51 protein-coding genes (1 of these 51 cut by a window edge) are annotated in these 50,447 nt (G+C 63.3%); 21 read left to right on the plus strand and 30 right to left on the minus strand.

Annotated elements, in window-relative coordinates; genetic code table 11:
- A protein-coding gene (locus tag QY049_RS33925; RefSeq protein WP_258762969.1) for an acyltransferase crosses the window boundary here: on the plus strand, window positions 1-305 show its end. It extends 838 nt beyond the left edge of the window; the window shows 305 of its 1,143 coding nt (coding positions 839-1,143); the start codon falls outside the window, past its left edge; it ends in the stop codon at window positions 303-305.
- Here QY049_RS33925 and QY049_RS33930 read toward each other — a convergent pair.
- The 3 genes from QY049_RS33930 to QY049_RS33940 are packed head-to-tail and all read right to left on the minus strand — an operon-like array spanning window position 302 to window position 3,343.
- Window positions 302-1,375, minus strand: a complete 1,074-nt coding sequence (locus tag QY049_RS33930) for a glycosyltransferase family 1 protein (RefSeq protein WP_258762970.1) — start codon at window positions 1,373-1,375, stop codon at window positions 302-304. The genes QY049_RS33925 and QY049_RS33930 overlap by 4 nt on opposite strands.
- Window positions 1,376-1,397: 22 nt before the next feature.
- Window positions 1,398-2,135, minus strand: coding sequence for a bifunctional 2-polyprenyl-6-hydroxyphenol methylase/3-demethylubiquinol 3-O-methyltransferase UbiG (locus QY049_RS33935; RefSeq protein ID WP_258762971.1), 738 nt, complete (start codon window positions 2,133-2,135; stop codon window positions 1,398-1,400).
- Window positions 2,132-3,343: a glycosyltransferase family 4 protein gene (locus tag QY049_RS33940; RefSeq protein WP_258762972.1), complete on the minus strand. Its 1,212-nt coding sequence runs from the start codon at window positions 3,341-3,343 to the stop codon at window positions 2,132-2,134. Before QY049_RS33940 ends, QY049_RS33935 begins: the two co-directional genes overlap by 4 nt.
- A 33-nt stretch (window positions 3,344-3,376) precedes the next feature.
- Here QY049_RS33940 and QY049_RS33945 point away from each other — a divergent pair, with 33 nt between their 5' ends.
- Window positions 3,377-4,747 (plus strand): hypothetical protein, encoded by a 1,371-nt coding sequence (locus QY049_RS33945; RefSeq protein WP_258762973.1) that lies wholly within the window; start codon window positions 3,377-3,379, stop codon window positions 4,745-4,747.
- A gap of 164 nt (window positions 4,748-4,911) precedes the next feature.
- Here QY049_RS33945 and QY049_RS33950 read toward each other — a convergent pair whose 3' ends face one another.
- The gene (locus QY049_RS33950) at window positions 4,912-6,336 is read right to left on the minus strand and encodes an undecaprenyl-phosphate glucose phosphotransferase (RefSeq protein ID WP_246755605.1); all 1,425 of its coding nucleotides are present in this window, start codon (window positions 6,334-6,336) and stop codon (window positions 4,912-4,914) included.
- Between the two features lie 345 nt (window positions 6,337-6,681).
- Here QY049_RS33950 and QY049_RS33955 point away from each other — a divergent pair, with 345 nt between their 5' ends.
- Window positions 6,682-6,960 (plus strand): hypothetical protein, encoded by a 279-nt coding sequence (locus QY049_RS33955; RefSeq protein ID WP_258762974.1) that lies wholly within the window; start codon window positions 6,682-6,684, stop codon window positions 6,958-6,960.
- A 166-nt stretch (window positions 6,961-7,126) separates the two neighbouring features.
- Window positions 7,127-7,861: a metallophosphoesterase family protein gene (locus QY049_RS33960; RefSeq protein ID WP_258762975.1), complete on the plus strand. Its 735-nt coding sequence runs from the start codon at window positions 7,127-7,129 to the stop codon at window positions 7,859-7,861.
- Between the two features lie 77 nt (window positions 7,862-7,938).
- On the opposite strand, the gene QY049_RS33965 is transcribed toward QY049_RS33960, so the two are convergent.
- The 3 genes from QY049_RS33965 to rfbC all read right to left on the minus strand — a co-directional run bounded on the left by QY049_RS33965 (window position 7,939) and on the right by rfbC (window position 9,923).
- Complete coding sequence (locus QY049_RS33965) at window positions 7,939-8,361, minus strand: hypothetical protein (protein ID WP_194477474.1); 423 nt, start codon at window positions 8,359-8,361, stop codon at window positions 7,939-7,941.
- A gap of 109 nt (window positions 8,362-8,470) precedes the next feature.
- Complete coding sequence (rfbD, locus tag QY049_RS33970) at window positions 8,471-9,367, minus strand: dTDP-4-dehydrorhamnose reductase (RefSeq protein ID WP_258762976.1); 897 nt, start codon at window positions 9,365-9,367, stop codon at window positions 8,471-8,473.
- A 1-nt stretch (window position 9,368) separates the two neighbouring features.
- Window positions 9,369-9,923, minus strand: a complete 555-nt coding sequence (gene rfbC, locus QY049_RS33975) for a dTDP-4-dehydrorhamnose 3,5-epimerase (protein WP_194482834.1) — start codon at window positions 9,921-9,923, stop codon at window positions 9,369-9,371.
- An 85-nt stretch (window positions 9,924-10,008) separates the two neighbouring features.
- On the opposite strand from rfbC, the gene rfbA reads away from it, so the two are divergent.
- Window positions 10,009-10,890 carry a glucose-1-phosphate thymidylyltransferase RfbA gene (gene rfbA / locus QY049_RS33980; RefSeq protein WP_194477476.1) on the plus strand — a complete coding sequence of 294 codons (882 nt, stop codon included), beginning with the start codon at window positions 10,009-10,011 and terminating at the stop codon, window positions 10,888-10,890.
- Between the two features lie 12 nt (window positions 10,891-10,902).
- Window positions 10,903-11,967 carry a dTDP-glucose 4,6-dehydratase gene (gene rfbB / locus QY049_RS33985; RefSeq protein ID WP_258762977.1) on the plus strand — a complete coding sequence of 355 codons (1,065 nt, stop codon included), beginning with the start codon at window positions 10,903-10,905 and terminating at the stop codon, window positions 11,965-11,967.
- 96 nt (window positions 11,968-12,063) lie between these two features.
- On the opposite strand, the gene QY049_RS33990 is transcribed toward rfbB, so the two are convergent.
- The 3 genes from QY049_RS33990 to QY049_RS34000 form a co-directional block, all read right to left on the minus strand.
- Window positions 12,064-12,330 (minus strand): hypothetical protein, encoded by a 267-nt coding sequence (locus QY049_RS33990; RefSeq protein ID WP_258762978.1) that lies wholly within the window; start codon window positions 12,328-12,330, stop codon window positions 12,064-12,066.
- A gap of 179 nt (window positions 12,331-12,509) precedes the next feature.
- Window positions 12,510-12,728, minus strand: a complete 219-nt coding sequence (locus tag QY049_RS33995; RefSeq protein WP_258762979.1) for a hypothetical protein — start codon at window positions 12,726-12,728, stop codon at window positions 12,510-12,512.
- Window positions 12,729-12,838: 110 nt separating this feature from the next.
- The gene (locus QY049_RS34000; protein WP_194477480.1) at window positions 12,839-12,994 is read right to left on the minus strand and encodes a hypothetical protein; all 156 of its coding nucleotides are present in this window, start codon (window positions 12,992-12,994) and stop codon (window positions 12,839-12,841) included.
- A 226-nt stretch (window positions 12,995-13,220) separates the two neighbouring features.
- Between QY049_RS34000 and QY049_RS34005 the strand changes: the two genes are divergently transcribed.
- The 4 genes from QY049_RS34005 (at window position 13,221) to QY049_RS34020 (ending at window position 16,109) form a co-directional block, all read left to right on the plus strand.
- Entirely contained in the window at window positions 13,221-13,349 is a 129-nt protein-coding gene (locus QY049_RS34005; protein WP_258762980.1) for a hypothetical protein, read from the plus strand.
- Between the two features lie 246 nt (window positions 13,350-13,595).
- Window positions 13,596-13,769 carry a hypothetical protein gene (locus QY049_RS34010; protein ID WP_194477481.1) on the plus strand — a complete coding sequence of 58 codons (174 nt, stop codon included), beginning with the start codon at window positions 13,596-13,598 and terminating at the stop codon, window positions 13,767-13,769.
- Between the two features lie 219 nt (window positions 13,770-13,988).
- A complete protein-coding gene (locus QY049_RS34015) occupies window positions 13,989-15,581 on the plus strand; it encodes an EAL domain-containing protein (RefSeq protein WP_258762981.1) in 1,593 nt (530 codons plus the stop codon).
- A 162-nt stretch (window positions 15,582-15,743) separates the two neighbouring features.
- On the plus strand, window positions 15,744-16,109 hold the full coding sequence (locus QY049_RS34020; protein ID WP_258762982.1) for a VanZ family protein: 366 nt from the start codon (window positions 15,744-15,746) through the stop codon (window positions 16,107-16,109).
- A 54-nt stretch (window positions 16,110-16,163) separates the two neighbouring features.
- Here the strand turns inward: QY049_RS34020 and QY049_RS34025 are convergent, their stop codons facing one another.
- The 13 genes from QY049_RS34025 to QY049_RS34085 form a co-directional block, all read right to left on the minus strand.
- Complete coding sequence (locus QY049_RS34025; RefSeq protein ID WP_258762983.1) at window positions 16,164-16,592, minus strand: CHRD domain-containing protein; 429 nt, start codon at window positions 16,590-16,592, stop codon at window positions 16,164-16,166.
- Between the two features lie 129 nt (window positions 16,593-16,721).
- Entirely contained in the window at window positions 16,722-17,006 is a 285-nt protein-coding gene (locus tag QY049_RS34030; protein ID WP_258762984.1) for a hypothetical protein, read from the minus strand.
- A 126-nt stretch (window positions 17,007-17,132) separates the two neighbouring features.
- A complete protein-coding gene (locus tag QY049_RS34035; RefSeq protein WP_194477486.1) occupies window positions 17,133-17,579 on the minus strand; it encodes a hypothetical protein in 447 nt (148 codons plus the stop codon).
- A 147-nt stretch (window positions 17,580-17,726) separates the two neighbouring features.
- Entirely contained in the window at window positions 17,727-19,445 is a 1,719-nt protein-coding gene (locus QY049_RS34040) for a chemotaxis protein (RefSeq protein ID WP_258762985.1), read from the minus strand.
- A gap of 5 nt (window positions 19,446-19,450) precedes the next feature.
- Window positions 19,451-20,542, minus strand: coding sequence for a chemotaxis response regulator protein-glutamate methylesterase (locus QY049_RS34045; protein ID WP_301270423.1), 1,092 nt, complete (start codon window positions 20,540-20,542; stop codon window positions 19,451-19,453).
- Between the two features lie 17 nt (window positions 20,543-20,559).
- On the minus strand, window positions 20,560-21,414 hold the full coding sequence (locus tag QY049_RS34050; RefSeq protein ID WP_258762986.1) for a protein-glutamate O-methyltransferase CheR: 855 nt from the start codon (window positions 21,412-21,414) through the stop codon (window positions 20,560-20,562).
- Window positions 21,415-21,549: 135 nt separating this feature from the next.
- Window positions 21,550-23,349 (minus strand): methyl-accepting chemotaxis protein, encoded by a 1,800-nt coding sequence (locus QY049_RS34055; RefSeq protein ID WP_258762987.1) that lies wholly within the window; start codon window positions 23,347-23,349, stop codon window positions 21,550-21,552.
- Between the two features lie 61 nt (window positions 23,350-23,410).
- On the minus strand, window positions 23,411-23,881 hold the full coding sequence (locus tag QY049_RS34060; protein WP_258762988.1) for a chemotaxis protein CheW: 471 nt from the start codon (window positions 23,879-23,881) through the stop codon (window positions 23,411-23,413).
- 32 nt (window positions 23,882-23,913) lie between these two features.
- Complete coding sequence (locus QY049_RS34065) at window positions 23,914-25,611, minus strand: methyl-accepting chemotaxis protein (protein WP_258762989.1); 1,698 nt, start codon at window positions 25,609-25,611, stop codon at window positions 23,914-23,916.
- A 38-nt stretch (window positions 25,612-25,649) separates the two neighbouring features.
- Window positions 25,650-26,111, minus strand: coding sequence for a chemotaxis protein CheW (locus tag QY049_RS34070; RefSeq protein WP_194477493.1), 462 nt, complete (start codon window positions 26,109-26,111; stop codon window positions 25,650-25,652).
- On the minus strand, window positions 26,111-28,207 hold the full coding sequence (locus tag QY049_RS34075) for a chemotaxis protein CheA (protein WP_258762990.1): 2,097 nt from the start codon (window positions 28,205-28,207) through the stop codon (window positions 26,111-26,113). Before QY049_RS34075 ends, QY049_RS34070 begins: the two co-directional genes overlap by 1 nt.
- The gene (locus tag QY049_RS34080; RefSeq protein WP_194477495.1) at window positions 28,204-28,569 is read right to left on the minus strand and encodes a response regulator; all 366 of its coding nucleotides are present in this window, start codon (window positions 28,567-28,569) and stop codon (window positions 28,204-28,206) included. Before QY049_RS34080 ends, QY049_RS34075 begins: the two co-directional genes overlap by 4 nt.
- Complete coding sequence (locus QY049_RS34085; protein WP_194477496.1) at window positions 28,569-28,892, minus strand: STAS domain-containing protein; 324 nt, start codon at window positions 28,890-28,892, stop codon at window positions 28,569-28,571. The genes QY049_RS34080 and QY049_RS34085 overlap by 1 nt, the downstream gene beginning before the upstream one ends.
- Window positions 28,893-29,177: 285 nt before the next feature.
- Between QY049_RS34085 and QY049_RS34090 the strand changes: the two genes are divergently transcribed.
- The 3 genes from QY049_RS34090 to QY049_RS34100 all read left to right on the plus strand — a co-directional run bounded on the left by QY049_RS34090 (window position 29,178) and on the right by QY049_RS34100 (window position 33,340).
- Window positions 29,178-30,317 (plus strand): HD domain-containing phosphohydrolase, encoded by a 1,140-nt coding sequence (locus QY049_RS34090; protein ID WP_258762991.1) that lies wholly within the window; start codon window positions 29,178-29,180, stop codon window positions 30,315-30,317.
- A 184-nt stretch (window positions 30,318-30,501) separates the two neighbouring features.
- Window positions 30,502-31,170 carry a hypothetical protein gene (locus QY049_RS34095; RefSeq protein WP_258762992.1) on the plus strand — a complete coding sequence of 223 codons (669 nt, stop codon included), beginning with the start codon at window positions 30,502-30,504 and terminating at the stop codon, window positions 31,168-31,170.
- 19 nt (window positions 31,171-31,189) lie between these two features.
- Window positions 31,190-33,340, plus strand: coding sequence for an adenylate/guanylate cyclase domain-containing protein (locus QY049_RS34100; protein ID WP_258762993.1), 2,151 nt, complete (start codon window positions 31,190-31,192; stop codon window positions 33,338-33,340).
- Between the two features lie 99 nt (window positions 33,341-33,439).
- Here the strand turns inward: QY049_RS34100 and pobA are convergent, their stop codons facing one another.
- Window positions 33,440-34,612, minus strand: a complete 1,173-nt coding sequence (pobA, locus tag QY049_RS34105; protein WP_258762994.1) for a 4-hydroxybenzoate 3-monooxygenase — start codon at window positions 34,610-34,612, stop codon at window positions 33,440-33,442.
- A gap of 50 nt (window positions 34,613-34,662) precedes the next feature.
- On the opposite strand from pobA, the gene QY049_RS34110 reads away from it, so the two are divergent.
- Entirely contained in the window at window positions 34,663-35,568 is a 906-nt protein-coding gene (locus tag QY049_RS34110) for a helix-turn-helix domain-containing protein (protein WP_194482835.1), read from the plus strand.
- Between the two features lie 8 nt (window positions 35,569-35,576).
- Here QY049_RS34110 and QY049_RS34115 read toward each other — a convergent pair whose 3' ends face one another.
- From QY049_RS34115 to pcaH, 3 genes are all read right to left on the minus strand, one after another.
- Window positions 35,577-35,966, minus strand: coding sequence for an SPW repeat protein (locus tag QY049_RS34115; RefSeq protein ID WP_194477501.1), 390 nt, complete (start codon window positions 35,964-35,966; stop codon window positions 35,577-35,579).
- Window positions 35,967-36,155: 189 nt separating this feature from the next.
- Complete coding sequence (gene pcaG, locus QY049_RS34120; RefSeq protein ID WP_194477502.1) at window positions 36,156-36,782, minus strand: protocatechuate 3,4-dioxygenase subunit alpha; 627 nt, start codon at window positions 36,780-36,782, stop codon at window positions 36,156-36,158.
- 17 nt (window positions 36,783-36,799) lie between these two features.
- Window positions 36,800-37,582: a protocatechuate 3,4-dioxygenase subunit beta gene (gene pcaH, locus QY049_RS34125; RefSeq protein WP_258762995.1), complete on the minus strand. Its 783-nt coding sequence runs from the start codon at window positions 37,580-37,582 to the stop codon at window positions 36,800-36,802.
- A gap of 96 nt (window positions 37,583-37,678) precedes the next feature.
- On the opposite strand from pcaH, the gene QY049_RS34130 reads away from it, so the two are divergent.
- From QY049_RS34130 to QY049_RS34140, 3 genes are all read left to right on the plus strand, one after another.
- Entirely contained in the window at window positions 37,679-38,608 is a 930-nt protein-coding gene (locus QY049_RS34130) for a LysR family transcriptional regulator (RefSeq protein ID WP_258762997.1), read from the plus strand.
- Between the two features lie 121 nt (window positions 38,609-38,729).
- Complete coding sequence (gene pncB, locus QY049_RS34135; RefSeq protein WP_258762999.1) at window positions 38,730-40,034, plus strand: nicotinate phosphoribosyltransferase; 1,305 nt, start codon at window positions 38,730-38,732, stop codon at window positions 40,032-40,034.
- 247 nt (window positions 40,035-40,281) lie between these two features.
- On the plus strand, window positions 40,282-41,586 hold the full coding sequence (locus tag QY049_RS34140; RefSeq protein ID WP_258763000.1) for a GGDEF domain-containing protein: 1,305 nt from the start codon (window positions 40,282-40,284) through the stop codon (window positions 41,584-41,586).
- Window positions 41,587-41,601: 15 nt separating this feature from the next.
- Here the strand turns inward: QY049_RS34140 and QY049_RS34145 are convergent, their stop codons facing one another.
- On the minus strand, window positions 41,602-42,222 hold the full coding sequence (locus tag QY049_RS34145) for a TetR/AcrR family transcriptional regulator (RefSeq protein WP_258767031.1): 621 nt from the start codon (window positions 42,220-42,222) through the stop codon (window positions 41,602-41,604).
- 51 nt (window positions 42,223-42,273) lie between these two features.
- Here QY049_RS34145 and QY049_RS39165 point away from each other — a divergent pair, with 51 nt between their 5' ends.
- The 3 genes from QY049_RS39165 to QY049_RS34155 all read left to right on the plus strand — a co-directional run bounded on the left by QY049_RS39165 (window position 42,274) and on the right by QY049_RS34155 (window position 46,987).
- Window positions 42,274-42,540 (plus strand): hypothetical protein, encoded by a 267-nt coding sequence (locus tag QY049_RS39165; RefSeq protein WP_309493930.1) that lies wholly within the window; start codon window positions 42,274-42,276, stop codon window positions 42,538-42,540.
- A gap of 357 nt (window positions 42,541-42,897) precedes the next feature.
- Entirely contained in the window at window positions 42,898-46,302 is a 3,405-nt protein-coding gene (locus QY049_RS34150) for an acyl-[ACP]--phospholipid O-acyltransferase (protein WP_301270424.1), read from the plus strand.
- Window positions 46,295-46,987 carry a triacylglycerol lipase gene (locus tag QY049_RS34155; protein ID WP_258763002.1) on the plus strand — a complete coding sequence of 231 codons (693 nt, stop codon included), beginning with the start codon at window positions 46,295-46,297 and terminating at the stop codon, window positions 46,985-46,987. Before QY049_RS34150 ends, QY049_RS34155 begins: the two co-directional genes overlap by 8 nt.
- Here the strand turns inward: QY049_RS34155 and tcuB are convergent.
- Window positions 46,984-48,084, minus strand: coding sequence for a tricarballylate utilization 4Fe-4S protein TcuB (tcuB, locus tag QY049_RS34160; protein ID WP_258763003.1), 1,101 nt, complete (start codon window positions 48,082-48,084; stop codon window positions 46,984-46,986). The two genes, QY049_RS34155 and tcuB, sit on opposite strands and share 4 nt — an antisense overlap.
- Window positions 48,071-49,462 carry an FAD-dependent tricarballylate dehydrogenase TcuA gene (gene tcuA, locus QY049_RS34165; RefSeq protein WP_258763004.1) on the minus strand — a complete coding sequence of 464 codons (1,392 nt, stop codon included), beginning with the start codon at window positions 49,460-49,462 and terminating at the stop codon, window positions 48,071-48,073. The genes tcuB and tcuA overlap by 14 nt, the downstream gene beginning before the upstream one ends.
- Window positions 49,463-49,613: 151 nt before the next feature.
- Here tcuA and QY049_RS34170 point away from each other — a divergent pair, with 151 nt between their 5' ends.
- Window positions 49,614-50,297 carry a GntR family transcriptional regulator gene (locus tag QY049_RS34170; protein WP_258763005.1) on the plus strand — a complete coding sequence of 228 codons (684 nt, stop codon included), beginning with the start codon at window positions 49,614-49,616 and terminating at the stop codon, window positions 50,295-50,297.
- Window positions 50,298-50,447: the final 150 nt, after the last annotated feature.

Consider the following 50,447-nt stretch of genomic DNA (forward strand, 5'->3'; position numbering starts at 1 on the left):
AGGCCGGGGCCGCGTCGTACGCGCTCTATCTCATTCATTATCCGCTGATCTCGCTGCTTGCGAAGATCGCGGTCAAGCTCAACGCAACGATCGCGGCGCCGCGCGCTCTGTATTTTGTGACCATCATCGCGATCTGTCAGATGGCGGCCATCGTTTTCCATCGCCTGATTGAAGCCCCTCTGATGAAGGCCGCCTGGATGCAGCGGCTGTTCCTCTCCACCGGGACCACGACGATCGCGTCGGGCCTTCAAGGCGCATCTCGGGATATTGCCGACCGTAACGTGCCAGCGCCCTCGTCGGACTAGATCGAGTTGACCATCGCCAGCGCGGAAGAGATCCACGTATACCGCGATCTCTGCGTTGCCTGACGCATGATTTCGGCGTCAGACAGCGCTCCCTTCCCGATCCGCTCCCGCATCAGACGAGCCAGATTTTCGGGATCAGTCGGGCTGCAATACTCGGCCGCATCTCCGCATACCTCGCGCAACACCGCGATATCCGACACGATCACGGGACACCCGAACACCATGGCCTCCAGCGGAGGCACGCCAAACCCCTCGTACAGGCTTGGGAAGATCAGCGCGGTTGCATGGCGATACAAGGCCGCCATGGACGCGTCCGAGATATGCCCCGCGGGGATCACACGATCATCGCCAGTTGCATCGCTGCGACCGAAAACCCGCTCGTTGGCGGCGCCCACGATCACCAGGGGGTAATCGCTGGGGAGAGATCTTATAGCCCGGGTGACGAGGTCGATGTTCTTGTTTCGCTTGTTGGAGCCGATCGCCAGAAAATATCGACCCGGCACCAGGTTGAGCCTCCGCAAGATCGCATCGTCAACCGGAATGCCTGCAAGATGCTCGGCGCTGTTCGAGCAAACGGCGATGTCGCGGGCCGGAATCTTCAGGACTTCGGAGAGCTCCCGTTGCGAGAAATGCGACACCGTCATGATGCGCGCGGTGCTGGCGTAAAGCCATCCGAGACAACGGTGAAATTGCCCATAGCTGCGGCTGAAGAACTCGGGATGCCGAAAGACCTGCGCGTCGTGAAGCACGATATGATGCCGACGATGCAGCACGGGCCCGGAATTGGCGAGGCTGATGAGCGTGCCGCTCCGCGCGGCCGAAGCCAGATCGATCTGGTCCCAGGCGTGCCCCGTCCGCTTTCCGATCTTCGCGATGCGGATGTGCTTCAGCGAAAGGCGATCCTCCGCATTCGGCGGCGCAAGGAGCGTCCAGGTCGCACCAGCGAGGCGCTCAGGCAATTGCTGCCGGTCAATCAGTTGATCGATCGCCTTGACAATCTCCGCGGCAAATCGCTGGACACCGCTGACGGGCTGCGACAGAAAGCGACCGTTTATGAAAACATCAGGCATGCGGGTTGCGGCTTCGCAGGGTCTACGGCAGCTTCGAGCGGCTCAGAACCATGAGAGACCATCCGCCGACGAGCCGGACCGTGGCGTCGGGGGCAGCGAGAAACGCCAGGCGTCGCGGCCATGCAGCCAACCGCTTCTTCCAGGTCTTGTACGACTGATCGATCGCCCAGGCTGTGTAGAAAGAGTCGATCGTCTCCAGGCCCGATTCCGCAATCAGGGACAGCGCGCTGTCCCGCGAGAAATAGTGGATATGCCCCAGCGTGCGACGGGCAGCCGGCAGCACCCAGCCGCGGCCGACTGCTAGGGCGCTCATGTCGAGCGGCACATGGATGACTTGCCAACGCGACATCCTTCCCATCGCCCGGAGGAATTCGAAGGGATTCTCGACATGTTCCGCCACGTCGATCGCCATCGCCAGATCGAATTGCTTGCCGCTCTGAAACGCATCCTCCATGCTGAAGCCCAGATTGTCCGACGCTCGTTTGAGGGACAGTTCGTGAGCGTAGGGCGAGACCTCAAAGCCTTCGAATCTCGATTGCGGATATTGCCTGGACAGGATTTCGACGATGGCACCCGTCCCGCAGCCGATGTCGGCGAGCGTCCGCCACTGGAGGCGGTTGCGATCGAGAATCGTGCGGATATGCGCGGCCTTCCACGGCGCATCTTCCTCGTGCCAATCCGGATTGTCGACGGCGTAGTCGTCCTGTCTGTACCGGCTCGTTGCGTCGGGGGCCGGCTGTTCCATCGAGGAAGAATTCATGCAGGCTGCGCCCTCACGCTCTCGTAGAAGGCAACGACCCGCCGCCCCAAAGTGTCCTGATTGAACTCTTGCATGGCCGCGCCGGCGCTGTCCTTGTACGCCTCGAGGCGCTCCGGATGATCGAGAACGCTTTCGATCGCCGCACCCCAGGCTCTTACATCGCCAGCCTCCACAAGGATACCATTTTTCTCGTGCATCACGAGTTCAGGTATTCCGCCGGCGTTGCTTCCCATGACGGGAAGGCCCTGTCCGAGCGCTTCGATGATCACTCCTGGCGAGTTTTCGAACCATATGGACGGCACGAAAAGGAGGTCGCTTTGAGCCATGCGATTGGCGACTTCCTGCACCGACACATGCCCTGCGAATTCGATCCAGCGATGATGGCCAAAGCGCCGCTTGAGATCGTCTTCGCTGGGGCCCGTGCCCACCAGCGTCAGCATGAACTCGTGGCGTGCCGACAACGGCTCGAGGGCCTTAAGGAGAACGTACAGCCCTTTCGATTCATGCAGACGTCCGACATACAGGAAACGGACAGTCTTCGATGCACCTTTCTCGACGGTCGGGTGCGGTGATTTATTGGGATTGAGGATATGAGCCTGAGGCCAGGCCTGAATCGGTTGAAACGCCGCCAGCCTGCGAAGAATCGCGAGCGAAGGCGACACGAATCCCAGCCGCGGGACCGAGCGGAGAAAGGCGAGCTTCGCTCTCGACGAAAACGCGCAAGGTGGGCATAGGCGCTCGCACTCCCGGCCGGACTTGAACATCGCCATCTTCACGCAAGCGAGGCTGAGGTCGTGAAGCGTCAAGACGACGGGAATGTTGCGGGCACCGATCACGCGAAGGGTATTCCAGCCGATGCCCTGCAGGACGTGAATGTTGACGACGTCGGGAACAAATTCGTCGAGGACCTGACGCATGACCCGGTCGTTGCGAGGATCAAAATGGTCTTGAAGATGCCAGATTGATTTCTGTAAACCGGCTTTTTGTGCAGCTTCAAACACCTGATACGGCCGAGGCATGTGAATGCGCCAGACTTTGAGTCCGTCAACGATCGTCCCCCTCACCTCGTCCGTCGGGGACGGTGACGTGGTCAGGATGGCGACCTCATGACCGTTCGCATGGAGCCATGCAGCCAGATTGCGCGCGGAAAGTTCAGCTCCACCCTGGATAAAGGGCGGAAAGAAAGCTGAAACGATGAGAATTCGCATCTACGTTCGTTACCTGACACAATAGAGATGAAGATGGCCAAAGCGGCAAAAAGAGGGTTGGCACTTGCGATCATCGCAGTAGGCCTGCTCTTCGGCAAAATCTATGCTGCCAATGAAACGACATCCTTCTCGATTGGCAGCCAGCCGCTGGCCGAACGTCCCGATCGCCCGATCATCGGCGTCGGCGTGCACTTTGGGATAGGCGGAGAGTATGGCTATTCCCCGCAAAAGTCTGCGCAGATATTGCGCTCCGACGCCTTCGATTCAGTCAGGGACGATCTGGCTTGGAGTCTGTTTCGGGCCGGGCCGGCGATTGGCGATGCGACAACGCAAGTCGCCCGCGAACCCTTCAAACTGTTCGATTTCCTGGATCAGACCCAGGCAAGGCCGCTGCTCATTCTAGGTCACCCCAATCCCCTCGTTCCCGACGGCGCACCTCCTCTGAGCGATGTCGGCCGAAAAAACTTCGCCGACTTTGCGGCGAAGGCCGTGCTGACGACCGCCAAGCGAAATCCAATCTACGAGATCTGGAACGAATGGAATATGAACGCCGTGCAGGGGCGTCCGTTCCTGGTCGGCGAAGGTGATCCGAGCGATCCGCGCGCGGCGAGCCACTATTCCGCCCTCGCGAAGGAGGCGCTCGCACGGATACGCGCCGTAGCCCCGAAAGCGCAGGTCTTGATCGGCGCGGTCGGGATGGATCCCGATTGGAAATGGACGATGGCGCTGGTGCGTTCCGGCGCGCTGGAGGGGGCCAGCGGCTTGTCCGTCCACCTCTACAATCATTGCGAGCGCGATGTGTCCAACCGAACTGCAGAGGCTGCGATCCGACAGATCAGCAACCTCCGCCAATTGCTCGATTCGGCCGGATCGAACATTCCGATCTACGTGACCGAAGTAGGCTGGCCCACGGCTTCGAAGATGTGTCCGATCTCGACGCAGGCAGCGGCAAACAATATCGCGCAATTCCTGCTCTGGACGGCCGCTACACCTTGGTTGAAGGGGGCCTGGGTCTACGAAATGAAGGATCAGGGCCCTGATCCGGCCGCCCTGGAGGACAACTTTGGCCTCTACGATTTTGCGTATGCGCCGAAGCCGGCCGCGTGTTTGACCCGTGAGGCGATCGGCATCATCAAGAGCGCAAGCGCGATGCGGTTCGAGCGCCCCCTCCCCGAATTGTCGGTCATCGAGGCAACGACCTCCGCAGGAAAGCGGCTCATTGCCTGGACGTCGCAAGAGAAGATCTCGGCAACCCTCGAATTTCCAGGCGGCACAGAATCGGAATACACCCCATTGTGCCAACAGAAGACGACCTCAAGGACGGTACAAATCGGAGCCACGCCCGTCGTCATTACGTTGCCGACCACTGCGCCAATCGATCTGAAGGCGAAGATCGTTCGTTGACGTCCTCGTTCCAACATCTCACGTCTCTGGAGACCTTTCGCACAGCCAAGCACGCCATCACGACACAATACGGAGCGTCGGGTACGGCCCCCGTCGCCCTTCATGGCAGTCCTAAGGGGATGCTTGGCTCGGCACCCAATAGGCGCTCAAATCAGACGCATCCGTCAATATGCTTCCTGGTGGACCAGCGCCAAGGCAGTCTTGAAGATGATCTTGATATCGAGCCAGATGCTCCAGTTACTGACGTACCAGACATCGTACTCGACGCGCTTTTCCATCAAGTCGATGGTCGGCGTTTCACCGCGAAAACCATTGACCTGAGCCCAACCCGTCAGGCCCGGCTTCATATGGTGTCGGTAAACGTAGTTGCTGATCATCGGATCGTAGTAGTTATCGTGGGCCAGCGCATGCGGCCGCGGCCCGACCAGGGACATCTCACCGCGCAGAACATTCCAGAGCTGCGGCAGCTCATCGATGCTGGTCCGGCGCAGCACGCGTCCAACGCGCGTGACTCGGGCGTCGCTCTTGGTCGCCTGCGTGACGGTGTGGCCGTTCTCCGCCACAGTCATCGAGCGAAACTTCCAGATCTCGAACGGCTTGCCGTTGAACCCACGCCGAGACTGCTTGAAGATGATGTTCCCCATCGAGTCGAGCCTGATCATGATCGCGGCCGTCACCAGCAGTGGCGCCAGCAGCAACAGCGCGAACGAGGCGAGACCGATATCGAGGCAACGTTTCTGCGCGCGCTCGAACACGGTCAGCGGCGCACGTTGAATCTCGATCGCGACAGTACCACTGACGGGCTGGAACGGGCGCGAGACCAGGTCGGCGATCGGAAAGTCCGGCAAGAGCCGGATCGGCTGCGGAACCACGCGCAGGTGCTGACTGAGCTTCTGGAGCAGAGGCATTTCATCCCAGTCGATGACCAGGAGATACTCTTCCGCATCTGCGGTCCGCGCCTGCCGCACCACATCGCGGATCTCGCGGTCCCATCCCGCACCATCCTCGGACGGCTCGAGCACGAAGTGCCGCACGACATTGAAACCGTGTTTGCGGAGATCCTTGAAGCGGCTCGACGTGAAGTCGAGCGGCTTGAGACTGAGAAGCACGACCTTCCTGTCGACCAGGCGGCCCTTCGCATAGCTCGAGTTCAAGGCGATGCGCCACAGCACGCGGAGCCCTCCCAGGGCAACTCCGCCAGTCGCCGCAAACAGCAGCGTAGTGCCCCGCGACAGATCCGCGGAAGATTTGAGCAGGAATGCCTCGACCGCGAGAATGGTCAGCGAGATGATCCAGATCGCCAACGTCTTGCGGAGCTGCCAGAGCGTATTCAGGAGGCGATGATGATCATAGATGCCCTGAAAATACGAGATCATCACGAACACCGCCGCCACGACGAGACCAGCGCCGACGGATGAGTCCTGCTCGGCGACCAGCAGACGATACAGGCCGTTCGCCGCGAAGTAGCTGAGCAGAAGCGCGAGGAAGTCGCTCGCGATCAGAGCGATCTGGAGAGGTCTTTGGAGAGCGCCGCGGCGGCTCGATACAACCGGATAATAGTTTTCCGAACCATAAGTCGCTACAGCCATCCGATCCTCGCTGCCTCGTCACGCACTCGCAATCCAGAATTGCAAGGAGATCGATTCAAATACTCGATGTGTCTTGGGCAATGTCTTAACCAAACAAAGCAACATTGCGGCACTGCAACGAAAAAATCAAATCGATTTTCTGCAATACGACGCGCGTGCACGCGCATGCTCAAAGTGCTGTCACAAGCGTGACATCCAACTGAGCACAGCGCCATGTTTTGCGTCAGGTCGCGCAAATTTTACAAATCATCGCGCGTGTATTTGAACGATTGCTCAACCCTGTTGCTTAAGCCGCCCTTAGGTCGCCCCCCTTAACACTCGTGACAGTTTCGGGGGAGTTGTGCCGTGAGTACCGTCGCTGTCTTTAGCCTGCTGATCGGGTCGTTGCTGGGTGGCCGATTCCGGATTTTCATCCTGCCTCCGGCCATCGTTCTCGGTGCATCAATGATCGGCGCGATCTCGGCCTGGCAGGGCCAGGGAGCAGCTCACACGGTCGTTACGATCCTGGTGTTTGCGACGGTGCTCCAGCTCGGCTATCTCTGCGGCGCGATGCTGGTCCGCGCCCGCGCGGCGACGTATCGCACCAAGGCTGCACCGTCGCTCGACAGCCGCAGCTTCGGCTGACACGGCGCGCGGCAAATCAACGCCTCGTCAAGCCGCGCGGGTGACACCACGGTCGCGCGAATGGGCGTTCACACGACATGCACGAAAAAAAGCCATTCATGCTGACCCGAATTGGTCGATAGCATATTGACATCTCGGGCCAAGCTCTCTCCAAGAGTTGGACCCCATGGTCACGCCCCCGACTCAAAACGCGCCCCGGCCGAAGCTGCCGAACGGCGTGCGGATTTACGCCCTCAGCGACATCCACGGCTGCGCGCATCTGCTTGAACAGATGTTCGCCGTCATCGATGCCGATATGGCGAACAGCCGGCCTTATCGGGCGATCGAGGTCTTTCTCGGGGACTACATCGATCGCGGACCGGATTCGCGTCACACTCTCGACCTCCTGATCGACCGCAGCCGCCGCCGCAACACGGTCTTTCTCAAGGGCAACCATGAGGCCTATTTCACCTCCGTGCTGGACGATCCATCGCGCACGACCGACTGGTTTCAGTTCGGCGGAATCCAGACCCTGATGTCCTATGGAGTCTCGGCGCAGCCCGATCTCAGCAAGGACGAACAGTCCGATGTCGTGCGCGAGCTCACGTCCGTGATGCCGCCGCAGCACATCGCGTTCCTGCGTCAGTTGCGGCCGACATTCACCTGCGGCGATTTTTTCTTCGTACATGCGGGCGTTCGCCCCGGAATCCCGCTGTCTGAGCAGCGTGAGCAGGATCTGCTGTGGATCAGGGACGAATTTCTTCAGAGCAAGAAGCGCTTTGGCAAGTACGTCGTCCACGGCCACACGCCCGTACGCCAGGCCGAGTTGCTCGAGAATCGGGCCAATATCGACACTGGGGCATATGCGACGGGCAACCTCACGCTGCTGTCGATCCAGGGCAACAGCATGCTCGCGATCTAGCGTGTTTGCGAGCGACGTGAATTGAGGTTCACGTCAAGAACACGTGTCGAAACAAGGGTCTGGTGCGCGCGGAGCGTTCAGTTGGTCTGGCTCGCCGGCGGCCGGTATTCCGGGAACCGGCTGAGCATCGCTGCCTTCAGGAACTTGAAATGGGCGATCGAAGCGCCGAGCTCCTTGAGCCTGCGCTGGCCGTTCAGGATCTCCTTGTCGAACAGATCCTGGTGGTGATTGTCCAGCGCCTCGCGCTCCAGATATTCGTCATTGCCGTTGCCGATGGTCACGGCCGCGCGCGCCAGCACGTCCTCCACCCGGCGGTTCAGGCCGGATTGCTCGCGCTCCGCGGCGTGCAAAGCCTCGTCAATCGCCACCATGATGGCTTCGATGCGCGTACGATCGGTCTCGGCGTCGCGCTCGGGCGAGCGCGCGCGAAACGCCTGCTCTCCGCCGAAGCGATCCTTCAGGAAATTGTGAGTTCGGGCCCGCAAGAAGAGCTGAAACATGCGTGCATTTCCGGTTCGAGGCGCCAGACCGGAAAATGGGCCCTGGATGGTTAACAAAGCCTAAAGGCCATGCAACGTTGTGCCCGGCCGCGCGCCTGTGAACCGGCGTTCAGAACGTCGCCTTGAGGGCATCCAGCTCGCGATCGAGCGCCTGCTGCCAGCTCGGCGGCGTAATGCCGAACCGCTCACGCAGCCGCGTGAGATCAAGACGGGAATTGAACGGCCGCTTCGCCTTGACGGGAAATTCATTCGAACGGATCGGAACAATTTCCTTCACGGCGAATTTGGCTCCTCTCGCTTCCAGGCCGGAAACGATTGCGGTTGCAAAACCATGCCAGCTGGTCTCGCCCTTGCAGACCAGATTGACGACACCGCCTCGCTGCTCGAACGTCTCGTGAAGATCGTCGTCGCTCTGCGGCAGCATTGCAACCACCGCTTGTGAAATCGCATTCGCTGTCGTCGGCGCGCCGATCTGGTCGGCGACGATGCGGAGCTGCTCGCGTTCTCCGGCGAGCCGCACGATCGTCTTGAGGAAATTCGCGCCTGACGCAGCATACACCCACGACGTGCGTGCGATCACATGCAGGGCCCCGGCCTCGGCAATCGCCCGATCGCCCGCGAGCTTGCTTTGGCCGTAAACCGAAAGAGGCGCCGGTATGCTGTCCTCGCGCCAGGGACGATCGCCGGAGCCGTCAAAGACGTAATCCGTCGAGAAGTGCACCAGCGGTACACCACGGGGCGCGGCCCATTGGGCAATCGCCCTGGGAGCTTCCGCATTGATGCGAAATGCGAGATCTCGCTCGTCTTCCGCGCGATCGACGGCGGTATAGGCGGCGGGATTGATGATCAGGTCGGGCTCGATCGAATCCAGCTTGCCGGCAAGCTCATCCGGCCGCGACAGGTCGAACTGCTCCAGCTCAGGCGCAACGATATCGGCGCGCCCCTGAAGCATCGGGAGCAGAGCTCCGCCCACCTGGCCCGCGGTTCCCGTCAGAAGAATCTTCATGTCAAATCTCTCCGTATCGCGGGAGATTCTTCACATCCGCGAGCAAGGGCGCGTCGGCATCCTTCGGCGAAAGCGAGGGCTCGGCGAGACCCCAGTCGATGCCGATCGCCGGATCGTTCCACCGAACCGAGATCTCGTCTTTCGGGCTGTAAAGCGCATCGCATTTGTAGAAGAAATCAGCCGTCTCGGAGAGAACGGCGAAGCCATGAGCGAAGCCACGAGGAACCCACAATTGCCGGCGATTGTCCTCACTCAATTCGACGGCAACGTGGCGCCCAAAATTTGGGCTGCCGACGCGGACATCGACTGCAACATCGAGAACCCGACCGCGGAGCGCCGTGACGAGCTTGCCCTGCGTGCCGGGATTTTGCAGATGCAGCCCGCGCAGCACTCCATGACGCGAGCGTGACAGATTGTCTTGAACGAATGGCCGCGCAACCCCGCTCTGCGCGTAGCGCTCGAACTGATAGGTCTCCAAGAAAAAGCCGCGTTGATCACCAAAAAGCTTCGGCTCGATGATCAGAACCTCGGGTAGATCTGTCTTGATAACGTTCATTCCAGCGACTTCAGCTCTGCGCACACAACAATCTTGTGCGGCGCACACTATCTGATATTTTCGAGGCGGTAAACCAGAGGGACCTATGAAGGGAATTATACTCGCTGGCGGAACAGGCTCGCGCCTGTATCCCGTCACGACAGTCGTGTCGAAGCAGTTGTTGCCGGTTTTCGACAAACCGATGATCTACTATCCACTGTCGACACTGATGCTCGCTGGCATTCGCGACATTCTCATCATCTCGACGCCGCAGGACAAGCCGTTGTTCCAGCGCCTGCTCGGCGATGGAGCGGAGATCGGGGTCAACTTCTCCTACGCCACGCAGGAAACGCCGCGCGGTCTTGCGGATGCATTCATCGTTGGCCGCGAGTTCGTCGGATCGGATTCCGTCGCCCTGGTTCTCGGAGACAACATCTTCTACGGCCACGGACTTCCGGAAATGCTCGCCAAGGCCGCGGCACGCAAGAGCGGCGCCACGATCTTCGGCTATGTCGTCAATTCACCCGAGCAATACGGCGTGATCGAACTCGACGGTGACGGGCGTGCCCGCTCGATCGAAGAGAAGCCCAAGCAGCCGAAGTCGAATGTGGCGGTAACCGGGCTCTATTTCTACGACAACAGCGTGGTCGACATCGCAGCGGAGATCAAACCGTCCGCGCGGGGCGAAATCGAGATCACCGACGTGAACAACGCCTACCTCGCACGCGGCGATCTGTTCGTCGAAGTGCTCGGGCGCGGGTTCGCCTGGCTCGACACCGGCACACACGCCTCGCTGGTCGAAGCCAGCCATTTCGTTCAAATCCTCGAGCAGCGCCAGGGCCTGCGCATCGCCTGCCCCGAGGAAATCGCCTTGCGACGCGGTTACATCTCTCTCGAAGACTTCACGAAGGTCGCCGAGAAGACCGCCAAGAGCAGCTACGGCCAGTATCTGCAATCGGTGGCCCGCTCCTTCGCCGCTCAAGACTGAGGCAAATCATTCATGCGTTTCGAAGGCTCAACGATATTCGTCACGGGCGGTGCGGGCTTCATCGGCTCCGCCGTCGTCCGTCATCTTCTGCGCGACACGCAAGCGCGCGTCGTCAACATCGACAAGCTGACTTATGCGGCGAATCTCGACTCGATCCCCGACGCCCGGACGAACCCGCGCTATGCATTCGAGAAGCAATGCATTTGCGAGGCGGCGTCGCTTCGCAAGCTGTTCGAGAAGTACCAGCCCGTCGCCGTGATGAATCTGGCGGCCGAAAGCCATGTCGATCGCTCGATCGACGGCCCCGGCGAATTCGTCCAGACCAACATCGTCGGCACCTTCACGCTGCTGCAGGAAGCGCTGCGATACTGGAGGACTCTGTCCTCTGACCGCCGTGCGCGGTTCCGCTTCCTACACATCTCCACCGACGAGGTATTCGGGTCGCTCGGCAAGGACGGCTATTTCACCGAGACCACGTCCTATTCCCCGAACTCGCCCTATTCGGCGAGCAAGGCGTCGTCCGATCATCTGGTCCGCGCCTGGCGCGAGACCTACGACCTTCCGACGATGGTGACGAACTGCTCGAACAATTACGGGCCCTATCACTTTCCCGAGAAGCTCATTCCCCACATCATCATCAAGGGGCTCGCAGGAGAACCGCTGCCGGTTTACGGCGACGGGCAGAACATCCGCGACTGGCTCTACGTCGAGGACCATGCCAAGGCGCTCACGCTCGTGCTCGAGCGCGGTGCGATCGGCGAGACGTACAATGTGGGCGGCCGAAACGAGCGCACCAATTTGCACGTCGTGGAAAGCATTTGCGACCTGCTGGACGAGATGTCACCGCCCACGGCGGGCTCGCGGCGCAGCCTGATTTCGTTTGTCACCGACCGTCCCGGTCACGATCGCCGCTACGCCATCGACGCGTCGAAGCTCGAACGCGAGCTCGGATGGCGCGCCGACGAGAATTTCGAAAGCGGCCTGGCCAAGACGGTTCGCTGGTTCCTCGACAGCAGCGACTGGTGGCAGGCCATCCTCGATCGCGGATATCAGCAGAAGCGCATCGGCCTCGGCTAGCTGGCCGGATCGACCTCGCGACATCATGTGCATCGTGCTCCGCCGGCGCATTCGTGCCGGCGATGGGCCTGGACGACGCAGCTCCCAATCGTCAGGTCAGGGCCTGAGCTCCATCCGGCTTTGAGCCATCCACGCCTTCCAGGCGCCCTCGTGCTTCTCGTAGAGTTCCAGCCAGCGCTGCTCACCGGCGACCGGCGCCCAACCGCGACCGTTGCCGGACTGTCTGCCCTCTTGCGCAGACACCTGTTCGCTGTCGAGCCGCTCGAACTCGAAGGTTTCCTCCAACGTCAGTCCGATCAGGACGCGCCGGCCCACCGTATCCACGAAATATCGACGCGGTGCGTTGTTGGACAGGCTAGTCATGACGCGGTCCCTTCCCGTGTTCCATGGAACACTCGGCGCATCCAGACGATCGCCGCGGATCCGGACAGAGCGATGCGTCTGGGAACGGAACGGTCAAGACCAGCCACGCCATCGGCCACAGCCCTCAATCCAGCGACACGACAAGGCTCATCAACGAAGACAGGCCAAGTTGCAAACCATCAGAATGCACGTCTCGCCCTCGCCAGCGAAACGCCCGGCTGGGGCATGGCTGGATCGTAAGGCTGATAGAGCGGGTGGCGCACCCTGCGCCGGCGTGACCGCCACGCGCGCATCGCATAGCCGGCACCAAAGCCGGAGAGGATCGAGATCAGGATCGCAGCTACCATCATTCGGAATTCTTCCAGCTTGCCGGACGTATTGTCTTCGCGACGCGACATTCTCATCTTCGAGTTGTGACCACATCATGATGAGCGGCGCTGATTTTCTTGTCAGCCCCTGGGAATTTTTGGGCATCACTTTGCGTTCGAAGTGATCGCTCGTCGGCTCGTCAACCGAAGAACCAGAGAAACAATCTCGTCAGCAACAGCGTGACGAAGTACACCCACCCTGCCATCGCGATCATCACCACGCTGAAAAATGCACCCTCGAATGCCCGCTCCCTGATCTTCGTGAGAGGGAACGCCGATCGCGCTTTCTGAAGCATCCCGGTCTTCTGATTGTTTCGTTGTCCTGAGCGAACATAGCTGGATGAATTCGACGATCTCGTGACGACACGATCGAGAACAATTCAATGCCGCTCACGAGCGACGAAGCACTCGTGTGTTGCAATCAGGGCGATCTTCAGATCGCGACGACTACGCTCACATCGCGTGGCGATCTCAGCGTGATTCGAACCCCCGTGATTTTTGAGAATTTGTCGGGCGCGTGGCATGCGCCGCATGATCAGAACCGGCCCGACATTTTCCGCCGCCGCGCAACGGGTCGAACGCACGCAACGATGTGTGGTCGCGGTCGGTGATTCCATCATGGCCTCGCGGATGAGCGGCGAAACTCTTTGACTGCGGCTGCCGGAGTCCGCCGCGACTCCCGTGGTTATACGGAGTCTCACAAGCCGATTTCATCGCGGTAAGGTTGAGCGGTTAGCTTAATCCGCGTTGTTTGTTGCGAAGTCTCGCCGATCGCCTATCCATCATTGCACCGAGCCTGCCCCAAGGCTCGGCCCCACCCAAGCAAAGCCGTCGAGCGAACATGGGTCCGCTTGGCGGCTTTGTCGTCGTGTTGACGCGAAGAGGAACATTTCGGTTATGGCGCGGAAGCCCTGGTCGTTCAAGGAAGACCGCCGGCTCATGGAGTTGGCCAAGTCTTCCATGTCGCTGGAAGAAGCAGCGAAGCAACTCGGGCGATCGCCCGATGCCATCAAGCGCATGGCCCTGCGCCTCGGTCTGTCGCTCAGGTCGAAGGCCAGCAAGAAGGGTTAACGGCCGGCGGCGTCCCGTCAGACATCCGAAAGTCGTGCAAGCAGCCATCGACTGTGCAGGGCTTGGACGAACGCCGCGTCCGCGCCGCTAACCATACTTTCGAACCCGGCTCGATCCGTCCGCAAGCTCGAGCCCTGGAGGCCGGCGGCCGACTTAAACCTTATCTTAGCCCCCTAAGGCTATCGTCCGGGTCGTCCTTTCTTAGCCTCCGCGGGCCGGATGAAAGCAGCACGGCCGAAACTGTCACTGGCGGCGCTCGTACTCGCGGGCATGACTGCGTTCGCCCTTGCCGGTCACATTGCGGCAACGCGCTTCATCCATGATCAGCAGATACGCCAGCTCGACCAGCTGACCGAAGTCGTGTTGCGCCGGTCGGAACTCGCCGTCGACTTCGCGGTGGCAAGCCTCGACGAACTCGCCGGCCGCGGCCTCGCAACCTGCGACCCCGCCGCGCTCCAGGCGATCCGCCTGCACGTCTATCAGCGCTCCGCCGTGAAGGACGTCCGCCTCGTCAATTCCGACGGTTCGGTGATCTGCTCCGCCTATTCCGAGACGCTCGAATTCGACAAGGGCTGGGTCGATCGCGCGGACATGCTTGCCTCGCACGATTCGAAGCTGATGCTGTTCCGCGTCGAGCAGTTCGGCGGCGACGCGCTCGGTGTGCTCAGGGACATCGACGACAAGAAGGCGCTGGTCGCCATTCTCGGCATCAATGCCAGCCTGTTCGACATCATGCCTGCCGAGCTGCGCGCGCATGGCGAAGTTCTGCTCGCACTGACCAACGGCGCAAGGCTCGGCGCGTTCGCGCTCGAGGCCGATAAGGCGCTGCCTCATTCGATCGACTTCGAAAAAAGCTCGACGCGCTATCCGCTGCGCGCGGTCATCCGCATCGACAGGTCGGTGCTGGCGACATGGGACAACGAGGCCTACTGGCCGGTGATGACGGTCGCGCTTGCGCTCGGCGTACTGTTCGGCGTCCTGCTGTCGCGCACGCGGCGCATGGAGGGGCCCGTCGCAGATCTCGATCGTGCGCTGGCGCGCGGTGAATTCAGGCCTTACTTCCAGCCGATCTTCGATCTGCGCACCGGTGAGATCAGGGGCTGCGAGATCCTGGCGCGCTGGTTGCGAGAGGATGGCACGGTGGTGCCGCCGATGAACTTCATTCCGCTGGCTGAATCCAGTGGCCGGATCGAAGCCATGACCTGGCAGTTGCTCCGCCGCGCGCTGGACGAGCTGCAGCCGCATCTCAAGGCCGACAAGGATTTCAAGCTCTCGTTCAACGTCGTACCGAGGCACATCCTCGGCGCAGGTTTCGTCGAAACGCTGCGCGGCACCGTCACTGCGGCACGGGTTTCGGCGCGGCAGATCGTGATCGAGGTGACCGAGCGCGACGAGCTCGACGATCTCGCGCGCGCCGCGGCCGTGGTAAGCGAGCTGCGCGACTACGGCTTTCGCGTCGCGATCGACGACGTCGGCGTCGGCCATAGCGGGCTGTCGCGGCTGAAGGGACTGGGCGCCAACACGATCAAGATCGACAAGTTCTTCGTCGACACCATCACGGTGGACGCCTCGACGACGACCATCGTGGAGATGCTGGTCGCACTCGCCAGGGACTTCCACATGAGCGTGGTTGCGGAAGGCGTCGAAACCGAGGAGCAGGTCCGCGCGCTGATTTCATGCGGCGTAGAAGAAGGCCAGGGTTACCTCGTCGCAGCGCCCCTGCCCTTTGCGAAATTCAGCGAATTGATGGCATCGCGGCGAGATGGGACCGCGGCCGCGATGTCGGTCGGTGACACGGCGCTGGTCGCCTGAGGGACGCGGCTGGCCCGAATTTGGACGGCTCGTCGACGACCGTTTCCGAACATGTCCCGGCGCGAACCACAGTTCATGACGATACGATCGGCGATCAGCGAGCCTTAACGATATTCCGCGCTTTCGCGAGCGGCACACATGGCGACCGGCTATGATATTGCAATGCGACAGAATCATCTCATCGCAGCCGCAGCCGTCTGCCTCGCGCTGATCGTCTATGCCACGCTTGCGACGCTTGCGGGCAGGCCGGTGCTGCTGGGCCACGCCGAGGCCTATTGGGTCGTCGTCATCGAGCGATTCAGCGCCTATTGCCTGTTGGGCTTCCTGCTGTCGTTCCTTCTGCCGGGACGCTTCAGGCTGGCTTGCGCGTTCGTCATCGCCGTCGCCGTCGGGCTCGAACTGTTGCAGACGGTGGTGCCTGATCGCGATCCGCGGTTCATCGACGTGCTGCAAAAAGCCGCCGGTGGCATCCTCGGCGTCACCCTCGCCCAGACCATCCTGGCTTTCCTGCCCAGGCCCCCGTCCTGACGCGCACGCTGTCAGTTCGGATCGCGGGTGCGACAGGCAGCTTCGTCCGACAGACTACTTTGCCATCTGCCCGCGCAGTTCGCCACCTGGATTGGCCGCGGTGTGGATGTTCGCGTACCATTTGCCGGCCAACAGATCGGCAGCCTGCGCCTCGGTGAGAGTTGCGGTGCCCTGGATCGGGCTTTGCGCCGACTTGAACGGCAGCGCGATGCCGGCATTCTTGCCCGCTTCGCCCGGTCCGTGAAAATGAGCGCCGAGCGCGGGGCCGGTCAGACCCGTGTAGGTCACCGTATAGGTCAGGACCTTCGTATCGGTGTCGAACGTCGCCTCGGCTTTGCCGGAGCCGGAACTCGCATTGGGCGGCACTTCGTTGCTGCCCTTGAGTTCCGCCTGTAGCTTGACGACTTCGGCTCTGGCCGCCGTCACGAAAAGAGGCGGGAGCGCAACAACCAACGCACCCGCCAGGCACACGGCTCTCATCATGGCAACCTCCCCACCCGGATCCCCTTGGTTTCAACCCGTTCCGGTGTGAAACACCAGGGGGCCCGCCAAATTCCGGATGGTTGATTATGCCTGATTCGAACGGAAACGACCGCTGCCGGAGCGGCGACCTTACGCTACCCCGCGCCGGATGCTCTCCCGATGTGAGCCGAAGCCACCGGACATCTGCCGGTGGGTGTCCCGGAGCGCAGTGATCGCGTCATCAAGGCCGAATTCGCCTTCGCGAATGGTCTCGAAAAACCGGCTCATCAGCGCGAAGTCCAGCTTGACGCGGGTGTTTCCATCGCGGCTCTTGCGGCGATCGAGCGACAGATGCAGCGCCAGCACCCTGGCCTCAGAGGCATTACAACCGCTGAGCGTCGCGAGTTCGTCATAAGTCATCCAGATTTGAGGCATATCCCTGTCCGCCTTTTGTTATGAGCCTCAACCTAGATTTTACATCTGAAGGCACTCTTGCCGCGGTGCGGTCGCCGCGTGCATTTGCAAGAACAGCGTCAATGCAAAGCTAAAGCGCTGACAGTATCAGGACGCAGGAGGCCTGGGGGGTGCGAAAGGCGGCCGCGGGCGCGACCTGTTGTCGAGCGCCTTGGGCAATTTGTCGGCATTGAGCTTCACGATCGCGCATTTCGAATCGACGGCAACGGCTTCTTCCTGGCTGTAGATCAACGTCGCCTCGAACTTGATCTCTGGTACTTCCCTCGCCGTTCCCGAGCACGTCGCCACCGCGCCATTGCACACGCCGGACAGACCGACCTCGACCTCGTCAGGACCGAACACGCTCGGATTGCCTTCCGTGTGCCGCTTCACGGTCAGGACGCCGTTGAAATGCTGCTGATCGACCTGATAGGAACCACCGTAGGTGAAGAAGCTGTCGCGGCCCGAGATCCGTCCATCGACCAACTCGACGAGGCCAGTGCCCTGGCCAAGCGGGGTTCTGAACCAGGCAGCGTATTTGCCGTCTCTCAGCATGAAAACATCCGTCGCAAAGTTCAAACGTATTTGCGACCAACTCTGGGGCGCGACAATGACCGATATGGCGCGTGTTTCGCCACGGTTAACGCCCTGCAAAGCCAATTCGTTAAATTGCCGCTGCCGCATCCGGCATCGGCAGCAGGCTCAAAACAGCTCGATGCCGTCATCCGCGGGCTCGACCGCTTCGACCCGGCGAGCGGCCGCACTCGACGAAAGCCCGACGGCTTGCAGAAAGTCACGATGGACCTCGCGCTCGCGCTCCATCGTGTAGCGCGCAAAGAGATCGTCGAGCAGCGCCTCGTCCTGCGGCTGCGGCTTGTGCGCGCCTGCGCTTGCCGTCTCCAGACGCACCGCAACGGCGGGGAGTGTTGCTGAACCTTCGCCGAGCGAGCTCATCAGGCCTTGCGCCGAATTCATCAGGCCTTCGAACTCCGCGCCTTCGTCGACGAGCCGGGTCATCAGCTTGCCGAGCCGTTCGTTGCCGACCTCGACCTCGCGTAGCGCCTGGAGGATCTGCGGCTCTAGGGTGGCGAGCTGTGTGGGATCTCCCTTGACGCGGAGCTCCTTCAATTCGTTGGCCGAGCGCTCGATACCGTCGAGGACGGGCCGCAGGCGTGCGGCGCCCGCCGAGACCTGGTCGGCGGTCGCCTTGAGCTCGTTGGCAATGACGACGAAGGCACTGCCGCGACTGCCGAGATGGCTCGCCTTGAGCCCGGCATTCATGCCGATCAACGTGATATCGATCGTGGCCTCGGCGAGGCCCGCAATGGCCTTGCGGAACTTGGCGAGCGTATCCTCGACGACCGCGAGCGCCTCGTCGACCGATCGGCCGGCGCTCTCGCAGGTCGCGATCAGGGTCGAGGCATGGGCCAGCGTCTGCTTGATGCGGGTCATGAACGACGAAGCGCCGTCCTCGCCGCCGAACAGCGAGCGGCCGTGACCGACGACGACGCCAGCATCGCTCAGGATCGCCGACAGCGCCCTGATGATCTGCGCGACGTCACCGCTGAACTCGCGCTGGGCGTCCCTCAGCTGGGCCGCCTCCAGCTTTCGGAGCGCGTGTATGCCGTACTCGCTGGCCGCAAGCCCCGGAACGAGGCTTGGCTCCGAACCCGACGAAAGGCGCAAGCCATGGCAGACATGCTCGAGGCGTTGCCTTGTGCTGTCGCCGGCCTGCAGGGAAATGATCGCGCCGCCGACCGCCTCGGCGATCTTCCGCGTGCTGCCGCTCGCGAGATCGGCGAGATGGCTGCTCTTGCTGCGCTGGTCGCGAAGACCGGAATAGGCCGCACCGAGTTCGGTACTTTCCGCGACGAGCTGACCGCCGTAATTTCTCTCGAACTCCTTCTGCCGGCCGGACGCGGTGGCGACGGCCTCCGACAGACGCTGCTGATCCCGCGCGCAGCCCTCGATCGAACCCTGCACGGCCTTGCCGAGATCGTAAGCTTCTTGCGTGAAGGCGAGAAAGCCGTCGCGATCGCCGTCGAGCGAGGCTGCCTCGATCCGCGCGCTGCGCGCGATGATGGTGATCATCTGGATATGCTTGAACAACGGCTTCAGCAGCGCCGACGCCTCGCTCGTGCTCTTGCCGATCATCTCGAGCAAAGCGCTCTCGGCCGGCAACGCCCGCGCCAGCTCACTCAGCCGCGCCGCGATCTCCTGGAGCGCGGTCGCGGCGACCTCGATCTCCGCGCCGGAGAGCTCCTCGGCAAGAGAGGCGAGCCCCTGATTCAGCTCCTTGAAGATGATTTGGCCACGACCGAGCTCGTGACCAACGCGCGCAAACACGTCCTCGATGCGCGACGAGACGTTCTCGACTGCGGCGATCGCATCAGTCAGCGTGCTGGCCGGGATGGCGGACATTGCGTTCAACCTGTCAGCGCCGCGTGCCCGGCCTGGTACCATTGCATGATCTCGCGCGGGATATGGTTCAGCGAGACCACTTTCTCGACGCCCCCATGGGCGATGGCTTCCTTGGGCATGCCGAACACCACACAGCTCTCTTCGTCCTGCGCGCGGGTCGAAGCGCCGAGCTTGCGCATCTCCAGCATGCCGCGCGCGCCGTCGTCGCCCATGCCGGTCATGATCACCCCGAGCGCGTTGGCGCCGGCATGCTGGGCCGCCGAGCGAAACAGCACATCGACCGAGGGGCGATGCCGCGACACCGGTGGCCCGTCCTTGATCGCAACCTGATAGCGCAAGCCGATGCGCTGGAGCAGCATATGGCGTGCCCCCGGCGCGATGTAAGCCGAGCCCGGCAGCACCGTCTCGCCGTCCTCCGCCTCCTTGACACGAATCTGGCAGACGCCGTCGAGACGCTTGGCGAAGGCCGCCGTGAAGCCAGCCGGCATGTGCTGGACGATGAGAATCGGAGGACAGTTCGCCGGCAGCATCTCGAGCACGTCGTTCAGCGCCTCCGTTCCGCCCGTCGATGCACCGATGCAGACGATGCGCTCGGTCGTCGGTCTAACCTTGCCCTGCACCGGCGGCGGGATGATGGCGTCGGCCGTCAGCTTCTTCTCGATGACCCGCCGTTCCGTGCGCGGCCGCACGCGCGCGCGCGCCGCCGACTTCACCGATTCACGCAAGCGCGTCGAGCATTCGAGCAGCGCCTGCCGCGTGTCGATCTTCGGCTTCGGCACGATATCGACGGCGCCGGCCTCGAACGCCTCGAACATCGCGTGCGAGCCTTCCACGGTCAGCGAGGAACAGATGATCACGGGGATCGGACGCTGCGCCATGATCTTGCGCAGGAACGTCATGCCGTCCATGCGCGGCATCTCGAGGTCGAGGATCATGACATCCGGGATTTCGTCCTGGAGGCGCCGGGCGGCCACGAACGGATCGGACGCCGTCGCCATCACCTCGATGTCAGGATCGTCGTTGAGGATCGTTTGAAGGATTTGGCGGACCGACGCCGAATCGTCCACGATCAACACGCGAACTTTCTCCCTCGGCATGTTGAACGTGCTCCCGCTCAGACTTGAAAAATGGTCGGCTGAACCTGCTTCAGCCCCGGAATGGCACTGTGAATCATCGACTCGGAATGTCCGACCAGCAAGAACCCTCCCGGCCGCAGATGACTGCAAAGCTGCTCGACGACCTTCCGCTGCGTCGGCTTGTCGAAATAGATCAGCACGTTGCGACAAAAGATCATGTCGACATCCCGGTCGACGGGATAGGACGAATCCATCAGGTTCATCCGCATGAAGTGCGTCATGCGCCGCAATTCCGGCACCACCCGCACTTCGCCGCGGGACCTGTCGCGCGAGGAGAGGAAATATCGCTTCACGAACGGCTCAGGCACCGGCGCCAGTACGTCACTGGTGTAGATCGCCGTCCTGGCGAGGCGCAGCACGGCGGTCGAAATGTCGGTGCCGAGGATGCGGTACTGAAACCGCGATCCGCTCCGGGTCATGTCGTCCAGCACCATGGCAGTGGTGTAGGCCTCCATACCGGTCGAACTCGCCGAACTCCAGAATTTCAAGTTCGCATTCCTGCGGCCGTGCAGCTTGAGCAACGACGGAATGGCGACGTCCCGCATGAACGCAAAGTGCTGCGGCTCGCGGAAGAAGTCGGTCTTGTTGGTCGTCACCACGTCGATGAGATGGGTCAGCTCGGTGTCGAAATGATTGGCCTCGAACAGGTTGTCGACATATTCGTTCAGATCGGAGAAATTCAGCGCCCGCACACGCTTGTGCAGGCGCCCTTCCAGCATCAGCCGCTTGCCTTGCGGCAGCTTGATGCCGACCTGACCTTCGATCAGGTCGGCAATGGTCCGGAAATGACGGTCCGACAGATGCACGGCCCGGTCCTGGACAGCCGGCATCATAACCGCCTGCCCCGGCCCCGGAGGCCCGCATGCAATGAACGTCGGGCCCTCCAGGCCATATCGATTCCCACCCGTTTACACACCTGCAGAAGAGGATGGATCCGCCCTCGGGAGCGAACCCGTCCCCGGAAAATCTCAGCGCTGAAAATCGGCGTCCCGATCATCCTCGCCGTCGTTCATGTCGAAAGCAAAGCCGCCGCCCGCGACCTTCATCGCTCGCACGGGCCTCGCCTGCGGCTTCCTGGCGGGCCGCTCGGCCGCAGCCATGGTTGCAGCCTTGGCGCGCAGCTGATTGACGGCCCGGTCGATCGGCGCCGGAGCATGGCTCTTTCCACCATGGTCGATGCGGAAATAGGCGATCGTCGACTGCAGTTGCTCGGCCTGCGAGGCGAGTTCTTCCGAGGTCGAGGACACCTGCTCGGATGCGCTGGCGTTCTGCTGCCCGACCTTGTCGAGCTGCTGGATCGCCTGGTTGATCTGCGCCGAGCCGACGTCCTGCTCGCGGCACGCCGCGGTGATCTCCTCGACGAGTTCCGCCGTCTTCTTGATGTCGGGGACGAGCTTGGACAGCATGGAACCGGCTTCCTGCGCCACCTTGACCGTGTCGGCCGAGAGCGTGCCGATCTCGGCCGCGGCCGCCTGGCTGCGCTCGGCGAGCTTGCGCACTTCGGAAGCGACAACGGCAAAACCCTTGCCGTGCTCGCCGGCCCGGGCCGCCTCGACCGCCGCGTTGAGCGCGAGCAGATCGGTCTGGCGCGCGATCTCCTGCACGATGGTGATCTTCTCGGCGATGGTCTGCATCGCACTGACGGCGCGGCCGACCGCGGCGCCGCTGGCCTCCGCGTCTTTGGCGGACTGCGCCGCGATCTTCTCGGTCTGGTTGGCGTTGTCGGCGTTCTGCTTCACGTTCGAGGCCATCTCTTCCATCGAGGAGGACGCTTCCTCGGCGGAGGAGGCCTGCTCGGTCGCGCCCTGCGACAGCTGCTCGGCGCTGGCCGACAATTCCTGGCTGCCCGCGGAGACGTTCTGCGCCGCAGTCAGGGCTTCCGAGACGATCTGACGGAGCTTTTCCACCATGCGCTCAAGAGCGAGGCCGAGCGTATCCTTGTCCGACAACGCCTTGGCTTCGACGGTGAGGTCGCCTTGCGCTATCTGATTGGCGAGCGCCGCGGTGGCATTCAGGTTCACCGTCATCGCGTTCAGCGATTTGACGAGATCACCGATCTCATCATTGCCGGAGGACTCGATCTTCTGGCTGAGATCGCCGATCGCCACCGCGTCGGCAAGGCCGACTGCCTGCGCGAGGGCGCGGCTGATATTGAGCGCGATCCACGTCGCAGCCGCCGCGGCAATCAACAGCGAGGCAAGCACGAGGCTGATCAGAATGATCTCCGCCCGGCTGCCGTCCTGCCTCGCTTGCTCGGCTTCGTCGGCCATCGCCTTCTTGACGTAGGCCACATAGCCGTTGGCGGCGTCCATCGCATCGGCGACCACCTTGCGACCTTCATGCATGGAGCGATCCATCGACTTGGCCTTGTCCGTCTTCGCCAGCCTGACGGTCTCGTCCTGATACGCATTCATCCTGGCGTAAGCGGCGATGAAGACGTCCATCAGCTTCTTGCCGCCCTCGCTCGCCGCCGAATAGATCTCGTCCTTCGACTTCTGCAGGGACCCGCGGACCTTCGCGAGATCGGCGGTGAAGACGTCGTACTCGGCATCGGAAGCCAGGATTGCATTCTTTTCGGCACGGACCTGCGCCAGGATGCCCTTTTCGAGCTCCGCGGCCTTTTCCATTCGACCGGCACGCGAGACCAGATGTTCCGCCGTTCCGACCATGTCGGACAGCTTCAGATAGCCGACGGCGCCGGCAATCATGGACAGCAGGATGACGACGCCAAACGCGCTCGCGAGCTTGGCTTTGACGGTGAATCTCATGTTCAGTCTCGTTGTTCGAATTTCGGTTGGTTACGCGCAAGAACGCTTGGTGTCGCAAAACTCAGGCCGCGCGCGGCGCCTCGCCCGGCAACTCGTCGTTTGCCATCAGCTTGGCGAGGTCGAAGATCACGACGAACTTCTCGCCCTTGCGGCCGATGCCGGCGGCGTAGTCGGACTGCCACTTGCCGCCCACTTCGGGGATCGGCTCGATCGCCTGCTCGTCGATGTCGGTGACCTCGAACACGCAGTCGGCGACGAAGCCGACGCCGACCAGACGGTCCTTCATCGGCACGTCGAGAATGATGATCCGGGTCGCCTCGGTGGCGGCGACAGTCGGCAGGCCGAGCTTGGTCCGGAGATCCACGATCGGGTAGCCGGCACCGCGCACGTCGATCATGCCGAGGAGGAAATTCGGCGCATGCGGCAGACGCGAGATCGGTCGCATGTCGAGAATTTCCCGCACGTTGCGGATGCTGATGCCGAACGTCTCGCCGGCGAGCCCGAGCGTCAGATATTGCGAGGTTGCGGCCATTGCAAAAGTCCAGGATCAGATGGTTCTAGATGTCAGCGCTGAAACTCGGCGTCGCGATCGTCCTCGCCGTCATGCATGTCGAAGGCGAAGCCTCCGCCACCCGCGACCTTCATCGCGCGCGCAGGCTTGCGAGCGAGTGCGGGCTTCTTCGCGCCGCGGTCCGCCGCCTGCATCTGCCCCGCCTTGCTGCGGAGCTGGGTGACGGCGCGGTCGATCGGCGCGGACGCGGCGCTCTCGCCGCGGCCGCCATGCTCGATGCGGAAGAACGAGATGGTCGACTGGAGCTGCTCGGCCTGGGAGGCGAGCTCTTCCGAGGTCGAGGACACCTGCTCGGATGCGCTGGCGTTCTGCTGCCCGACCTTGTCGAGCTGCTGGATCGCCTGGTTGATCTGCGAGGAGCCGACATCCTGCTCGCGGCAGGCGGCGGTGATCTCCTGCACCAGCTCGGCGGTCTTCTTGATGTCGGGCACGAGCTTGGACAGCATCTCGCCGGCTTCCTGCGCGACCTTCACGGTCTCGCTCGACAGCGTACCGATGTCGGCCGCCGCAGCCTGGCTGCGCTCGGCGAGCTTGCGTACCTCGGAGGCGACCACCGCAAAGCCCTTGCCATGCTCGCCGGCGCGGGCCGCTTCGACCGCGGCATTCAGGGCGAGCAGGTCGGTCTGGCGCGCGATCTCCTGCACGATGGTGATCTTTTCGGCGATGGTCTGCATCGCACTGACGGCGCGGCCGACGGCGACGCCGCTGGCTTCTGCGTCCTTGGCCGACTGCGCCGCGATCTTCTCGGTCTGGTTGGCGTTGTCGGCGTTCTGCTTCACGTTCGAGGCCATCTCTTCCATCGAGGAAGAAGCCTCTTCGGCGGACGAGGCCTGTTCGGTCGCGCCCTGCGAAAGCTGCTCGGCGCTGGCGGAGAGCTCCTGGCTGCCGGCGGAGACGTTCTGCGCGGCGGTGAGCGCCTCGGCGACGATCTGCCGGAGCTTTCCGACCATCACGTTCAGTGACTTGGTGAGGTCGCCGATCTCGTCGTTGCTGGAGGACGGGATCGTCTGGTTGAGATCGCCGTCGGCGACAGCGCCGGCGAGGCTGACGGCACGGCCGAGCGAACGGCTGATCGATATCGAAATCCACAGGGCTGCGGCGATCGCGACCAGCAGCGAGACGCCCAGCAACGTCAGCAGCATGAACTGCGCCTGATGTCCCTCTTCCTTCGACTCGACCGCCTGTTCGGCCATCTCCTTCTTGGTATTGTCGACATAGGCGCCCATCGACTCCAGCGCCTCATTCACGATCTTGCGGCCTTCGTTCATCGAGCGCTCGGTCGCCTTGGCCTTGTCGGTCTTCGACAGCCGGATCGTCTCTTCCTGGTAGGTATTCATCTTGCCGTAGGTCGCGGCGAAGGCGTCGAGCAGCTTCTTGCCGGCTTCGCTCGCGAGCGCGTAGACCTCGTCCCTGGTCTTGGCAGCCTCCTCGCGGCGCTTCGCGGCGTCGGAGATGGCCTGCTCGATCTCGCTGTCGGTGCCGAGGATCGCGTTCTTCTCCGCGCGAAGCTGGATCAGAATGTCCTTCTCGATCTCGGTCGCCTTCTCCATGCGCTTGGCGCGCAGAACCATGTTATCGGCGGTCGCCATCATGTCGCCGAGCTTCATGTAGGCGACGCCGCCGGCGACCATCGACAGGACGATGACCAGGCCGAACGCGCTGGCAAGCTTTGCCTTGACCGTAAATCTCATAACCAGCCCCCAACCCGGTCTCGCCGCGAGACCCCGTTTCAATTCAGAATGCGTTCCATGTTCGGAACGATGACGAACTCTTCACGCCATTTGGCAATGAAACGAATGTATTCCGGCTTCCAGTGCATGCCGACGCGCGGCGTCTGCTGCACGTCGGTCTGCGAGATCTCGGTCACCTCGTAGACCTTGTCGGCGGTGACGCCGACGAGCACGGGCTCGTTGTCGAGCTCGATCTCGATCACGACGATGCGCGTGTCCGCGGAGTCCTCGAGCTGCGGCATGCCGAAACGGATGCGCAAGTCCGCAAGCGGAATGACGTTGCCGCGCACGTTGATCACGCTCGGAACGAAGGCGCGCGCGCCCGCAACTCTGGTGACGGGCACGGGATCGATGATCTCGCGCACGAGGCCGGCGTCGAGTGCGAATTTCTCCTCACCTAGCCCGATCATGACGACCTGCATCGCGTCGGCCCGGTGCTCCGCCACCTGTCCTTCGGTCATCACGCCGCCTCGCAGATATGCTGTTTCTCGACCTTCGACTGCGCCAGGGTGACGAGCTGAGTGACGTCGAGGATCAGCGCCGCCGTGCCGTCGCCGAGGATGGTCGCGCCGGAGAAGATCGTGACGTCCGAATGCAGCTTGGAGAGCGACTTGATCACGGTCTGGTGGTTGCCGATGATTTGGTCGACGACGAGACCGACACGGGTCTCGCCGGTCGAGATGATGATCGTCTTCTGGTGGCGGTCGGGCGCGCCAGTCGACGACATCATCTCGCGCAGGCGCAGGAAGGGCACGAGATTTCCGCGCACATTGAGGAAATTGCGGCCGCGCGAGCGCTCGTCCTCGGCGGTCAGCTCGACGCATTCTTCCACGGCGGACAGCGGAATGATGTAGCGGCCCTCGCCGACACGGATCAGGAGGCCTTCGATGATTGCCAGCGTCAGCGGCAGCCGCAAGGTCACCGTGGTGCCCTGGCCCGGCCTGGTCGTCAGGTCGATCGAGCCGCGCATGTTCTCGATGGTGCGCTTGACCACATCCATGCCGACACCGCGGCCGGACAGCGCGGAGATGGTCTGCGCGGTCGAGAAGCCCGGGTGGAACAGGAACTGATGGATTTCGTGATCGGAAACCACGGCACCGGCGGAGATCAGGCCCTGCTCTTCGGCCTTGGCGCGGATGCGGGCGGTGTTGAGGCCGCCGCCATTGTCCTTCACGGTGACGAGCACCTGCGCGCCGGAGTGTACGGCCGCGAGCTCGATCCGGCCCTGTTCGGTCTTGCCATTGGCGGCGCGGGTCGCGGTGTCCTCGATGCCGTGGTCGATGGCGTTGCGGATTAGGTGCACCAGCGGATCGGCCAGGCACTCGATCATGGTCTTGTCCAGCTCGGTATCCTCGCCCGATGTGACGAACTCGACCGGCTTCGACAGGTCGCGCGACAGATCATGGATCAGGCGGCGGAAGCGGCCGAACAAAGAGCCGATCGGCACCATTCGCGCGCCCATCGTGGTGTCGCGCAAGGAGGATGCGAGGCGCTCGATCTCCTCGGCGATCATCTTGATCGAGAGGTCGGAGCCGGAGGCGGCGAGCTGGCTCAGTCGCGCCTGGGCAATGACGAGTTCACCGACCCGGTCCATCAACTCGTCGAGGCGCTCGGCCTGGACGCGGACCGTGGCAATGCCCCGATCGTCGCGCTTGGCTTCGGCCTTCGGCTCAGGCTTCAATTCGACCTTGGCCTCAGGCTTGGCTTGCGGCTTGGGCTCAGCCTCTGCGGCAGGCTGCTCGACAACGAGGGCAGCAACGGCCTCAACGACCGGTGCGGAAATCACACCCGCCGCCGGCTCTTCGTCGAGCAGATGGAACAGCGGCACCGGCGCGGGCGCTTCGACATGCTCCAGCGGCGAGAGCGTCAGCTTCATCTCGTCCGAGACGAACATGAAGACATCGTCGATCGCGTCCTTGTCGCAGGCCGCGTGCAGCTTGACGTCCCACTTCAGGTAGCAGTCTTCCGGCTCCATCTCGTCGAGGAACGGGACGCCGTCGGTGATGGGCACGACGAAGCAGGGACCGAGCTTGCAGAGATCTTCCAGCAGATCGAGCGGGTTCGAGCCGTTGCGCAGGATGTGGGATTCGAATTCCAGGTAGAGGTGCCAGCCGACCTGCCTGCTCCCGACGGGCGCGAGCGGCGGGGCTTCCGCGATCTCGGCGACCAACGCGGCTGGTCGATCCGACGACACGAAGCGCTTGAGGTCGTCGAGAATGGCCTCCCCGATGATGTCGTCGGTCGACTGCGGATCCTCGATCAGCGCGCGGATGTAGTCCTTGGCGGCCAGCGCGACCGAGATCAGCTCCTGGGTCGGCTTGATCTCGCCCTTGCGGACGCGGTCGAAAGCGGTTTCGAATTCGTGGGTAAACGATGCGACCTTGTCGAAGCCGAACATGGCGCCCGAGCCCTTGATCGTGTGCAGGGCGCGAAAGGCTGAATCGACCAGCTCGCGGTCGTCGGGACGCTGGCCGAGGTCGAGCAGGGCCCCTTCAAGGACCTCGAACAGCTCGCTGGCTTCCTGGCGAAAGACCTCGGTCGGGTCCATCGCGCTCATGCGCGCACCAGTTTTGCGACGACGGCGAGCAGTTGCTCGGGCTTGAACGGTTTGGTGATCCAGCCGGTGGCGCCGGCGCTCTTGGCCTCCTGCTTCACCGCGTCGTTGGATTCGGTGGTCAGGAACACGATCGGCATGCCGACCGCGCTCGGCAGCTTGCGCAGCGCCTTGATCAGCTCCAGCCCGTTCATGACGGGCATGTTGAGGTCGGTGATGACGAGGTCGAGCTTGCCGGCCTGCGCCTTGGCGAGGCCTTGCGCCCCGTCGCCGGCCTCGATCACGCTGTGACCCGCCGGCTCCAGCACGACCTTGATCATCTGACGGATGCTGGGGGAATCGTCGACCGTGAGAATCGTGGCCATTAGATGCCATCTTTCTTTTGCGGGAAGTGCTGATCGATCATCGCGTCGCTGGCGAAGCCGGCACGACGAAGGGTGTTGCGCAGAGACTGGGAGAAAGAGGTCAGAACCACCGGGCGGCCTTGGGCATCGCCGGTCTTGGCAGCCGACAGCAGAAGCTGAATCGAGGTCACGTCGGCCTTGTCGACGCTGGAGCAATCGATCTCGAGCCGGTCCTGCCGGCCGAACGCTTCGCGGATCAGGTCATACACGCTGCGGATCGCAGCGATGCTGCAATCAGCAGGCAGCCGTAGGGACCACTTCGGCTCAGTGACATCAGACGACATTCGTCCCCCAAATTCCCGAGACCCGCTGCACGCATGGCGCGAATCTCCTACGAGGACTATTCGCGTTGGAGAGTGTGCAAACTCCTAATGGAATCCCCCGTACAACTACGGGTCACAATCCCAAAGACTTCGCGTATGCATGCAAGCGTGCATCGTCCGCTCAAATCTCATGCGCTGCGCGCAACGTTGAGGCAGTTTGCCGCGGCATGAATGTTTGCTCCGCGTTAAATCGCGCAGGCTATTCGTCGAGGGCACGCCTCGCCATCCGAACGGGACCGGCCGCCGATGCTGACCCAAGCGCTTCTGGTTGATGACAGCCGCTCTGTCCTCAATTTCCTGAAACGTCATATCGAAGCGGAGGGGCTCGTCGAGGCCACGACCTTCCTCGATCCCGTCGCGGCGCTGGCTTGCGCGCGCGAGCGGGTGTTCGATCTCGTTCTGGTCGACTACGAAATGCCGCACATGGACGGCATCAGCTTCATCCGCGCGCTTCGTACACTGCCGGGATGCACCGATATTCCGATCGCGATGATCACCTCGCGGCAGACTGACGACCTCAAAATGGAAGCGCTGCAGGCAGGTGCAACCGATTTCCTGCCCAAGGCACCGCAGAGCGTCGAGATGACGGTGCGCTTGCGGAATTTGATTCAGCTTGGTGCAGCCGTACGCAAGCTCAACGATCGCGCGGCGCATTTGGCGAGCGACGTCGCGGCCGCCACCCGCAAGCTCGGCGAGCGTGAGGAGGAGATCATCCTGCGGCTCGCGCTCGCGGTCGAATATCGCGACAACGACACCGGCGAGCACACGCTGCGCGTTGCCCGCTACAGCCGGATCATCGCCGAGCAACTCGGTCTCCCTGCCCGGCTCTGCCGCGACATCTATCTCGCCGCGCCCCTGCACGACGTCGGCAAGGTTGCCATTCCCGACAATATCCTGCTCAAGCCCGGCAAGCTGACCGACGACGAGATGGCGGTGATCCGCACCCATGCGACGATCGGCGAGAAGATCCTCGCCGATTCGAGCTGCGAGCTGATCCAGCTCGGCGCGCAGATTGCCGCAGGCCATCACGAGCGCTGGGACGGCGCCGGCTATCCGAACGGCCTCGAGGCGGACGAGATCCCTGTCGCCGCGCGCGTGGTCGCGGTCGCGGACGTGTTCGACGCCCTGACGACCAAACGTCCATATAAAGAGCCGATGCCGCTGGACGTCGCACGCGCCTACATGGTCGAAAACCAGGGACGGCAGTTCGACCCGGCCTGCGTTGAAGCCTTTCTGTCGCGCTGGGAAGAGGTCGTGGCGATCGCCACCGGGCAGACCGCGACACCCCTGCAGAAATCCGAGGCGGCCCTCGCACCCATTATATATGGAGCCACTGGGAGCCGTTCGGACCAGGACCGCTCTCCGGAAACCGCCCCGGCGCTCTGACGGGCGCATAGCGGCACGGTTGGCTGCAGCGCCGTTTTCTGCCATCACAGGTTTGAACCTGATCCTGCCAGGCTGCACCAATACTTAGAGTGATTCTGATCACACTTGCCTGGGGTCCCCCTGATAACCTCCCAGCGAGACGTGGATCAGTCTCCTATCCTTTCGAACTGGAATGAGAAAAACCATGAGAAGCCTGATCGGCGCCATCGTCGGCCTGTTCTGCCTGAGTGCGCCGGCCATTGCGGAGACGCCGGCCGCCATCGTCGAGGACGTGCAGGGCAAGGTCGAGGGCATCGAATTCATGGACTATGTAGCGCCCGGCAAGATCATCAAGCTTGGCCCCAAGGCCGGCATCACGCTCAGCTATCTCAAATCCTGCCTGCGCGAGACCATCACCGAAGGCGTCGTGCTGGTCGGCGCGGAACAGAGCACCGTGCAACTCGGCAACATCCAGCGCGTCAAGGTGCCGTGCGATGCCAACGCCGCGCAGCTCTCCGAGCGCGAGGCGAACCAGAGCGCGGCAACCACGTTCCGCAGCATGCGAGCCGATGCCAACAGCGCGCCGGCCAAGCTGCCGACGATCTACGGTGTCGCACCGCTGATCCAGGCCAAGAGCGGCAGCACGCTGGTGATCGAACGCACCGACGGCAAGGAGCCCACGATCACACTTGCGCTGAAGAACGACATCATGGTCGCCAGAAAATTCTACGACCTTTCGAAGGCCGGCAAGTCGCTGACACCGGGCGGCAGCTATCTCGCGAAGCTCGGCAACAAGCGCTACACGTTCCAGGTCGACGCCAGCGCGACCACATCGCCGACGCCGATCATCGGCCGTCTGCTGCGGCTCGAATAGACGGTCCGCGACGGCAACGATGCGGCGGATCGGCAAGCGGGACATCGTTGCGGCGATCCTGATTGCGCTCTTTACGGGCGCGGCTTTCACGTCTCCTCCGTTCCAGCGGCTGCAAGGGCTCTCGCTCGACATTCTCACGGCCTTGCGCTGGACAATGTTCGGCGACCATCGTGATCCCGCGACGTCGCCGGTCGTCGTCGTGGCGATTGACGGAGAGACCTACGAGACGCCGCCCTTCAAGGGATCGCCGACGCAAACCTGGACGCGCGAGATCGGCCGGGTGCTCGGCAGCATTGCCGAGGGGGGCGCCAAGGTCATCGGATTCGACGTCATCTTTCCGAGCTCGATCGAGCAGTCGGAGATTCCCTTTGGCGATGTGTCGTTCGGCAGCCGCGTGAGGGGATTTGACCGGGACTATCTGATCGCGCTCAGGAAGCTCTCCGACAGCGGCAAGCTCGTGCTTGGCGAGATTCTCAGCAATGACCATCCGGACAGGCCCGATCGCGCGCAGCAACTGGCGGTGAAAAACAACATCCGCGCCCTCAACGTCCATACCGACCCCGACAACGTCATCCGACGGATGCCGCTGAGCTTCTCGATCGAGGGGCAGCCGGTGCCCGCGATGGCCGTCGAACTCGCCGCGCGATCGCTCGGCGTCAAGCCCGAGGCCGGCCCCACCGGGATAACGAGCTTGTCCGGCTACGCGGTCCCGGGCGCGGTGCCCAACACGCTCACCCTCAACTTCCGCGGCATGGGCCACGACGTTCCCGCTTATTCCTTCGCCGATCTGCGCGCCTGCGCCGAGAAGGGAGACACCGACTTCTTCCGCCGTGCCTTCGACGGCAAGATCGTGCTGCTCGGCAGCATCCTCAATTTCGAAGACCGCAAGCTCACGTCGATGCACCTGGGCCGCGGTTATGACGGAGGACCGGCGGCGCGATGCGCTCTGCCCGCCCCTGCGAGCGCTGCGAAACAAGCCCGTAGCGCGGTTGCCGGCGTCTTCGTCCACGCCACTGCTGTACGAAATCTGATCGAGCATGACGCCGTCACCGAGCTCCCCTTTCCGCTGCGGACGATCCTGACGATCGTGTTCGCGGCGATCATTGCCGCCGCCGCCTGCCTGCTCGCTCCGACCGGCGCGGCGATCACCTGGCTCGGACTCGCCGTCGCCTACGCTGCCGTCGCCGTCGGCACATTCGCGCACGCCATCGCGTTGCCCCTGACCGAGCCCGTGCTCGCGGGTCTCACAGCGCTCGCGATGATGATCGGCTACCGCTTCGTGATCGCCGACCGCGAGGAGCGTTTCCTGCGCAAGAGCTTTGCATTCTATCTCGCGCCCGAGGTGATCGACGGCATGGTCGCCTCCGGCAAGATGCCAGTGCTCGGCGGCGAGATGCGCAACATCACCATGTTCTTCTCGGACCTCAGCGGCTTCTCCTCGATTGCCGAGAAGATGACGCCGGCAGAGCTGGTCGCATTGATGAACGACTATCTCTCGGCCATGACCGACATCATCGAAAGCCATGGCGGCTATGTCGACAAATATATCGGCGATTCCATCGTCGCGATGTTCGGTGCGCCGGCCGTCGATCCCGATCATGCGCAGCACGCGGTGGCGGCAGCGCTGCAATGCCGCGACCGGCTCGACGAGCTCAACGACAGCCATCCCGCGTTTCGGGGCCGCGGTCTCGCCCACCGCATCGGGCTGAACAGCGGCGAAGCGGTGGTCGGCAATATCGGCTCGCGCCGGCGCTTCAACTACACCGTCATGAGCGACACCGTGAACCTGGCTTCACGGCTCGAAGGCGCGAACAAGTATTTCGGCACCGTGATCATGGCCTCCGAGGCAACCGTGAACCAGAGCCGCAGCGCCTATGTCTGGCGCGAGCTGGACATGGTCAGGGTGCAGGGACGCGACGAGCCGATCAGGGTATACGAGCCGCTCGCCGAGAAGAGCCAGCAGACGCAGGAGCAAGGCATTCGCGCGGCGACTTATGCCAAGGCACTGGCGTGCTGGCGCGCCCGCGACTTCGCAAAAGCGGCCGAGCTGTTTGAAAGTGCCGGCGGAGACGATCCGCCGTGCCGATACTTCGCCAAACGTGCGCGGATCATGGCGACCAATCCACCGGCGGCCGACTGGACGCCGGTGAATACGCTGGAAGGGAAGTAGCTGCTGCTAAAGCAATCCCTCGACAATCTCCAGACACCTCTTCCGGAGGGAGGGGTACGACGAGGGGGGCAGGCCGATCGAACCCAGCGCCATCATGCTCTAGAACGGTAGCCCCACGTAGTTCTCTGCGAGCAACCGCTGCGCCGTCTCCGACGAGAGCAGATAGTCCAGCTCCGTCTGCTGGAGCCGGTCTTCATACTCGGAGCGATCGGGGAAACGATGCAGCATCATCGTCATCCACCAGGAGAAGCGCTGCGCCTTCCATATACGCGCCAGCGCCTTTGCGGAATAGCCTTTCAGCCCGGAATCGTCGCCATTCTGATAATGGGCGAGCATCGCGTGATAGAGATAATGGATGTCCGAGGCCGCGCTGTTCAGCCCACGCGCGCCGGTCGGCGGCACGATGTGGGCAGCATCGCCGGCGAGGAACAGGCGGCCGTAACTCATCGGCTCGGCAACGAAGCTGCGGAGCGGTGCAATGCTCTTTTCGATCGAGGGACCGGTCACCAATCGCGCAGCGACGTCGTCCGGCAGGCGACGCTTCAGCTCGGCCCAGAACGCCTCGTCCGACCAGTCCTCGACCTTGTCGGTGAGCGGCACCTGGACATAATAGCGGCTCAGCACCTGTGAGCGCAGCGAGCAGAGTGCGAAACCGCGATCGTGCTTCACATAGATCAGTTCCGGCGACACCGGCTTGGTGCGCGATAGCACCCCTAGCCAGCCGAACGGGTAGACCTTCTCGTATTCGCGCAGCACGTCCTTCGGGATCGACTTGCGGCTGACGCCGTGAAAGCCGTCGGCGCCGACGATGTAATCGCAATCGACGCGAACGGTCGCGCCGTTCGCGCGGTACGTCACGTAAGGCCGATCCGACGCCAGGTCATGCGGCGTCACGTCCTCGGCATTGTGCACCACCTTGCCACTGAGCCGGTCGCGCGCCTCGTAGAGGTCGCGCGTCAGCTCCGTCTGGCCGTAGACCAGCACCGAATTGCCGCCGGAATGCTTGTGCAGATCGATATGGGAGAGCACGCCGTCATGGGCGATCTCGAAGCCGTTGTGGATCTCGCCCTCGCGGTCCATCCGCTCGCCGCATTGCGCCTCGCGCATCAGCCTGGCAAAGCCGTGCTCCAGCACACCGGCACGAATGCGAGCCAGCACGTGGTCGCGGCTGGACTTCTCCAGCACGATCGTGTCGATGCCCTTCAGATGCAGAAGCTGGGACAGCAACAGCCCGGACGGCCCGCCGCCGATGATGCAGACCTGAACTTTCATCTTTCCGTCCTCCCGCGCCTACTTTTTTGCAGATTCAGCTGCTCGGACCGATGGAGGGTTTTGCCATTGTCTTGTACTATTCGAACATGAGGACAGCAGCCCCCGCCCCGGCCATCCGGGTCTACAACCTGTTCGGCGAAGCCGGCGACCTGCCGGACGTGGTCCATTGCGAGACGATTGCGTCCCGCTCGGTTCTGCACGACTGGACGCTCGCCGTGCACCGGCATGCCCGTCTGCACCAGGTGCTGCTGATCGAGCGCGGCGGCGGCGAGGCGACGCTCGACGGGCGCGTGGTGCCGCTCAAGCCGATGCAGATCGTCAACGTGCCGGTCGGCCATGTCCACGGCTTCAGCTTCGTGCCCGGAACCGAAGGCTGGGTGCTGACCATCGCCGCTGAAATCCTTGACGAGGTCCTGCTCGCGGCAGAAGGGCTGCGCGGCGTCCTGTCGCAATCGGCCGTGGTGCGCGGCACGCCGCAGATCCGCGCCACCATGAAACAGATCTTTGCCGAGCACGCCGCGCGCGATTTCGGCCGCGCCCATGTGCTGCGCGCGCTGTCGGCGGCCATGATCGGCCTCGTCGCACGTGCCCTCACCGGCGAGAGCGGCGGCGGCGGCAATGCCGAGACAAACCTGTTCCGCCGCTTCGAAGCCTCGCTCGAACAGCATCATCTGGAGCGCTGGACGGTGGCCGACTATGCGAAGGCACTCGCCATCACGCCGACCCATCTCAATCGTGTCACGCGCGCGGCGACCGGCGACACCGCCTCGCATCTGATCCTGAACCGGCTGATCCGCGAGGCGCGGCGCAACCTCGTCTACACCAACCTGCCGGTCTCGACGATCGCCTATGCCCTTGGCTTCGAGGACCCCGCCTATTTCAGCCGGGTTTATGCCGCAGCCACCGGGCTGTCGCCGCGTGCCTTTCGGACGCAGCTTCATGGCGACGAAGCCTGATCGAAGCTCTACTGGCGGACGCTTTTCCGCCGCGCTTCCGCGAGAGCGTCGTCCGGATGCCTCTTTTCGTAGTGCAGAAAGAGATCGAGCAGCGCCAGGAGCACGATGGCGATACCGAAGCCGATGCTCAGGTGCATCGCCCGCGTATGCGGAAATCCGAGCAGCCAGGGCGATGCGATGAGCCAGACGCCCATCAGGACGTTGATCCATTCCTCCCAGTCCCGGTAGGCAATGATGGCTGCCAGCGAGAGCACGACGATGATGGCGCTCGTGACCCACAGGTCGATCTTGCCCTGGCTATTGGTCAGCTTGAACAGCCACGGCGATACGAAGAGGACGGCTGCCAGAAGGAGATTGTAGACGTCTGGGGCCGTTTCGCGCTCTTGCAGCTTGCTCATGACAAACCTCCGCGAGGGACCTATCGGAGCAAGGATCGGGAGGCGATTTGGTTCCTGGGCGGCAGGGATCTTTGGCCTAGACTTTGGTCTCACTCCCGAAGCGGCGACGATAGTCCTGCGGTTCCGAGATCGCGACGACAGAAACGGCCCTATCCTCGAACGGGGCCGTTTCATCTTAGACGGGATCAATCAGACGTCGAAGAAAACCGTCTCGTCCGGTCCCTGCAGATTGATCGTGAAGGAATACACGACCTTGCCGGCCCGCTCGCTACGCGTTGCGATCAGCGTCTTGCGACGCACCTGCGGCTCGACCAGGTTGAGCACGGGATCGGCGGCGTTGGCGGCTTCCTCGTCGGAGAAATACAGACGCGTGTTGAGGCCGATATTGATGCCGCGCGCGACGATCCAGACATTGACGTGCGGCGCGCATTTGCGTCCCGCCTTGTCGGTGATGGCGCCCGGCTTGATGGTCTCGAAGGTGACGACGCCACTTTCAAAATCGGAGCCGCCGCGGCCCCAGCCGCGAAACTCCTCATCCAGCGCGCCGACGGAACGATCGGCCGGATGATTGTAGCGACCGGCCGCGTTGGCCTGCCAGATCTCGAGCAGCACATCGCGCAGCGGCGAGCCGCTGCCGTCGAGCACCTTGCCTTCCAGCGTGATGCGCTCGCCTTGCGTGTTCGGCGTCACCAGCACGTTGGAAAAGTTCTTCTCGAAAATGTCGAAGCCGGCCATGGCCGGAATCAGGCCGATATGGACGTAAGGGCCGGCGGTCTGCGAGGCGGTTTCCTTGAGATAGTCGAGTGGCTGCGGCATGATTCAGTTTCCTGGGCTCAGTTGCCTTCGGGACGATTTTCGAAATAGGTGGAGCGCTGGCCTCGCAGCACGATGTCGAAGCGGTAGGCGAGCGAGTCGAACGGCGTCGAGGCGTTGAGATCGAGCGGCGCCACCAGGCGATCGAGCGCGTCCTTGTCCGGGATCGTCGTCAGGATCGGACAGACCGGGATCAGGGGATCGCCCTCGAAGTACATCTGCGTGATCAGCCGCTGCGCAAAGCCCGAGCCGAACACCGAGAAGTGGATGTGGGCGGGACGCCAGCTGTTGACGAAGTTGCGCCAGGGATAGGGGCCCGGCTTCACGGTGCGGAAATAGTAATAGCCGCTGTCGTCGGTCAGCGCGCGGCCGCAGCCGCCGAAATTCGGATCGATCGGCGCCAGATAGGTATCTTTCTTGTGCCGGTAGCGGCCGCCGGCATTGGCCTGCCAGAACTCGACCAGGGTGTTCGGCACGCCGCGGCCGGTCTCGTCGAGAACGCGGCCATGGACGACGATGCGCTCGCCGACGGGATCGCCGTCCTTGGCGTAGTTGCGGATCAAATCGTTGTCGAGCGGCCCGAGATCGTTGTGGCCGAACACCGGTCCCGTGATCTCCGAGACCGAGTTCTCGAGCGACAGCAGCGCCTGGCGCGGCGAGCGCAGCACCGAGGATTTGTAGCCGGGCGCGTATGCCGGCGGATGGATGGTGCGGTCGCGCTGGAAAAAGCCGCCGTCGCGCGGGGTGAACGGCTCGGGGCTGTTGAGGCGAGGATCCCGTAAGGCTGGCGCCTGGACATTCATCGGCGTTGTCTCTCCCTGTGGCCGCGACCGGTCCGGACGCGGCGTGTCGGCGAGATCATGGGCCGGCCTATTCCACAAATAAATAGATCGATTATAATGCATTGCATGAAGGAAATCGATCATTTGGCGCTCGACGGCCACGCCCTCGAACTGTTCCTGGCCGTCCTGGAGGAGGGCTCGGTGACCGCAGCCGCAACGCGCCTCGACCTGACGCAATCGGCGGTCAGTCACGGCCTGAACAAGCTGCGGCGGATCGCCGGCGATCCCCTGTTCGCGAAGTCCGGCCGCGGCATCGTCGCGACCGCCCATGCCCAGGCCCTGGCCGCGAAGGCGCGCGCGCTGATCGACGAGATGCGCAGCTTCGCCGGCGGCGGCACCTTCGAGCCGGCCAGCGCGCAGCTTTCGCTGACGATCGCCGCCAACGATTTCCAGCGTGACCTGCTGCTGCCGCGCTTCTTCGGGCATGTCGCCGCGCAGGTGAAGAGCCTCAATCTGCGCGTGATCCCATCGCAATCGCCCTCGCCCGCGATGCTGCGCGAAAATCGCTGCGACCTGCTGATCACCCCGCTGCCGCCTGTTGGCGTCGACATCGTGCAAAAGCGGCTGCTGAGCGACCATTACGTCTGCTATTTCGATCCCAAGGCGCGCGCCGCGCCGCCGGGCCGCGCCGCCTATCTCGCCGCACGCCATATCACCGTGGTCTATACCGACAACGAGCGGCTCGACTTCGATCGCCGGCTCGCTGCGAACGGCTTTCACCGCGACATTGCCATCTCAGTGCCGAGCTTCTCGGGCGTGCCGTCGTTCCTGCGCGGCTCGCAGATGCTGGCGAGCATGCCGAGCCTGCTCGCCTCCGGCGTAATGCACGGTTTTGCGCATGCGCGGATACCACTGCCCTCGCGCACCCGCACCCTGGCCGAGTTGCCGATGTTCATGGTCTGGCACCAGCGCTATCAGAAGGACCAGGCCCATCGCTGGGTCCGGGCGCAATTGGAGTCCGTGGCTGCGACGGCCGCGGGCGGCTGACCTGGCCGTTACGATGGCCGAGGGAATTGTTTCACCGCCCCTGATGACACCGACCCGCGCCGTGGCCAGCCCCTCGCCAAACCCACTGGTTGCGCGCGGGCGGCCACGCTAGAATTCGGCCATGACAGTGACCGACATTGCGAGCCGAACCTACAATCATAGCTGGCGGCTGGATCCCATCATCCGCAGCCTGCTTGATACCGACTTCTATAAGCTATTGATGTTACAGATGATTCGGGAAGACTACCCGGATCAGCAGGTGACCTTCTCGGTCATCAACCGCTCGCGCCATGTGCGCCTTGCGGAGACCATCGACGAAGGAGAGCTGCGCGCCCAGCTCGACCACGCCCGCACCATCCGCTTCACCAAGAAAGAGCTGATCTGGCTCGCCGGCAACACCTTCTACGGCAAGACGCACATGTTCTCGGCGGACTTCATCCGCTGGCTCGCCGAATTCCGCCTTCCCGAATACGAGCTGCGCAAGGTCGAGGGCCAGTACGAGCTGCATTTCCACGGGCCGTGGACCCACACCACGATGTGGGAGATTCCCGCGCTCGCCATCCTCAACGAATTGCGCTCGCGGTCGGCAATGAAGGGCCGCGGCCGCTTCGAGCTCGACGTGCTCTATGCCCGCGCCAAGGCCAAGCTGTGGACCAAGGTCGAGCGGCTGCGCAAGCTGGAGAATCTGCGGCTGTCCGACTTCGGCACCCGCCGCCGCCACGGCTTCCTCTGGCAGCGCTGGTGCGTGGAAGCGGTGAAGGAAGGTCTTGGTTCATCCTTCATCGGCACCTCCAACGTGCTGCTGGCGATGGACAACGATCTCGAAGCCATCGGCACCAACGCGCACGAGCTGCCGATGGTCGCGGCCGCGCTCGCCAAGGACGACGAGGAGTTGCGCTGGGCGCCCTATCGCATCCTCGACCAGTGGCGTCAGACTTATGGCGGCAATCTGCTGATCGCGCTGCCCGACGCCTTCGGCACGAAGGCGTTCCTGCGCGATGCGCCGGAATGGGTGGCCGATTGGACCGGCTTCCGCCCCGACAGCGCGCCGCCGATCCAGGCCGGCGAAGAGATCGTGGCCTGGTGGGAGAAGAAGGGCCGCAATCCCAGGGACAAGCTGCTGGTGTTCTCCGATGCGATGGACGTCGGCTCGATCGAGGAGACCTACCACCACTTCGCCGGCCGCGTGCGGCTCTCGTTCGGCTGGGGCACCAACCTCACCAACGATTTCGTCGGCTGCGCGCCGGACGGCTCGTTCAACCTCGATCCGATCTCGCTGGTCTGCAAGGTGTCGTCGGTCGACGGACATCCGGCCGTCAAGCTCTCAGACAATCCGGAGAAGGCGACCGGAATGCCCTCGGAGATCGAGCGGTACTTGCGCGTCTTCGGCGATGCCGGCCGCGTCCGCAAGCCAGTGCTGGTGTAGCGCCGGGCTGAAATCCTCTCGATCGGGTAAACGGCGAAAGTCGGATTTGCGGCATCGGCGCGCCGATACCGCTCCGGTTCCGGCTGCGTAGCATTTGCAGCGATCTACACGCATCGGTTTCACAGCGCTTTCACCGTGCGCGGTGGTCTTTCGGCTTCTTCAAGTCGAATTAAGCAGTGTTCCCGTCTTATTGGCGTTATCAGCGGAACGCTCCGCTGGGATCGTTGAGTGATTTGGGGAACGCAGAGTGTTTCGCAGAACAGCAACGTCGGCGAAGGAACGCAGCTTCCTTCACGTCATCAAGCTCGTCTCGCCATTCGTCATGGTCGTCGTGCTGCAGGCGACGATCGCGGGATTGAGCCTCGAGGTGATGTCGTCGGTTCGCGCCTATGTCGCGGGCGAGGCGATGTGGTCGCGCTCGCAGAAGAACGCTGTCTATTTCCTCAATCTCTATCTGCACTCGGGCGAAGCCGGCCAGTTCGCGCAATACCAGAGTTCGCTCGCTGTCCCGATCGGCGACGAATATGCGAGATGGGCGCTGGAGCGCGATCCAGTCGATGTCGAACTCGCGCGCATCGGCTTCCTGCAAGGCGGCAACCATCCCGATGACGTTCCCGGCCTGATCTGGCTGTTCCGCTATTTCCACCAGGTCAGCTTCTTCCGTGATGCAATCCGGGAGTGGACCGCGACCGATCCGATGCTGCTGGAGCTCAACGTCTTCGGTGAGGTCATTCGAGGAGAACTGAAGGACGGCCCCATCGGCGACAGCGGCCGCCTGCAATTCCTGTCGGCCCGGCTCTCGGAGCTGAACAGGCAATTCACCGAGCATGCCGAGCGGTTCTCGGCGGTGCTGGGCAAGGGCTCCCGCGCGATCAAGCTGACGCTGACGTGGCTGAACATCGCCACCGCCGCCGCCTTGATCCTGCTGTTGATCTGGCACACGCGGCGACTGGTGCTCCAGCGGCAGGCGTTCGAGGATGCGCTGCACGCCGAGAAGGAGCGCCTCGCCTTTCAGGCCTCGCATGATTGGCTGACTGGTAGTGTCAATCGCCGCGCCTTCGAAGCCCGCCTGCAAAGTGAGCTCGATGGTCGCAGCGAAGGTGCGCTCAGCCTGATCCTGCTCGACCTCGACCAGTTCAAGAGCGTCAACGACAGCTGTGGGCATCTCGCGGGCGATCGGCTGCTGTGTCAGGTCGCGCAGCTGTTGCAGCAGGGCCGGCGGCCGCATGATCTGGTCGCCCGGCTCGGCGGCGACGAATTTGCACTGATCTTGCCGCAATGCGCGCCCTACGACGCCGTCGACATCGCCGAGCGGCTGCGCCGGTCGCTCGAACTGTTCAGCTTCGCCTGGGACGATCGCTGTTTTGCGGTGACCGCGAGTATCGGCGTTGCCTGCATAGCCGACCGCGACACCACGCTCGAGGAGGTCATGCGTCAGGCCGATGCCGCCTGCTATCGCGCCAAGGAAAAGGGACGCAACCGGGTTCAGGTCGACAACGGGAAACCCGATGTCGTCGTCGTCACGAGGCCGCGCGAAGCCGCTCGGGCGTGACGGCGGCCATCGCAATCATCGCGCCGGCAGGATCCCGAGACCGACGAGATGCGCGTCCAGAAACTGCGTAACCTGCTGTCGCAGCAACTGCGGCGGCACGGCGACCATGCGCTCTTCGAGGCCAAGCGAAATGATGCCATGCACCGCGGAAAACAACGTGCGCGACAACAGCGCGATCTTCACGTCGTCCGCATCCGGTAGCACCCGCACCAAGGGCGGATGCATCAGCGCGAAGGCGTCCATCACCATCTGAAGGATGTCGTCGGGATACGGACGATCGTCCTCCATCCGATGTTCGAACAGCGAGCGCAGCAGATTGGCGTTCTCGGCGAAGAAATCGAGATAGGTCTCGGCTAATCCATAGAGCTGGCGAACCGGGTCCTCGGCCGGAACCTCGCCCAATCGCACCGTGAGGGCCTGAACCGTCTCCCTGTTGACGGTCAGGATCACCCCGTCGAAGTCCCCGAACTCGTTATAGACGCTGCCGACGGAGCAGCCGGCGGCGTCCGCAACGTCTCGAACCTTCAATGATCTCAATCCTTTAGCGGAAATAATCCCCCGGGCGATCTCCACGATAAGGAGCCGGCGCCGATTTTTTTTCTGGTCTCGCAGCGATTCTTCTTGAACATTGTTCATTTTCAAGCTACTCATTTGAACATTGTTCAAATTAACCTGGAGACCTGCAAAATGCAAACCCTTGCTGTTGATATCGCCTCCACCTTTGTCGACGACGCCGCGGCTCTCGTGACCGGATTTGGCCGCGCCCTGCTGCGGCTCGCCATGGCGCCCGTCGATCGCATCGCCAATGCCTGCGACGTTGCCGGCGTGCTCACCGAGCGCCGCGCGACCTTCCGGATGTGGCGGGCCAGCCGCGCCCGTGCCCGCCACGACGGCCGCCGCTTCAGCCTGCTCGGCCGCCTCAACCCCTTTCGCCATCTCGCCCACCTCACCTGAGGCAAGCCGATGCGCATGCGCGTCCGCTCGAATGCAAGGGCCAACCGCAACAAAGGACTTACTATGCCCGAAAATTGCAGGCCCATTCGCCCGATATCGACCCTCCGGTTCAGGCTTTCCTTATTGGCCGTGGCGATATGTGTCAGGCGCGGCATTTTCGCCCCAACTGCGACCGCGACCGGATATTTGCGAACCTAACGAGATCACCTGGAGACCAACAGGATCGGAGGGACCGAGGGGACACGGGCAGCCGGCGACCACGGTCGCCCTGCGATCGCTTCTCCCACACCCTTCCGGTCGTGACGTTCGACCTGCAACGTAACAACCTCGGGCTGCCTCTCCAAAACAGGACTAGTCATGATCAGGGATTTGATGTCGTCACGCCGCTTTGCGCCGCTGTTCTGGGCGCAATTTTTCTCGGCGCTCAATGACAACGTGCTCAAGAACGCACTCGTCATCATCCTGCTTTACAGCGCCGCAACCGGCCACGGCGATGCCCTCGTGACGGTGGCAGGCGCCGTCTTCATCTTCCCCTATTTCATTCTGTCAGGGCTCGGCGGTCAGCTCGCCGACAAATACGTCAAATCCGTCGTCGCCCGACGGTTGAAGTTTGCCGAGATCTTCGCTGCCGCCTTTGCCGCAGCCGGCTTCTTCATGCACTCGGTGCCGCTGCTGTTCACAGCGCTCGCATTGTTCGGCATCATCGCCGCCCTGTTCGGCCCCGTGAAATACTCGATGCTGCCGGACCAGCTCGAGCTCGGCGAGCTCGCTACCGGCAATGCGCTCGTCGAAGGCGCGACGTTCATGGCCATTCTGCTCGGCACCGTCGCCGGCGGCCAGTTCGTGGCCGGCTCCGCCCATATGGGCTGGGTCGCGTCGGCCGTGGTCGTGCTGGCTCTGCTGTCCTGGGCCTTTGCCTCCCGCATTCCGCAAACAACGCCTTCCGCGCCCGATCTGCCCGTCGATGGCAATCCCTGGACCTCGACATTCAGCCTGCTGAAGACACTCTATGCGGACCACCGCCTGTGGGATGGCACCGTGATCGTATCCTGGTTCTGGCTGGTCGGCGCCATCGTGCTGTCGCTGTTGCCCGCGCTGGTCAAGGACGTCGTCGGTGGCAGCGAAGGCGTGGTGACGCTGTGCCTGGCGATCTTCGCGATCGGCATCGCCATCGGTTCGTTGTTCGCCGCCAGCCTCAGCCATGTTCGCCCGAACCTCGCGCTGGTGCCGATCGGCGCCATCATCATGGGCTGCGCAGGGCTCGATCTCGCCTGGGCCATCGCTGTCACAGCCAAAGGCCAGGACATCGCCGCGGTCGACTTCGCGACCTCGTTCGCGGGTCTGCGCATGCTGGCCGACTTCGTCGCCTTCGCGTTCGGCGGCGGGCTTTTCGTGGTTCCGTCCTTCGCCGCCGTGCAAGCCTGGTCGGTACCGGGCGAGCGCGCCCGCATCATCGCCGCCGGCAACGTGCTGCAGGCCGCCTTCATGGTGGTGGGCTCGCTGTTCGTCGCACTGCTCCAGGCCGGCGGACTGCATGTCGGCTGGATCTTCTTCGGCCTCGGTGTCGCGAGCTTCGGCGCCGTGTGGTTCGTGCTGACGAAATGGGACAAGGAAGGCGTGCGCGATTTCGGCGGCCTGCTGTTTCGCGCCCTGTTCCGCACCGAAGTGCGCGGGCTCGAGAACCTGCCGCCTCCGGGCACGCGGATGCTGATCGCGCCCAACCATGTCAGCCTGGTCGACGGCCCGCTGTTGCACGCCGTGCTGCCGATCGACGCGAGCTTCGCGGTCGACACCGGCATCGCCAAGGCCTGGTGGGCCAAGCCGTTCCTGCGCGTGGTCAAGCACTACACCATGGACCCGACCAAGCCGCTGGCCGCACGCGACCTGATCAAGCTCGTCGCCGCCGGCGAGCCGGTGGTGATCTTCCCGGAGGGACGCATCACCGTCTCCGGCTCCCTGATGAAGGTCTATGATGGCACCGCGATGATCGCCGACAAGGCCGACGCCGTAGTCGTGCCGGTTCGCATCGAAGGCGCCCAGCGCTCGCATCTCAGCTACCTCAACTCCAGCCAGATCAAGCGCTCGTGGTTTCCGCGGGTGACGGTCACGATCCTGCCGCCGGTCAAGCTGCCGGTCGATGAACAGCTGAAGGGCAAGGCGCGCCGCAACGCCGCGGGCGCGGCGCTTCAGGACGTGATGATCGACGCCCTGGTGAAGAACGCCATGCTCGATCACTCGCTGTTCGAGGCGCTCGGGCATGCCTATCGCGACCGCGACACCGGCAAGGTGATCATCGAGGACGCGCTCGGCACCAGGCTGACCTATCGCAAGCTGATCCTCGGCGCGCAGGTTCTGAGCCGCAAGCTCGAGACCGGCACGACGGCCGGCGAGAACGTCGGCGTGCTGCTGCCGAACTCCGCGGGCGTCGCCGTCGTCTTCATGGCGCTGCAGAGCATCGGCCGCGTTCCCGCGATGCTCAACTTCTCCGCCGGCCCGGTCAACGTCCTCGCCGCCATGAAGGCCGCGCAGGTCAAGACCGTGTTGACATCGAAAGCCTTCATCGAGAAGGGCAAGCTCGACAAGCTGATGGCCGCGATCTCGGCCGAGGCGCGCGTCGTCTATCTCGAAGATATCAGGGCCACGATCGGCACCGCCGACAAGATCAAGGGCCTGCTCGCCGGCACCGCCCCGCGCGTCGCCCGCCAGGCCAACGATCCCGCCGTCGTGCTGTTCACCTCTGGCTCGGAAGGCACGCCCAAGGGCGTCGTGCTGTCCCACCGCAACATCCTCGCCAACGCCGCGCAGGCGCTCGCGCGGGTCGATGCCAACGCCAACGACAAGGTGTTCAACGTGCTGCCGGTGTTCCACTCGTTCGGCCTGACGGGCGGAATGATGATGCCTGTTCTCGCGGGCATTCCGATCTACATGTACCCCTCGCCGCTGCACTACCGCATCGTACCCGAATTGATCTACCAGACCGGCGCCACGATCCTGTTCGGCACCGACACGTTTCTCACCGGCTACGCCCGCTCGGCGCATGCCTACGACTTCCGCACCCTGCGCCTGGTGATCGCCGGCGCCGAGGCGGTGAAGGACCGCACGCGCCAGGTGTTCATGGAGCGCTACGGCATCCGCATCCTCGAAGGCTATGGCGTCACCGAGACGGCGCCGGTGCTGGCGATGAACACGCCGATGGCCAACCGGCCCGGCACCGTCGGCCGCCTCTCGCCGCTGATGGAAAGCCGCCTCGATCCGGTCCCCGGCATCGAGGAAGGTGGGCGCCTCTCGGTGCGCGGACCGAACGTGATGCTCGGCTACCTCAGGGCCGAAAACCCTGGCGTGCTCGAAGTGTTGCCCGAGGGCTGGCACGACACCGGCGATATCGTGGCCATCGACGCCGCAGGCTTCATCACCATCAAGGGCCGCGCCAAGCGCTTCGCCAAGATCGCCGGCGAAATGGTCTCGCTGTCCGCAGTCGAGAGCATCGCGACGACGCTGTGGCCGCAGGCTGGCTCGGTCGCCGTGTCGATCCCCGACCAGCGCAAGGGCGAGCGCATCGTGCTGCTGACGACGGAGAAGAATGCCGAGCGCAGCGCGATGCAGGCCCAGGCCAAGTCGATCGGCGCCTCCGAGCTGACCGTGCCCGCGACGATCATGGTGGTCGACAAGGTGCCGCTGCTCGGCACCGGCAAGACCGACTACGTCACGGCCACGACGATGGCCCGCGAGCAGGCGACCTCACCGGAACGCGAGGTTGCGTAAGACCCAACCCATCGCCGTCGCGCCGGATGGTCGGCGCGACGGCGTGGTCTTGCTTCACGGCATCGGCGTCGGCTCCTGGACGCTGAAGAAACTGGAACGAGCGCTTCAGCGCCTCGGCTTCGCGACGCTCAACCTCGACTATGCCAGCCGCAAGAAGCCGCTCGAACAGCTCGCGGAGGAGATTCATCCGTCCGTCGCTGCATTCGCCGGGCAATGCAACGGTGCGGTCCACTTCGTCGCCCACTCCATGGGCGGTCTGCTTACACGAGTTTACATCGCGCGACACCGGCCGGCGCGGCTCGGCCGCGTCGTGATGCTGGGCACGCCCAATCAAGGCAGCGAGGTCGCCGATCTCCTCAAGGACTTTTCGCTCTACCGCGCCGCTTTCGGTCCGGCTGGCTTGCAGCTTGCGACGGCTCAAGACCCGGTGCTTGCCGACCTGCCACCGCCCGACTATGCGATCGGCATCATCGCGGGATGCGCCACCATCGCGCCAATCGCCTCAGCCTTCGTCCTTCCGCGTCCCAATGATGGACGCGTTTCAGTTGCAAGCGCGAAGCTGGCCGGCATGGCTGACCACATCATCGTCAAGGCGTCTCATACCGGGCTGCCGCGCCATGGCGTCGCGATCGAGCAGACGATCGCTTTTCTTCACGATGGCCGCTTCAGGACGCCTGACCACTAGGCCGCCGTCCGCCGCTCCTGCGCGTAACGCACCAGAGCCGCAAAACGGTAGATGCCGTGCACGAATTTCCCGTAGGGCATGGTGATGAAAAGCGCAAAGACCGCGCCGAGATGCAACGCCAGCAGCGGCCCCATCGCGGCGGTCTCGCGCAGGAGCAAAACCAGCATGCCCGTCGCCCCGGTCAAGAACAGCATCGCGATGAAGCCGACATCCATGCCGTAGCTGTTGTCGTCGAGCAGCTCGGGCGCACGGCGCGATTTGGCGAGGAACAGTCCGATGGGACCAACGACAAGGCCGATGCCACCGAGCGTGCCGAGCACGACAGGCAGATCCCACCACGGATACGGCGCCTCGCGACCGAGCAGATAGTGATACAGCGTGGCAACCGAGGTCGCGGCGAAGCACAGCAGGAAGCCGTAGAACGTCAGATGGTGGAACAGCTTGCGCCGGTCGGTCGGCTTGTCGTCCTCATTGTAGCAGCCGACACCGCCGCCATGGAGATAGCGCAGCTCGCCGGCGTCGCGGATCGCCTGGAAGATCGAGCCGCCATCGGCGCGACCGCCGATCGGCGTGCCGATGTCACGCCAGAACGCGCGCACACTCATGACCAGGGCGAGGATTGCGTAGAGGAAAGCGGCACTGAATAAAGCGGCCATCGCATTGTGCGGCATCAGCTTGTAGAACGCACCCGGACCGGTGTGTACGCCGAACAGCACGCTGTGATCATTCAGCGCCGCAAAACCGAGAATGAACGCGGCCATGCTCAGCACAGCGACGATGCTGATGAGGAGGCCGTTGCGCGCAAACGCCCCGGAGAGCGCATGCGGCCAGGCATAGGCGGCATAGGACTCCGCACGCGCGACCGCGAGTGTCCTGGGGACGTTGACGTTGAACTCGTGCGGCGGCGAGAACTGGCAGTCGACATAGCAGGCGCCGCAGGAATGGCAGAGATTGGCGAGATAGTTGAGATCGCCGTCGGAAAAAGCGCGGCGCATCTCCATCGCGGGGAAGACCGCGCAAAGACCCTCGCAATAGCGGCAGGAATTGCAGACTGTCATCAGACGGTCGGTTTCGTCCAGGATCCTAGTTCCGTGCATGTTTCGCCGCTTCCCGTCCTGCGATCCGCCCGAACACGCTGCCGATGGTCATGCCCATGCCGGCGGCATAGCCCTTGCCGAGCACGTTGCCTGCCATGATCTCGCCGGCCGCGAACATGTTCGCCGACGGCCTGCCGTCCGCCATCAGCATCCGCGCGTCCTTGTTCACGCGCGTGCCCAGGTAAGTGAAGGTGATGCCCGGCCGCACCGGATAGGCGAGGTAAGGCGGCGTCTCGATTTTGCGCGCCCAATGAGTCTTGGGCGGTGTGATGCCCTCGGTTACGCAATCGTCCAGGATCGTGTGGTCGAACGTCCCGGGCCGCACCGCAGCGTTGAACTCGGTGATGGTCTTTTCCAGCGCGGCCGGATCGAGCTCGAGCTTGCCGGCGAGCTCGGCGATGGTCTGCCCCGCGATCGGCGGAAACAATGTCGGCATGAAGCTGGTGACGACGGTCGAATCGAAGATGATGTAGGCGATCTGGTCCGGCTGCGCCGCGACCAGCCGGCCCCAGATCGCGTAGCGCTTCGGCCAGAGATCCTCGCCCTCGTCGTAGAAGCGCTGGGCGTGCTTGTTGACGACGATGCCGAACACGACGGAGTCGTGCCGCGTGATGATGCCGCCGTCGAATTTCGGCGCGCGGGCGTCGATCGCAACCGCATGGCACTGGGTGGGATCGCCGACCTCCTGCACGCCCTTGTCGAGCAGCATCTTCAGGATCGCGCCGCGATTATAGGGCGTGCCGCGGATCAGGAAGTTGTCGGCGGCCTCGCCCCAATATTGCTTCAGCCATTCGATGTTGGCCTCGAACCCGCCGGCGGCGGCCACCAGCGAGGTCGCATGGATCTCGGTCTCGCCCTTGATCGGCCGCTTCAGGCGCGCAGCGAGGAACATCCCGTCCTCGATCACGAGGTCGGTGACCTCGGCGTCGTATTCGACATCGACGCCGAGCTGCTCGGCGGTCAGATACAGCGCGTTGAGCATGGCGCGACCGCCGCCGAGAAAAAAGGAGTTGGTGCGACCGAGGCTCAGCGTGCCGCCAAGCGAAGGCTGCCAGCGCACACCCTGCTCCACGATCCAGTTCAGGATGTCCTTGGACTCCCGGATCATGTGGCGGGCGAGCACTTCGTCGGTCTTCCCGCCGGTCACGCGCAGCAGATCTTCCCAGAACTCCTCCTCGGTATAAGGACCAGTCAGGATCTCGGTCGCGGCGTCATGGGCGCAGCGCATGTTGCGGGTGTGGCGGGTGTTGCCGCCCCGATAGAATTTCGGCGCGCCCTCGAACACCATGACCGAGGCGCCACCGCGCCGGGCGGAAATCGCCGCGCACAGCGCCGCGTTGCCGCCGCCGATCACCAGCACATCGTATTTGCTGCCCATGCGCGTCTGCCCGATGCGACGAAGTTGGAGACATTCTGCCCGCCGGAGGGCTTGGTCAACCCTGGCGACTCTTGCGTACGTTTGTATACAAAGATATACAGACACGACGCAAGCGGCATCTCTGCATGGGCAGGATGCGCACTGAGGGACCATGGCCAGACGTCCGGCGAAGGCAGGCGGATCGATCGCGCGCGGCAGTGGCGTCGCGCTCGGTGAAGCCGTATTCCGCTCGCTCTGCGAGGCGCTCCAGGCCGGCAGCTACCGCGCCGGCGACCGCCTGCGCGAGGAAGAGGTCGCGCAACGGCTGAAGGTCAGCCGCACGCCGGTGCGGGAGGCGCTTGGCCGGCTCGCCGCGCGCGGCTTCGTCGAGCCCGCTGGCGGACGCGGGCTGATCGTGCGCAACCTCGACATTTCAGAGGTGCTCGAGCTCTACGCGATGCGCGAGATCATGGAGGGCGCTGCGGCACGCCTTGCCGCCGAGCACGCCTCCGCGCCTGAGGTCGACGCGCTTCGGGACATCGAACAGGCTTTTGTGGAAACGTCCCGGACCGACGCTGCCGACATGGCGCGGCTGAACCGGGGTTTCCACGAGGCGATCTGCCGCGCGGCGCGCAACCGCTATCTCGACAACGCCTCGCGCGAATTGCAGGACTGGATCGCCCTGCTCGGCCCGACGACCTTCACCGTGACGGGCCGCCCCTCGACCAGCCATGGCGAGCACCAGGCCATCATCGAGGCCATCGCCGCGCGCGATGGCGACAAGGCCGAGCAGCTCGCGCGCGCGCATATCCGCGAGGCGCTGCGCTGCCGGCTCAAGCTATTGCAGGAGCAGTAGGACGTGTACTCATGAGCGTCACCTTTCGCGGGTTAAGCGGAAGCCGCTCCGTTTGGTCGGCATCGACTGCTTTTTGACCCTTATGTATGGTCCGGCCGCGCGTCGCAAGAAGATTTCGTCGAATTGGCGGTGAGCGGTCTTGCATCAATG

It is taken from the genome of Bradyrhizobium sp. WYCCWR 13022, assembly GCF_030435535.1.
GTDB lineage: Bacteria > Pseudomonadota > Alphaproteobacteria > Rhizobiales > Xanthobacteraceae > Bradyrhizobium.

Bases quoted from the DNA above. Each gene is read 5' to 3' on its own strand.
- QY049_RS33935 (WP_258762971.1), bottom strand. From the start codon at position 2,135: ATGAATTCTTCCTCGATGGAACAGCCGGCCCCCGACGCAACGAGCCGG.
- QY049_RS34115 (WP_194477501.1), bottom strand. From the start codon at position 35,966: ATGAGCAAGCTGCAAGAGCGCGAAACGGCCCCAGACGTCTACAATCTC.
- QY049_RS34145 (WP_258767031.1), bottom strand. From the start codon at position 42,222: ATGAACAATGTTCAAGAAGAATCGCTGCGAGACCAGAAAAAAAATCGG.
- QY049_RS34170 (WP_258763005.1), top strand. From the start codon at position 49,614: ATGGCCAGACGTCCGGCGAAGGCAGGCGGATCGATCGCGCGCGGCAGT.
- QY049_RS34090 (WP_258762991.1), top strand. From the start codon at position 29,178: ATGCTGACCCAAGCGCTTCTGGTTGATGACAGCCGCTCTGTCCTCAAT.
- pobA (WP_258762994.1), bottom strand. From the start codon at position 34,612: ATGAAAGTTCAGGTCTGCATCATCGGCGGCGGGCCGTCCGGGCTGTTG.
- rfbA (WP_194477476.1), top strand. From the start codon at position 10,009: ATGAAGGGAATTATACTCGCTGGCGGAACAGGCTCGCGCCTGTATCCC.
- tcuB (WP_258763003.1), bottom strand. From the start codon at position 48,084: ATGCACGGAACTAGGATCCTGGACGAAACCGACCGTCTGATGACAGTC.
- QY049_RS34065 (WP_258762989.1), bottom strand. From the start codon at position 25,611: ATGAGATTTACGGTCAAGGCAAAGCTTGCCAGCGCGTTCGGCCTGGTC.
- QY049_RS39165 (WP_309493930.1), top strand. From the start codon at position 42,274: ATGCAAACCCTTGCTGTTGATATCGCCTCCACCTTTGTCGACGACGCC.
- QY049_RS34050 (WP_258762986.1), bottom strand. From the start codon at position 21,414: ATGATGCCGGCTGTCCAGGACCGGGCCGTGCATCTGTCGGACCGTCAT.
- QY049_RS33930 (WP_258762970.1), bottom strand. From the start codon at position 1,375: ATGCCTGATGTTTTCATAAACGGTCGCTTTCTGTCGCAGCCCGTCAGC.
- QY049_RS33945 (WP_258762973.1), top strand. From the start codon at position 3,377: ATGGCCAAAGCGGCAAAAAGAGGGTTGGCACTTGCGATCATCGCAGTA.
- QY049_RS33960 (WP_258762975.1), top strand. From the start codon at position 7,127: ATGGTCACGCCCCCGACTCAAAACGCGCCCCGGCCGAAGCTGCCGAAC.
- pncB (WP_258762999.1), top strand. From the start codon at position 38,730: ATGACAGTGACCGACATTGCGAGCCGAACCTACAATCATAGCTGGCGG.
- QY049_RS34100 (WP_258762993.1), top strand. From the start codon at position 31,190: ATGCGGCGGATCGGCAAGCGGGACATCGTTGCGGCGATCCTGATTGCG.
- QY049_RS34055 (WP_258762987.1), bottom strand. From the start codon at position 23,349: ATGAGATTCACCGTCAAAGCCAAGCTCGCGAGCGCGTTTGGCGTCGTC.
- QY049_RS34010 (WP_194477481.1), top strand. From the start codon at position 13,596: ATGGCGCGGAAGCCCTGGTCGTTCAAGGAAGACCGCCGGCTCATGGAG.
- QY049_RS34040 (WP_258762985.1), bottom strand. From the start codon at position 19,445: ATGTCCGCCATCCCGGCCAGCACGCTGACTGATGCGATCGCCGCAGTC.
- QY049_RS33995 (WP_258762979.1), bottom strand. From the start codon at position 12,728: ATGTCGCGTCGCGAAGACAATACGTCCGGCAAGCTGGAAGAATTCCGA.
- pcaG (WP_194477502.1), bottom strand. From the start codon at position 36,782: ATGCCGCAGCCACTCGACTATCTCAAGGAAACCGCCTCGCAGACCGCC.
- pcaH (WP_258762995.1), bottom strand. From the start codon at position 37,582: ATGAATGTCCAGGCGCCAGCCTTACGGGATCCTCGCCTCAACAGCCCC.
- QY049_RS34060 (WP_258762988.1), bottom strand. From the start codon at position 23,881: ATGGCCGCAACCTCGCAATATCTGACGCTCGGGCTCGCCGGCGAGACG.
- QY049_RS34085 (WP_194477496.1), bottom strand. From the start codon at position 28,892: ATGTCGTCTGATGTCACTGAGCCGAAGTGGTCCCTACGGCTGCCTGCT.
- QY049_RS34015 (WP_258762981.1), top strand. From the start codon at position 13,989: ATGAAAGCAGCACGGCCGAAACTGTCACTGGCGGCGCTCGTACTCGCG.
- QY049_RS34035 (WP_194477486.1), bottom strand. From the start codon at position 17,579: ATGCTGAGAGACGGCAAATACGCTGCCTGGTTCAGAACCCCGCTTGGC.
- QY049_RS34150 (WP_301270424.1), top strand. From the start codon at position 42,898: ATGATCAGGGATTTGATGTCGTCACGCCGCTTTGCGCCGCTGTTCTGG.
- QY049_RS34000 (WP_194477480.1), bottom strand. From the start codon at position 12,994: ATGCTTCAGAAAGCGCGATCGGCGTTCCCTCTCACGAAGATCAGGGAG.
- QY049_RS34005 (WP_258762980.1), top strand. From the start codon at position 13,221: ATGCGCCGCATGATCAGAACCGGCCCGACATTTTCCGCCGCCGCGCAA.
- QY049_RS34020 (WP_258762982.1), top strand. From the start codon at position 15,744: ATGCGACAGAATCATCTCATCGCAGCCGCAGCCGTCTGCCTCGCGCTG.
- QY049_RS33940 (WP_258762972.1), bottom strand. From the start codon at position 3,343: ATGCGAATTCTCATCGTTTCAGCTTTCTTTCCGCCCTTTATCCAGGGT.
- rfbC (WP_194482834.1), bottom strand. From the start codon at position 9,923: ATGAACGTTATCAAGACAGATCTACCCGAGGTTCTGATCATCGAGCCG.
- QY049_RS34030 (WP_258762984.1), bottom strand. From the start codon at position 17,006: ATGCCTCAAATCTGGATGACTTATGACGAACTCGCGACGCTCAGCGGT.
- QY049_RS34110 (WP_194482835.1), top strand. From the start codon at position 34,663: ATGGAGGGTTTTGCCATTGTCTTGTACTATTCGAACATGAGGACAGCA.
- QY049_RS34080 (WP_194477495.1), bottom strand. From the start codon at position 28,569: ATGGCCACGATTCTCACGGTCGACGATTCCCCCAGCATCCGTCAGATG.
- QY049_RS34070 (WP_194477493.1), bottom strand. From the start codon at position 26,111: ATGACCGAAGGACAGGTGGCGGAGCACCGGGCCGACGCGATGCAGGTC.
- QY049_RS34130 (WP_258762997.1), top strand. From the start codon at position 37,679: ATGCATTGCATGAAGGAAATCGATCATTTGGCGCTCGACGGCCACGCC.
- QY049_RS34075 (WP_258762990.1), bottom strand. From the start codon at position 28,207: ATGAGCGCGATGGACCCGACCGAGGTCTTTCGCCAGGAAGCCAGCGAG.
- QY049_RS34025 (WP_258762983.1), bottom strand. From the start codon at position 16,592: ATGATGAGAGCCGTGTGCCTGGCGGGTGCGTTGGTTGTTGCGCTCCCG.
- QY049_RS33965 (WP_194477474.1), bottom strand. From the start codon at position 8,361: ATGTTTCAGCTCTTCTTGCGGGCCCGAACTCACAATTTCCTGAAGGAT.
- QY049_RS33990 (WP_258762978.1), bottom strand. From the start codon at position 12,330: ATGACTAGCCTGTCCAACAACGCACCGCGTCGATATTTCGTGGATACG.
- rfbD (WP_258762976.1), bottom strand. From the start codon at position 9,367: ATGAAGATTCTTCTGACGGGAACCGCGGGCCAGGTGGGCGGAGCTCTG.
- tcuA (WP_258763004.1), bottom strand. From the start codon at position 49,462: ATGGGCAGCAAATACGATGTGCTGGTGATCGGCGGCGGCAACGCGGCG.
- QY049_RS33950 (WP_246755605.1), bottom strand. From the start codon at position 6,336: ATGGCTGTAGCGACTTATGGTTCGGAAAACTATTATCCGGTTGTATCG.
- rfbB (WP_258762977.1), top strand. From the start codon at position 10,903: ATGCGTTTCGAAGGCTCAACGATATTCGTCACGGGCGGTGCGGGCTTC.
- QY049_RS34045 (WP_301270423.1), bottom strand. From the start codon at position 20,542: ATGCCGAGGGAGAAAGTTCGCGTGTTGATCGTGGACGATTCGGCGTCG.
- QY049_RS34095 (WP_258762992.1), top strand. From the start codon at position 30,502: ATGAGAAGCCTGATCGGCGCCATCGTCGGCCTGTTCTGCCTGAGTGCG.